This window comes from Pseudoxanthomonas daejeonensis (assembly GCF_010093205.1).
Classification (GTDB): Bacteria; Pseudomonadota; Gammaproteobacteria; order Xanthomonadales; family Xanthomonadaceae; genus Pseudoxanthomonas; species Pseudoxanthomonas daejeonensis.
Map to the genome: position 1 here is coordinate 173,014 of NZ_PDWN01000002.1, position 57,337 is coordinate 230,350.

General features: G+C 69.4%; 50 protein-coding genes and 1 riboswitch (2 of these 51 running past the window's edge). Of the genes, 19 read left to right on the plus strand and 31 right to left on the minus strand.

The window, feature by feature from the left end; translation table 11 throughout:
• The 3 genes from CSC65_RS02320 to CSC65_RS02330 all read left to right on the plus strand — a co-directional run.
• Positions 1-9, plus strand: partial view of a YraN family protein gene (locus tag CSC65_RS02320; RefSeq protein ID WP_238390258.1) — the final stretch only. 372 nt of this gene lie to the left of the window's left edge; only the last 9 of its 381 coding nucleotides appear in the window; the start codon falls outside the window, past its left edge; its stop codon occupies positions 7-9.
• Positions 10-128: 119 nt separating this feature from the next.
• Positions 129-1,514, plus strand: coding sequence for an FAD-binding oxidoreductase (locus CSC65_RS02325; protein WP_162408364.1), 1,386 nt, complete (start codon positions 129-131; stop codon positions 1,512-1,514).
• Between the two features lie 69 nt (positions 1,515-1,583).
• Positions 1,584-2,747 (plus strand): MalY/PatB family protein, encoded by a 1,164-nt coding sequence (locus tag CSC65_RS02330; protein WP_162408365.1) that lies wholly within the window; start codon positions 1,584-1,586, stop codon positions 2,745-2,747.
• 208 nt (positions 2,748-2,955) lie between these two features.
• Here CSC65_RS02330 and thiL read toward each other — a convergent pair whose 3' ends face one another.
• The 9 genes from thiL to glyA all read right to left on the minus strand — a co-directional run bounded on the left by thiL (position 2,956) and on the right by glyA (position 10,766).
• Positions 2,956-3,939, minus strand: a complete 984-nt coding sequence (gene thiL / locus CSC65_RS02335) for a thiamine-phosphate kinase (RefSeq protein ID WP_162408366.1) — start codon at positions 3,937-3,939, stop codon at positions 2,956-2,958.
• Positions 3,940-4,073: 134 nt separating this feature from the next.
• The gene (gene nusB / locus CSC65_RS02340; protein ID WP_162408367.1) at positions 4,074-4,547 is read right to left on the minus strand and encodes a transcription antitermination factor NusB; all 474 of its coding nucleotides are present in this window, start codon (positions 4,545-4,547) and stop codon (positions 4,074-4,076) included.
• The gene (ribH, locus tag CSC65_RS02345; protein WP_162408368.1) at positions 4,544-5,011 is read right to left on the minus strand and encodes a 6,7-dimethyl-8-ribityllumazine synthase; all 468 of its coding nucleotides are present in this window, start codon (positions 5,009-5,011) and stop codon (positions 4,544-4,546) included. Before ribH ends, nusB begins: the two co-directional genes overlap by 4 nt.
• A gap of 86 nt (positions 5,012-5,097) precedes the next feature.
• Complete coding sequence (gene ribB, locus CSC65_RS02350; protein ID WP_162408369.1) at positions 5,098-6,192, minus strand: 3,4-dihydroxy-2-butanone-4-phosphate synthase; 1,095 nt, start codon at positions 6,190-6,192, stop codon at positions 5,098-5,100.
• Positions 6,189-6,806 carry a riboflavin synthase gene (locus tag CSC65_RS02355; protein WP_162408370.1) on the minus strand — a complete coding sequence of 206 codons (618 nt, stop codon included), beginning with the start codon at positions 6,804-6,806 and terminating at the stop codon, positions 6,189-6,191. Before CSC65_RS02355 ends, ribB begins: the two co-directional genes overlap by 4 nt.
• Before the next feature lie 166 nt (positions 6,807-6,972).
• Positions 6,973-7,171, minus strand: a riboswitch (FMN riboswitch).
• Between the two features lie 192 nt (positions 7,172-7,363).
• Positions 7,364-8,425, minus strand: a complete 1,062-nt coding sequence (gene ribD, locus CSC65_RS02360; RefSeq protein WP_162408537.1) for a bifunctional diaminohydroxyphosphoribosylaminopyrimidine deaminase/5-amino-6-(5-phosphoribosylamino)uracil reductase RibD — start codon at positions 8,423-8,425, stop codon at positions 7,364-7,366.
• A 26-nt stretch (positions 8,426-8,451) separates the two neighbouring features.
• On the minus strand, positions 8,452-8,931 hold the full coding sequence (locus CSC65_RS02365) for a GNAT family N-acetyltransferase (RefSeq protein WP_162408371.1): 480 nt from the start codon (positions 8,929-8,931) through the stop codon (positions 8,452-8,454).
• 8 nt (positions 8,932-8,939) lie between these two features.
• Positions 8,940-9,491 carry a transcriptional regulator NrdR gene (nrdR, locus tag CSC65_RS02370; RefSeq protein WP_162408372.1) on the minus strand — a complete coding sequence of 184 codons (552 nt, stop codon included), beginning with the start codon at positions 9,489-9,491 and terminating at the stop codon, positions 8,940-8,942.
• Positions 9,492-9,512: 21 nt separating this feature from the next.
• Positions 9,513-10,766 carry a serine hydroxymethyltransferase gene (glyA, locus tag CSC65_RS02375; protein ID WP_162408373.1) on the minus strand — a complete coding sequence of 418 codons (1,254 nt, stop codon included), beginning with the start codon at positions 10,764-10,766 and terminating at the stop codon, positions 9,513-9,515.
• Positions 10,767-10,976: 210 nt separating this feature from the next.
• Here glyA and ettA point away from each other — a divergent pair, with 210 nt between their 5' ends.
• Positions 10,977-12,641, plus strand: a complete 1,665-nt coding sequence (ettA, locus tag CSC65_RS02380) for an energy-dependent translational throttle protein EttA (protein ID WP_162408374.1) — start codon at positions 10,977-10,979, stop codon at positions 12,639-12,641.
• A gap of 104 nt (positions 12,642-12,745) precedes the next feature.
• Here the strand turns inward: ettA and CSC65_RS02385 are convergent, their stop codons facing one another.
• From CSC65_RS02385 to xerD, 14 genes are all read right to left on the minus strand, one after another.
• The gene (locus tag CSC65_RS02385) at positions 12,746-13,432 is read right to left on the minus strand and encodes a DUF3667 domain-containing protein (protein WP_162408375.1); all 687 of its coding nucleotides are present in this window, start codon (positions 13,430-13,432) and stop codon (positions 12,746-12,748) included.
• Between the two features lie 276 nt (positions 13,433-13,708).
• A complete protein-coding gene (locus CSC65_RS02390; RefSeq protein ID WP_162408376.1) occupies positions 13,709-14,971 on the minus strand; it encodes a cation:proton antiporter in 1,263 nt (420 codons plus the stop codon).
• Positions 14,972-15,070: 99 nt separating this feature from the next.
• The gene (locus tag CSC65_RS02395; RefSeq protein ID WP_162408377.1) at positions 15,071-15,772 is read right to left on the minus strand and encodes a DUF6445 family protein; all 702 of its coding nucleotides are present in this window, start codon (positions 15,770-15,772) and stop codon (positions 15,071-15,073) included.
• A gap of 7 nt (positions 15,773-15,779) precedes the next feature.
• On the minus strand, positions 15,780-17,411 hold the full coding sequence (locus CSC65_RS02400) for a tryptophan halogenase family protein (protein WP_202922816.1): 1,632 nt from the start codon (positions 17,409-17,411) through the stop codon (positions 15,780-15,782).
• Positions 17,412-17,529: 118 nt separating this feature from the next.
• Positions 17,530-18,552 (minus strand): cupin-like domain-containing protein, encoded by a 1,023-nt coding sequence (locus CSC65_RS02405; protein ID WP_162408379.1) that lies wholly within the window; start codon positions 18,550-18,552, stop codon positions 17,530-17,532.
• A 2-nt stretch (positions 18,553-18,554) separates the two neighbouring features.
• Positions 18,555-19,307 carry a SapC family protein gene (locus CSC65_RS02410; RefSeq protein WP_162408380.1) on the minus strand — a complete coding sequence of 251 codons (753 nt, stop codon included), beginning with the start codon at positions 19,305-19,307 and terminating at the stop codon, positions 18,555-18,557.
• A 200-nt stretch (positions 19,308-19,507) separates the two neighbouring features.
• Entirely contained in the window at positions 19,508-22,705 is a 3,198-nt protein-coding gene (locus CSC65_RS02415) for a TonB-dependent receptor (protein ID WP_162408381.1), read from the minus strand.
• Between the two features lie 627 nt (positions 22,706-23,332).
• Positions 23,333-23,884 carry an NADPH-dependent FMN reductase gene (locus CSC65_RS02420; RefSeq protein ID WP_162408382.1) on the minus strand — a complete coding sequence of 184 codons (552 nt, stop codon included), beginning with the start codon at positions 23,882-23,884 and terminating at the stop codon, positions 23,333-23,335.
• Between the two features lie 81 nt (positions 23,885-23,965).
• Positions 23,966-25,153 carry a nicotinate phosphoribosyltransferase gene (pncB, locus tag CSC65_RS02425; RefSeq protein ID WP_162408383.1) on the minus strand — a complete coding sequence of 396 codons (1,188 nt, stop codon included), beginning with the start codon at positions 25,151-25,153 and terminating at the stop codon, positions 23,966-23,968.
• Positions 25,154-25,174: 21 nt separating this feature from the next.
• The gene (locus CSC65_RS02430) at positions 25,175-26,032 is read right to left on the minus strand and encodes a glycosyltransferase family 2 protein (RefSeq protein ID WP_238390245.1); all 858 of its coding nucleotides are present in this window, start codon (positions 26,030-26,032) and stop codon (positions 25,175-25,177) included.
• Complete coding sequence (locus tag CSC65_RS02435; protein WP_162408384.1) at positions 26,029-26,904, minus strand: glycosyltransferase family 2 protein; 876 nt, start codon at positions 26,902-26,904, stop codon at positions 26,029-26,031. Before CSC65_RS02435 ends, CSC65_RS02430 begins: the two co-directional genes overlap by 4 nt.
• 121 nt (positions 26,905-27,025) lie before the next feature.
• Entirely contained in the window at positions 27,026-30,931 is a 3,906-nt protein-coding gene (purL, locus tag CSC65_RS02440; RefSeq protein ID WP_162408385.1) for a phosphoribosylformylglycinamidine synthase, read from the minus strand.
• A 425-nt stretch (positions 30,932-31,356) separates the two neighbouring features.
• Positions 31,357-32,166, minus strand: a complete 810-nt coding sequence (locus CSC65_RS02445) for a thioredoxin fold domain-containing protein (protein WP_162408386.1) — start codon at positions 32,164-32,166, stop codon at positions 31,357-31,359.
• 362 nt (positions 32,167-32,528) lie between these two features.
• Positions 32,529-33,512: a site-specific tyrosine recombinase XerD gene (gene xerD / locus CSC65_RS02450; RefSeq protein ID WP_162408387.1), complete on the minus strand. Its 984-nt coding sequence runs from the start codon at positions 33,510-33,512 to the stop codon at positions 32,529-32,531.
• A gap of 41 nt (positions 33,513-33,553) precedes the next feature.
• Here xerD and CSC65_RS02455 point away from each other — a divergent pair, with 41 nt between their 5' ends.
• Entirely contained in the window at positions 33,554-34,051 is a 498-nt protein-coding gene (locus CSC65_RS02455; RefSeq protein ID WP_162408388.1) for an RDD family protein, read from the plus strand.
• Positions 34,052-34,210: 159 nt separating this feature from the next.
• On the opposite strand, the gene lptG is transcribed toward CSC65_RS02455, so the two are convergent.
• Both lptG and lptF read right to left on the minus strand, forming a co-directional pair.
• The gene (gene lptG / locus CSC65_RS02460; protein ID WP_162408389.1) at positions 34,211-35,317 is read right to left on the minus strand and encodes an LPS export ABC transporter permease LptG; all 1,107 of its coding nucleotides are present in this window, start codon (positions 35,315-35,317) and stop codon (positions 34,211-34,213) included.
• On the minus strand, positions 35,314-36,399 hold the full coding sequence (gene lptF, locus CSC65_RS02465) for an LPS export ABC transporter permease LptF (RefSeq protein WP_162408390.1): 1,086 nt from the start codon (positions 36,397-36,399) through the stop codon (positions 35,314-35,316). The genes lptG and lptF overlap by 4 nt, the downstream gene beginning before the upstream one ends.
• Before the next feature lie 129 nt (positions 36,400-36,528).
• On the opposite strand from lptF, the gene CSC65_RS02470 reads away from it, so the two are divergent.
• From CSC65_RS02470 to CSC65_RS02485, 4 genes are read left to right on the plus strand one after another with little or no spacing between them, the layout of a single operon-like run.
• Entirely contained in the window at positions 36,529-38,019 is a 1,491-nt protein-coding gene (locus CSC65_RS02470) for a leucyl aminopeptidase (protein ID WP_162408391.1), read from the plus strand.
• Between the two features lie 10 nt (positions 38,020-38,029).
• Complete coding sequence (locus tag CSC65_RS02475; RefSeq protein WP_162408392.1) at positions 38,030-38,452, plus strand: DNA polymerase III subunit chi; 423 nt, start codon at positions 38,030-38,032, stop codon at positions 38,450-38,452.
• 45 nt (positions 38,453-38,497) lie between these two features.
• Positions 38,498-41,326, plus strand: a complete 2,829-nt coding sequence (locus tag CSC65_RS02480; RefSeq protein ID WP_162408393.1) for a valine--tRNA ligase — start codon at positions 38,498-38,500, stop codon at positions 41,324-41,326.
• A gap of 57 nt (positions 41,327-41,383) precedes the next feature.
• The gene (locus CSC65_RS02485) at positions 41,384-42,973 is read left to right on the plus strand and encodes an amidohydrolase (protein WP_162408394.1); all 1,590 of its coding nucleotides are present in this window, start codon (positions 41,384-41,386) and stop codon (positions 42,971-42,973) included.
• 58 nt (positions 42,974-43,031) lie between these two features.
• Here CSC65_RS02485 and rimI read toward each other — a convergent pair whose 3' ends face one another.
• Genes rimI through pssA form a run of 3 tightly spaced genes read right to left on the minus strand, consistent with a single transcriptional unit; the run spans position 43,032 to position 44,772 of the window.
• Positions 43,032-43,538: a ribosomal protein S18-alanine N-acetyltransferase gene (rimI, locus tag CSC65_RS02490; protein WP_162408395.1), complete on the minus strand. Its 507-nt coding sequence runs from the start codon at positions 43,536-43,538 to the stop codon at positions 43,032-43,034.
• On the minus strand, positions 43,535-43,999 hold the full coding sequence (locus CSC65_RS02495) for a hypothetical protein (RefSeq protein WP_162408396.1): 465 nt from the start codon (positions 43,997-43,999) through the stop codon (positions 43,535-43,537). Before CSC65_RS02495 ends, rimI begins: the two co-directional genes overlap by 4 nt.
• On the minus strand, positions 43,996-44,772 hold the full coding sequence (pssA, locus tag CSC65_RS02500; RefSeq protein ID WP_162408397.1) for a CDP-diacylglycerol--serine O-phosphatidyltransferase: 777 nt from the start codon (positions 44,770-44,772) through the stop codon (positions 43,996-43,998). Before pssA ends, CSC65_RS02495 begins: the two co-directional genes overlap by 4 nt.
• A 118-nt stretch (positions 44,773-44,890) precedes the next feature.
• Here pssA and CSC65_RS02505 point away from each other — a divergent pair, with 118 nt between their 5' ends.
• The 4 genes from CSC65_RS02505 (at position 44,891) to CSC65_RS02520 (ending at position 47,950) form a co-directional block, all read left to right on the plus strand.
• Positions 44,891-45,277: a DUF4124 domain-containing protein gene (locus CSC65_RS02505; RefSeq protein ID WP_162408398.1), complete on the plus strand. Its 387-nt coding sequence runs from the start codon at positions 44,891-44,893 to the stop codon at positions 45,275-45,277.
• 2 nt (positions 45,278-45,279) lie between these two features.
• Positions 45,280-45,552 (plus strand): DUF4124 domain-containing protein, encoded by a 273-nt coding sequence (locus CSC65_RS02510; protein ID WP_162408399.1) that lies wholly within the window; start codon positions 45,280-45,282, stop codon positions 45,550-45,552.
• Positions 45,553-45,633: 81 nt separating this feature from the next.
• Complete coding sequence (locus tag CSC65_RS02515) at positions 45,634-47,331, plus strand: proline--tRNA ligase (RefSeq protein WP_162408400.1); 1,698 nt, start codon at positions 45,634-45,636, stop codon at positions 47,329-47,331.
• Between the two features lie 175 nt (positions 47,332-47,506).
• Positions 47,507-47,950 carry an H-NS histone family protein gene (locus tag CSC65_RS02520; protein ID WP_162408401.1) on the plus strand — a complete coding sequence of 148 codons (444 nt, stop codon included), beginning with the start codon at positions 47,507-47,509 and terminating at the stop codon, positions 47,948-47,950.
• 76 nt (positions 47,951-48,026) lie between these two features.
• Here the strand turns inward: CSC65_RS02520 and CSC65_RS02525 are convergent, their stop codons facing one another.
• Positions 48,027-49,274: a threonine/serine exporter family protein gene (locus tag CSC65_RS02525; RefSeq protein WP_162408402.1), complete on the minus strand. Its 1,248-nt coding sequence runs from the start codon at positions 49,272-49,274 to the stop codon at positions 48,027-48,029.
• Between the two features lie 28 nt (positions 49,275-49,302).
• On the opposite strand from CSC65_RS02525, the gene CSC65_RS02530 reads away from it, so the two are divergent.
• The 4 genes from CSC65_RS02530 to CSC65_RS02545 are packed head-to-tail and all read left to right on the plus strand — an operon-like array spanning position 49,303 to position 52,925.
• Positions 49,303-50,529, plus strand: coding sequence for an ABC transporter permease (locus CSC65_RS02530; protein WP_425501299.1), 1,227 nt, complete (start codon positions 49,303-49,305; stop codon positions 50,527-50,529).
• A 1-nt stretch (position 50,530) separates the two neighbouring features.
• Positions 50,531-51,346, plus strand: coding sequence for an ABC transporter ATP-binding protein (locus tag CSC65_RS02535; protein WP_162408404.1), 816 nt, complete (start codon positions 50,531-50,533; stop codon positions 51,344-51,346).
• 2 nt (positions 51,347-51,348) lie between these two features.
• Positions 51,349-52,275 (plus strand): MlaD family protein, encoded by a 927-nt coding sequence (locus CSC65_RS02540; protein WP_162408405.1) that lies wholly within the window; start codon positions 51,349-51,351, stop codon positions 52,273-52,275.
• Positions 52,272-52,925, plus strand: coding sequence for an ABC-type transport auxiliary lipoprotein family protein (locus CSC65_RS02545; RefSeq protein ID WP_162408406.1), 654 nt, complete (start codon positions 52,272-52,274; stop codon positions 52,923-52,925). Before CSC65_RS02540 ends, CSC65_RS02545 begins: the two co-directional genes overlap by 4 nt.
• 98 nt (positions 52,926-53,023) lie before the next feature.
• Here CSC65_RS02545 and CSC65_RS02550 read toward each other — a convergent pair whose 3' ends face one another.
• Positions 53,024-53,647 carry an alpha-ketoglutarate-dependent dioxygenase AlkB family protein gene (locus tag CSC65_RS02550; RefSeq protein ID WP_162408407.1) on the minus strand — a complete coding sequence of 208 codons (624 nt, stop codon included), beginning with the start codon at positions 53,645-53,647 and terminating at the stop codon, positions 53,024-53,026.
• Positions 53,648-53,745: 98 nt separating this feature from the next.
• On the opposite strand from CSC65_RS02550, the gene CSC65_RS02555 reads away from it, so the two are divergent.
• Both CSC65_RS02555 and CSC65_RS02560 read left to right on the plus strand, forming a co-directional pair.
• Positions 53,746-55,386: an electron transfer flavoprotein-ubiquinone oxidoreductase gene (locus CSC65_RS02555; protein ID WP_162408408.1), complete on the plus strand. Its 1,641-nt coding sequence runs from the start codon at positions 53,746-53,748 to the stop codon at positions 55,384-55,386.
• 50 nt (positions 55,387-55,436) lie between these two features.
• The gene (locus CSC65_RS02560; protein ID WP_162408409.1) at positions 55,437-56,687 is read left to right on the plus strand and encodes a glycosyltransferase; all 1,251 of its coding nucleotides are present in this window, start codon (positions 55,437-55,439) and stop codon (positions 56,685-56,687) included.
• A 506-nt stretch (positions 56,688-57,193) separates the two neighbouring features.
• Here CSC65_RS02560 and CSC65_RS02565 read toward each other — a convergent pair.
• Positions 57,194-57,337 carry the 3' portion of a CoA transferase subunit B gene (locus tag CSC65_RS02565; RefSeq protein WP_162408410.1) on the minus strand. Its footprint extends 486 nt past the window's final position, so only the last 144 of its 630 coding nucleotides appear in the window; the start codon falls outside the window, past its right edge; it ends in the stop codon at positions 57,194-57,196.

Genomic DNA, 57,337 nt, shown 5'->3' on the forward strand with positions numbered 1-57,337 from the left:
GATGTGTAGGAGCGGGCATGACCGCGAGGCCGGGGCGTCGGAATCGCCCGCCATCGCTGGCCCCGCCAGCAGCAGCTTCGCGGCCAGAAGTCCGCTCCTACAAAGGCCTGCCCGCCTACAATCGCGCAATGACCCGTCCCCTGCCCCCCGCCCTCGACGCCGAACTGGCAGCACTGCTCGGTCCCGACGGCTGGCTGACGGGCGAACAGATGCGGCGTGCGCACGGCGAAGACGACTCGCGCATGTCCGCCCTGCCCGACGCGGTGGCCGTTCCGCGCGACCGCGACCAGGTCGCCGCGATCGTGCGCGCCTGTCGCGCCCACCGCGTGCCGCTGGTGGCGCGTGGCGCGGGCACCGGGACCACCGGCGCTGCGGTGCCGTTCGCGGGCGGCGTGGTGCTGTCGTTCGCGCGGATGGACCGGATCCTGGAAATCCGCGCCGGCGACCGCTGCGCCGTGGTCGAGCCGGGCGTGCTGAACGGCGACCTGCAGCAGGCGCTGCAACCGCACGGCCTGTTCTGGCCACCGGACCCCTCCAGCTACGAGCGCTGCACGATCGGCGGCAACCTCGCCTGCAATGCGGGCGGCCCGCGCGCGGTGAAGTACGGCGCCACCCGCGACAACGTGCTCGGCGTGGTCGCGGTGACGGGCACCGGCGAGACCATCCACTGCGGCGGCCCGTGGACCAAGGACGCGACCGGCTACGACCTCACCCACCTGCTGGTCGGCAGCGAAGGCACGCTCGCGCTCATTGTCGAAGCGACGCTGAAGCTGGCGCCACGACCGCGCGCGCAGGCCGGACTGCGCGCGTTCTACCGCGATGCGACGGCGGCCGCGGCGGCCGTGGGCCGGCTGATGGCGCAGCCCCAGGTGCCGGCGATGCTCGAATTCATGGATCGCAGCGCGATCGCCCTGCTCCGCCGCAACGGCACCGACGTGCCCGAAGCAGGAGCGATGCTGCTGATCGAGGCCGACGGCGACGACGACACGCTGCCCTATGCGCTGCAGGCGCTGGCCAATGCCGCCGAGGGCGACGGCCTGCTCTCGCTGGACGTCGCCGCGGACGGCAGCGCGCGCGACCGCCTGTGGGCGGCCCGTCGCGCGCTTTCGCCGGCGCTGCGCACGATCGCTCCGGGCAAGATCAACGAAGACGTGGTGGTGCCGGTCTCGCGCATTCCGGCGCTGGTCGCGGGCGTGGAAGCGCTGTCCGCCGAATTCGCCTTGCCGATCGTGGCTTTCGGCCATGCCGGCAACGGCAACCTGCACGTCAACATCCTGTACCACCCCGACGACCCGACCGAAGCCGGGCGCGCGCAGGCCGCGCTGCCGCGGCTGTTCGAGTTGGTCCTGTCGCTGGGCGGCACGCTGTCGGGCGAACACGGCATCGGCGTCGCCAAGCGCGACTGGATGGACCGCGCCTTCGATGCGCCGACCCTGGCGACCATGCGCGCGATAAAAGCGGCCCTGGACCCGGACGGCATCCTCAACCCGGGCAAGGTGCTGCCGCCCGCCTGACCTGCTGTCGCCGCTGCGACCAGCGCGCACCGCCGATGCGACAATGGCGCGGCCTACCTGGAGCGCTGCGTGGACACATCCGCCTTCGATGCCATCACCCTGGAGCAGTTGCGCGCCGGCGGCGGGCTCAAGTGGCGCGCGTTTCCCGACTGCATCGGCGCGTTCGTCGCGGAGATGGACTTCGGCATCGCCCCGGTCATCCGCGAGGCGCTGCACACGGCGGTCGACCAGGGCCAGGTCGGCTACCTGTCCGCCGCGCCCGTGCGCGCGATGGCCGAAGCCTGTTCGCAATGGCAGCAGCGCCACCATGGCTGGTCGATCCCCGCCGATGCGATCAGGCCGGTCGCCGACGTACTGGGCGCGCTCGAAATCGTGCTGCGGCACTACCTGCCGGCCGGCGCCTCCGTGGCGCTGCCGGTACCGTGCTACATGCCGTTCATTCCGTTGATGCAGCTGCTGGGCAACCCCGTCATACAGGTGCCGATGCAACGCGGCCATGCAGGATGGACGCTGGATGAATCCGCACTGGAGGATGCCTTCGCTTCCGGCGCGCGCATGCTGCTGCTGTGCAATCCGCACAATCCGATCGGCAAGGTGTACGCGCGCGAAGAATTGCAGCGCATCACCGCGATCGTCGCGCGCCACGACGCGCGCGTGTTCGCCGACGAAATCCATGCTCCACTGCTCTACGACGGCCAGCACCACGTGCCGTATGCGACGGTTTCGGACGCGGCGGCGCAACAGGCGATCACCGCCCTGTCCGCCTCCAAGGCCTGGAACCTCGCGGGGCTCAAGTGCGCGCAGCTCGCATTCACCCGCGAGGAGGACCTGCGCCGCTGGCGCGAGATCGGCCACTTCGCCGGCAACAGCACCGCGACCCTGGGCGTGATCGCGCACACCGCCGCCTGGCGCGAGGGGGATGCATGGCTGGACGGAGTACGCAGCTACCTGCAGGGCAACCGCGAGCTGCTCGGCCGGCTGCTGCGCGAGCGCCTGCCGCAGGTCGGCTATCTGGAGTCGCAGGGCACCTACCTGGCCTGGCTCGACTGCCGCAGCCTGCCGCTGGACACCGCGCCACACCTGTTCTTCCGTCGCCATGCCCATGTGGCGTTGACCGATGGCGGTGAGTGCGGCGAAGGCGGCGAAGGCCATGTGCGCCTGAATTTCGCGATGCCGCGTCCGCTGCTGGTGGAAGCCGTGGATCGCATGGCCAGGGCGGTTGCGCTTTTGTAGGAGCGGACTTCAGGCCGCGACACCGACGACCTCGGCACAGGCGACGACGATGTGATTCCGACGGCGTCGGTGTCGCGGCCTGAAGTCCGCTCCTACAAAGGCAGGACCGCAGCCCCGACACGGCAATGGCAAGCAGTACGACAAGACGCCTTCCGTGCCCGCGAGATGCAACCGGGCGCGACGCCAGCGTGCAACCAAGGCCCTCTCATCAGCCAAAATGCACGTATCCGCCCGGAGGGGTTTGCCATCGACTGCCGTCGGCGGCCAGCGCGCGCACACCATCGCCGGTAACGACCCGGCCGATGCGGCTGCACTCGACCCCAGCCTGTTCCAGAACCATCGCAACCGCTTCGCGCACCACTGGCGGCGCGGTGAAGCAAAGCTCGTAGTCGTCGCCACCACCGGCCTGCAGGGCGATGCGACCGGCACCGTCGCCGAACGCTTGCCGCAAGGCTGTCGAGGCGGGCAGCGCGGCGAGCTCGATGTCGGCACCCACCCCGCTGCGCTCGCAGACATGGCCAAGGTCGGCCAGCAGGCCATCGGAGACGTCGACGCAGGCATGGGCCAGTCCGAGCAGGGCGCGGCCCGCTTCGACGCGCGGCGTCGGCCGCTCCAGGCGCATGCGCAGCGCGGCGGCGATGCGCGCATCTTCCGGGGGCGCGACGCCCTCGATCGCCGGCATGTGCCCGGCAAGCACCAGCGCCGCCGCTGCGTCACCCAGCGTTCCGGTCACCCAGATGTCATCGCCGATGCGGGCACGGTCGCGGCGCAGCGCCGCCCCGGTTTCGACCAGGCCCATCGCGGTGACCGCGATCGACAAGGGCCCGCGCGTGGTGTCACCGCCGACCAGGGCAATGCCGTGCATGGCGGCCAATTCCAGGAAACCGTCGAGGAACCCCTCCAGCCATCCCGCATCGGCTTGCGGCAGCGAAAGCGACAAAGTGCACCACGCCGGGCGCGCGCCCATCGAGGCCAGATCGGACAGGTTGGCCGCCAGCGCCTTCCAGCCGATGTCGGCCGGAGCGGTGTCCTCGGGGAAATGCACGCCGGCATTAAGCGTGTCGGCGGTGACCACCAGTTCGTGGCCGGCGGGCACGTGCAGCAGCGCCGCGTCGTCGCCGATGCCCAGCAACACGCCTCCGCGCATCGTGGCGCGGGCTCGGATCATCGCGATCAGGTCGAATTCGGCCATGGCGGCATCTTGCCCGGATTCCACGCTGGGGGGATATGCGGCGCGGGGCGGCGCGCAGGACTCGCGCCGTCTACGGCGTTCCGCCCACGCTGGCACGCGCCACGACCGCGCTTTCGATGTCGCGACGCGCCGGGTCAGGTCCGCGCGTTGCGTCCGGCCTGGACCTCGACCGCGCGCCATTCGCCGCTGGCACGGTCGAGTACGCCATTGACGTAGGTGTGGCCGTGCTCGGAGCCGAAGCGCTTGGCGATCTCGATCGCCTCGTTCAGCACGACCCGGTACGGCACGTCGGGACGGTGCAGCAGTTCATAGGCGGCCAGGCGCAGCACCGCCCGCTCGATAGGATCGACTTCTTCCATGCCGCGGTCCAGGTGCGGCGCCAGCGCCGCATCCAGGCCGACACGCTCGGCGAGCACGCCGCGGACCAGGTCCTCGAAGTACTCCAGGTCGGCCACTTCATGCGCCTGCTCGTGGGCGAACTGCGCGATCACCTGCTGCGCGTTGCCCCCGGAGATCTGCCAGGCGTACAGGGCCTGCAGCGCACGACGGCGGGCGCGGCCGCGCAATACCGGGTCGACACCCGTACGGGGACGGAACGGACGGTTCATCGCAGGCGCTCCATCAGGTTGACCATTTCCAGCGCGGCCAATGCCGCCTCCTCGCCCTTGTTGCCATGGCTGCCGCCGGCGCGGGCCTCGGCATCCTCGAATTTTTCCACCGCCAGCACGCCATTGAGCACCGGCACGCCGGTATCCAGCGCCACCCGCATCAGGCCTTCGGCGCACAGGTCGGCGACATGCTCGTAGTGGCGGGTATCACCGCGCACGACGCAGCCCAGCACGATCAGCGCCTGGTGGCCGCCGCCACTGGCCAGTCGCTGCGCCGCCACCGGCAGTTCCCAGGCGCCCGGCAGGCGGACCACGTCCACCGCATCCTCGGGCACCCCGTTCTCGGCCAGGCAGCGACGGGCGCCGGCGACCAGGGCGTCGGTGATGCGCGCGTTCCAGCGGCTGGCCAGGATCGCGAAGCGGGCGTCGGCCGGCAGGCGCAGGTCGCCTTCGTACAGGGTCATGGGCGCGGGAGTCCTCGGGGGTCGGACAGTTTAACGGAGCCGGGGCCGGGCGGCCCTCCGGCCGGCCCTCCGGCCGACCCGCCGGATCATGGCTGGACGTACTCGACGACTTCCAGCCCGTAACCCGCCAGGCCCACCTGCCGGCGCGGCGTGCCCAGCACGCGCAGCCGGCCCAGGCCCAGGTCGGCCAGGATCTGCGCGCCGGCGCCATTGCGCCGCCACTGGCCCACGTCCTTGGCGTCCGGCCTCACCTCGGGCTGCTTGCGCAGCCGCGCCAGCAGGGCCTCGGCGTTGCGCGGCTCGGACAGGACCACCATCACCCCCTGCCCTTCGGCGGCGATCGCGCGCAAAGCATCGGTCGCGGCGACGCCGAAGTCGTCGCGGCGCCAGTGCAGCAGGTCGCTGAGCGGGTTCTCGACCTGGACCCGGACCAGGGTCGGCGTGGCCCGGTCGGGCGTGCCGCGGACCAGGGCGAAGTGCAGTTCATGGGCGATGCGATCGCGATAGGTCACCAGCTGGAACGGTCCGAACTCGGTCTCGACGTCGCGCGCGTCGAGGCGCTCGACGGTGTGCTCGGTGGCCAGGCGATGGGCGATCAGGTCGGCGATCGAGCCCATCTTCAGCCCGTGCTCGCGGGCGAACACCTCCAGCTCCGGACGCCGCGCCATGCTGCCGTCGGCGTTCATCACCTCGACCAGCACGCCGGCCGGCTCCAGCCCGGCGAGCATCGGCAGGTCGCTGGCCGCCTCGGTGTGGCCGGCGCGGGTCAGCACGCCGCCGGGCTGCGCGGTCAGCGGGAAGATGTGGCCCGGCTGGCTCAGGTCGGACGGCCTGGCATCCGGGCGCACCGCGGTGCGGATGGTGTGGGCGCGATCGTAGGCGGAGATGCCGGTGGTCACGCCCTCCGCCGCCTCGATGCTGACGGTGAAGTTGGTCTGGAACTGGGCGGTATTGGTCTGGACCATGGGCGCCAGGCCCAGCTGGGCGCAGCGCTCGCGGGTCAGCGACAGGCAGACCAGGCCGCGCGCGTGGGTGACCATGAAGTTGATGTCGGCCGGACGGACCAGCTCGGCGGCCATGATCAGGTCGCCCTCGTTCTCGCGATCCTCGTCGTCGACGATCACGACCATGCGGCCGGCGCGGATCTCTTCCAGCAGTTCGGGGACCGGGGCGAAACTCATGCGTCGGCCCCATCGGCAGCCGGTCGCGCGCCGAGCAGGCGCTCGACGTAGCGGGCGACCAGGTCGATCTCCAGGTTCACCGGGTCGCCGACCGCGGTCTGTTCGAAGCGCGTGTTGGCCACGGTGTGCGGGATCAGCGCAACCTCGAATGCCTCCGCGTCGACCTCGTTGACGGTGAGGCTGACGCCATCGACGCAGATCGAACCCTTCTTCGCGATGTACTTCAGCAGCGGCGCCGGCGCGGCGAAGCGCCAGCGCTGCGCGCGTGCGTCGTCGTGCACCGAGAGGACCCTGCCGATGCCGTCGACATGTCCGCTGACCAGGTGGCCGCCGAGGCGGTCTGACGGGCGCATCGCGCGCTCCAGGTTGATCCGTGCGCCGACCGGCAATGCGCCGAGCGTGGTCAGCGCCAGGGTTTCGTTGGAGGCATCGGCCTGGAACGATCCGGCGTCGAACGCGATGACGGTCAGGCACACGCCGTTGACCGCGATGCTTTCGCCCAGGCGCACGTCGTCGAAGGACAGCGTGCCGGTGGCGAAAGTGAAGCGCACATCGCCGCCGCGCGGCTCATGGGCGGCCAGGTGGCCGACGCCCTCGATGATCCCGGTAAACATCAGCGCGCCTCCGGAAAAACCACGCGACAGTGGCCCGCGGCCGATCGCAAACGGGCCTGCAGGGCGACGGAACGGGCGAATCTGGGGAGCTTCATGTGCGTCTTCCGCGTAAGGGCTGCGAAAAACGTCCCGGGGCACGAGCGGCCACCCGGCACGGGCCGGGCGGCTGCGTCTTCTTTCATCCGGACTCTAGGGCGCGACCTGGGCCACGCCACAACCGTCGGCTCCGGCATCGGACCGGATCTGCTGACCTCCCGGCGCGGCGGAAAGCCGGCATCGGGAGCGCTCGCGGGCTCGCGCCGGCCCCTTCACAGGAACTGGCGCCTACCGCCGGTGGGGAATTCCACCCCGCCCTGAAGACGTTCGATCTTGTTGGATCACCGGCGAACCGGCGCGGGCATTCTACCGCAGGCCGCTGAATGGCCCTGGGCCTACGCCACAGACCGCCTGGAACGGTGTGTCCACGCATTGTAGGAGCGGGCATGACCGCGACCGGGCGTCGGCTCCACGAGGGCGTCGCCTGCGCGTGCGGCGTCGTGTCGCGGCCATGCCCGCTCCTACAAGGCAGACGGTCGCAGCAGCAGGCGGCGGTCTTCGCCGAAACGCGCCTCGTCAACCAGGTCGAAACGCAGGCGCTGCGCCATCGTCTCGATTCCCAGGCCGGCAAACAGCGGCCGGGCCCCGTCGCCCAGCAGCACGGGGGCCTGGTACAGCAGCAGCTCGTCGACCAGGCCGGCGCCCAGCAGGGCTCCACACAGGGCCGGGCCGGCTTCCACCTGGACCTCGTTGATGCCGCGTTCGCCAAGCAGGCCTAGCGCGGCCCGGAGGTCGACATGGTCGCCGCGCAGCGGCAGCGCCGCGAACTCAGTGGACAGGCCGGCCGCGGGGGCGGCTTGGGGGCCATGCAGGTACAGGGTCGGCGCGCTGCCATCGCGCACCTTGCCGCACGCCAGGCTGCGCAGGCGCGTGTCCACCACGACCCGCATCGGCGGCTCGAACGGGGTATCGTCGCCCAGCCTGACGGTGAGCGCCGGATCGTCGGCCAGCACCGTGTCGGCGCCGGTGAGGATCGCCCCGCTGCGCGCGCGCCAGCGCTGCACGTCGGCACGCGCGGCCTCGCCGGTGATCCATTTCGATTCGCCGTTGGCCATCGCGGTGCGCCCGTCCAGGCTGGCGGCCAGCTTGATCCGCAGCCACGGGCGGCCACGCTCGATGCGCGAGAGGAAGCCGCGGTTCAGTTCGCGCGCCTGCGCCTCCATCAGCCCGGCGGCGACCGCGATCCCGGCGGCCTGCAAGCGGGCGAAGCCGGCGCCGTCCACGCGCGGGAACGGATCGCGCATGGCCGCCACCACGCGCGACACGCCGGCCCCGACCAGCGCGTCGGCGCACGGCGGCGTGCGCCCGAAGTGGGCGCAGGGTTCCAGGGTCACGTAGGCGGTGGCGCCGCGCGCCCGGGCACCTGCCTGGCGCAGCGCGAACACTTCCGCATGCGCTTCGCCGGTGCGCGGGTGCCAGCCCTCGCCCACCACCTCGCCGCCGCGGGCGATGACGCAGCCCACCATCGGGTTGGGACGCGCGGTGAACAGCGCGCTCTGCGCCAGCTGCAGCGCATGGGCCATCAAGGCATGGTCGCGACCATCGAAGGTCACGTCGCCACCGCCGCGCACCGGATCGCCATCACCCGGACCTGCAGTGGACCGAGTTCCACGATGTCGTGGTCATGCCAGCCCAGCGCCCGGTACCAGTCGGCCATCGACGTGGTGCAGTACAGGTAGAGCTCGGCCACCTGCAATGCGGCGGCCTCGGCGACGCAGCGCGCGACCAGCGCCGAGCCAACGCCCTGCCCGCGCGCGGCTGGCCGCACGTACAGGGTGGCCAGCCAGGGCGAATACTGGCGGATGTGCTCGTGGTCTTCCTGCAACAGGCTGACCGAACCGAGCCAGGTGCCGGCATCGTCCAGGGCGATAAGCGTGGTCGGGATCGCACACCCGCGGGTGTGCGAGCGCAGCTCGGCGATGGCCTGGACGATGTCCCAGTCCGGAATCAGTGCGCCAAAGGCCTCCAGGTGCCCCGCCGCGAGCGCCTCTATGTGCCAGGGATGATCGCGAAGCCAGGCGATGCGCACGGCCGCGCTCAGCGCTTCTTCTGCCGCTCGGCGAGCTTCTCGGCGTGCTTGTCGAGGGACACGACCTCGCCCCCCTGCAGCAACGGCAGCTGGCCGCTGCCCGGCGGCAGGTCGCGCTCGAGCTTCTCGATCTCCTCGCGGAAATCGGCGACGTCCTCGAAGCTGCGATAGACCGAGGCGAAGCGCACGTAGCCGACGTGGTCCAGCTTGCGCAGCTCGTCCATGACGAATTCGCCGATCCGGCGCGAGGCCAACTCACGCTCGCCGCTCATGCGCACGCCGTGCACCACCGCGCGCACCGCCGCCTCGATCTGCTCCTCGGCCACCGAGCGCTTCTGCAAGGCCCGATCGAAGCCCACGCGCAGCTTGCGCGCGTCGAACGCCTCGCGGCGGCCATCGCTCTTGATGATCGCCGGCAGCTTCAGCTCCACCGTTTCCAGCGTGCTGAAGCGTTCGCCGCAGGCCTCGCATTCGCGCCTGCGGCGGATCGTCGCGCCGTCCTCGGACACGCGCGAATCGATCACGCGGGTGTCGGTGTGCTGGCAGTAGGGACAGTGCATGCGATGGCCCCGAGGGTCCGGTCAGCCGTAGACCGGGTACTTGCGGCACTGCGCGGTGACCTTCTCGCGCACGGTGGAAATCACCGACTCGTCGGTCGGCGCATCGAGCACGTCGGCGATCCAGTTGGCCAGGTCCACGCAGTCCTGCTCGACGTAGCCGCGGGTGGTCACCGCCGGGGTGCCCAGGCGCAGGCCCGAGGTCACGAACGGCGAGCGCGGGTCGTTGGGCACCGAGTTCTTGTTGACGGTGATGTGGGCCTTGCCCAGCGCGGCTTCCGCGTCCTTGCCGGACACGTCCTTGCCGATCATGTCCACCAGCATCAGATGGTTCTGGGTGCCGCCGGAGACGATCTTGTAGCCGCGCGCGATCAGGGTATTGGCCATGGCCTGGGCATTCTTCACCACCTGCTGCTGGTAGCTGGTGAACTCCGGCTCCAGCGCCTCCTTGAACGCGACCGCCTTGGCCGCGATCACGTGCATCAGCGGGCCGCCCTGGATGCCCGGGAACACGATCGACTGCAGCTTCTTCTCGATCTCTTCGCCGGCATTGAGCGCCAGGATGATGCCGCCGCGCGGACCGCGCAGGGTCTTGTGCGTGGTCGAGGTCACCACGTGCGCATGCGGCAGCGGATTGGGATACACGCCCGCGGCGACCAGGCCGGCGACGTGGGCCATGTCCACGAACAGGTAGGCACCGACCTTGTCGGCGATGGCGCGAAAGCGCGCCCAGTCGATCTGCTGCGAATAGGCCGAGAAACCGGCCACGACCATCTTCGGCTTGTGCTCGACGGCGAGGCGCTCGACTTCGTCGTAATCGATCAGGCCCTGGTCGTTGACGCCGTACTGGACGGCGTTGAACAGCTTGCCCGAAGCATTGACCTTGGCACCGTGGGTCAGGTGGCCGCCATGGGCCAGCGACATGCCCAGGATGGTGTCGCCCGGGTTGAGCAGGGCGAAATAGACCGCCTGGTTGGCCTGCGAACCGGAGTGCGGCTGCACGTTGGCGTAGCTGGCGCCGAACAGCTGCTTGACCCGGTCGATCGCCAGCTGCTCGGCGATGTCCACGTACTCGCAGCCGCCGTAATAGCGCTTGCGCGGATAGCCTTCGGCGTACTTGTTGGTCAGCACGCTGCCCTGGGCCTCCAGCACGCGCGGGCTGGCGTAGTTCTCGCTGGCGATCAGCTCGACGTGGTCTTCCTGGCGGCGGGCCTCGTCGGCGATGGCCGCGGCCAGTTCAGGGTCATAACCTTCGATACGGGCGTCGCGCGGGAACATCGGGGCTCCAGGAACGAGATGGCGGGGTCGACGATTGTAGCGTTTCGGCCCCTTCCCGGGCCGCCGGGGCTCCCGGGAAGCCCGCCGGGCCCTGGTTGGCGATTTGGCGCCCCGCCCCCATATCCGGGATAATCGCCCGATCCCGTCCTATCCCCGCGCAGCCCGCCTCCCGGCAGGCTGCCGCTGCCCGTCCGCGGAGTCCACAGTCCCATGTCGCAATACATCTACACCATGAACCGCGTGTCCAAGGTGGTCCCGCCCAAGCGGCAGATCATCAAGGACATCTCGCTGAGCTTCTTCCCCGGCGCCAAGATCGGCCTGCTGGGCCTGAACGGCTCGGGCAAGTCGACCGTGCTGCGGATCATGGCCGGCGTGGACAAGGACTTCGAGGGCGAGGCGCGCCCGCAGCCCGGGATCAAGGTCGGGTACCTGGAGCAGGAGCCGCAGCTGGACCCCAACCACACCGTGCGCGAGGCCGTCGAGGAAGGCGTGGGCGAAGTCCTGCAGGCCCAGGCCGCGCTGGAACGGGTCTACGCCGCCTATGCCGAGGACGGCGCCGATTTCGACGCGCTGGCCAAGGAACAGGAGCGCCTGGAGGCGATCCTGGCCAGCGGCGACGCCAGCACCCTGGAACAGCAGCTGGAAATCGCCGCCGACGCGCTGCGCCTGCCGCCGTGGGACGCGGTGGTGGGCAAGCTGTCCGGTGGCGAGAAGCGCCGCGTGGCGCTGTGCCGCCTGCTCCTGCAGAAGCCGGACATGCTGCTGCTCGACGAACCGACCAACCACCTGGACGCCGAATCGGTCGAGTGGCTGGAACAGTTCCTGGCCCGCTACACCGGCACGGTCGTCGCGGTCACCCATGACCGCTACTTCCTCGACAACGCCGCCGAGTGGATCCTCGAGCTGGATCGCGGCCGCGGCATCCCGTGGAAGGGCAACTACACCGACTGGCTGACCCAGAAGGACGACCGCCTCAAGCAGGAAGACAACCAGGAGAAGGCACGCCAGAAGGCCATCCAGAAGGAACTGGAGTGGTCGCGGCAGAACGCCAAGGGCGGCCGCTCCAAGGGCAAGGCACGCCTGGGCCGCCTCGAGGAGCTGCAGTCGGTCGACTACCAGCGCCGCAACGAGACCAACGAGATCTTCATTCCGCCGGGCGAGCGCCTGGGCAACTCGGTGATCGAGTTCAAGAACGTCTCCAAGAAGTTCGGCGACCGCCTGCTGATCGACGACCTTTCGATGATCGTGCCGCCCGGCGCCATCGTCGGCATCATCGGCCCCAACGGCGCCGGCAAGTCGACCCTGTTCAAGATGATCACCGGCCAGGAGAAGCCCGATTCGGGCCAGATCGTGATCGGCCCGAGCGTGAATCTGGCCTACGTGGATCAGAGCCGCGGCGCGCTGGAAGGCAACCACAACGTGTTCCAGGAGATTTCCGGCGGCCTGGACATCCTCAACATCAACGGCGTGGAGATCCAGTCGCGCGCCTACATCGGCCGCTTCAACTTCAAGGGCCAGGACCAGCAGAAGCTGGTCGGCACGCTGTCGGGTGGCGAGCGCGGCCGCCTGCACATGGCCAAGACCCTGCTGCAGGGCGGCAACGTGCTGCTGCTCGACGAACCGTCCAACGACCTGGACATCGAGACGCTGCGTGCGCTCGAAGACGCCCTGCTGGAGTTCCCGGGCAACACCTTCGTCATCTCGCACGACCGCTGGTTCCTGGACCGCATCGCCACGCACATCCTCGCCTTCGAGGGCGACTCGCACGTGGAGTTCTTCCAGGGCAACTACCGCGAGTACGAGGAAGACAAGAAGCGCCGCCTCGGCGCCGAGGGCGCGCAGCCTCACCGGTTGCGGTTCAAGGCGCTGAAGTAAGCTTCAAGCGCACGGTCTCAATGCAAACGCCCGCCGATTGGCGGGCGTTCTGTTTCGGGGCCAGGCGCACCTGCAACGCGCCCGCAGCTGGCAAGGCAGCCAGTTCAGCCGGCCATCGACTTGACCAGCAGGGCCACCACCAGCACCACGGTGACCAAACCGCCGACAAGCAGGAAAGCGCCGAAACCTGCCATCGCCCGCAATGCGGATTTCCAGCGTGGATAGCCGCTGAAGAACTGGACCAGCGAGAAAACGCCGTAACCCATCGCCACCCACATGACCAGGTTCTGCACGTATGGGAACCAACGTTGCAGCGGAAGGGCGATGATCCAGAAGACGAACGCCTGCACCGTCAGGAACGCGGTGATCGCCAGCCATTCCGGATAGTTCAACTTGCCGACGCGCCCGAATGCCAGCCGGAACGCCGCCGCCTCGAACGGCAGCAGCAGCAGGGTGAACGCTGCGAAATTCCGGTCCATCAGGTCCCCCACCGTAGCGAACGCGGCCTGCATTGCCGCAGGATCCAATGAGTTCTTGCCGCCCGCTCCGGCGGCCTGGAAATCGACCTGAGGCAACGATCCATCGATCACGCCCGCACCCAGGATGTACTTGCTGAGAAACACCACCGCCGCTGCCATGACCATCAGCAGGAGCAGGGGTTTAGCCTGCCGCGCCCGCCGTCCCTCGATGTAGTCGCGCATCAGGCGACCGGGCCGCAGCATCAGCTCCTTGAGCGAATACAGGATGCCGCGATCCATGTGCAGCACGCTGTGCTCCAGCTCGTGCGCCATGAATGCCAGTCGATGCGATGCATCGGCGTGGCCTGGCCGCAGGCCGGGCAGAATTTCTGGGCGGGGCCGTCGATCAGGCGCCCGCAGTTCGCACATCCCGTTGCTTCCGACATCGCCGCTCCCTGGCCTCAGCTCAACGCATCTTAAGGCGCAGCGGGAAAGCAGCTCAACTCATGCAGCAGGCAGCGCGGCGCAGCCCTCCGGAGCGCGACCGATGGAACCGTCAGAGGAGCGCCAGGCGGCATCTTCGGCCACGAATGCCCCGCCGCATCCGCCTCAGGAATCGACGCGCAACTCCGGCGCCAGTCCAGCCTTCGCATCGGCCGGGCGACGATAGAACAGCGCCAGCAGCGGCGAGGCCATCAATGTGGTCGCCAGGGTCATCGCGAACAGCATCGTGAACAGCTCCGGCCCGATCAGCCCGGCGTCGAAGCCGATCTTGATGACGATCAGCTCCATCAGGCCGCGCGCGTTCATCAGCGAGCCTACCGCCAGGCTGTCGCGCCAGCCGTGGCCGCTCAGGCGCGCACCGGCTGCGCAGCCGATCACCTTGCCGGCGACCGCGGCCAGCAGGATCAGCCCGAATGCACCGATGCCGGCACCGGCGAAGGCCTCGAGCGTGGTGTTCTGCCCGGCGAGGGCGAACACCACCGGCATCAGCAACACGATCGCGACCGGCTCGATCCGCCGCGCCAGGAAGGACAGCACGCGATCGTCGCGCGGCAGCGCTACGCCGAACAGGAAGGCACCGAAGACGGCATGCAGGCCGATCCACTCGGCGAAGGCGGCGCATCCCAGCACGCCGACCAGGATCCAGACCAGCATCGAGGCATCGGGCTCGCCGCTATCGCCGGACGTCCGCAACAGGCGGGCATAGAGTGGCTTGAGCAGCAGGAACACCATCGCCACCAGCGCCAGGCCGCCGCCGATCGCCACCAGCACGCCTGCCGGCGACCCGCCCCCGGCCAGCGCCAGCACCACCGCCAGGAAAATCCAGACGCAGCCGTCGTCGATCACCGCCGCACCCAGCGCCAGCCTGCCCGGCGTGCTGTGGGTGAGGTTGCGGTCCTTGAGGATGCGCGCGAGCACCGGGAACGCGGTGACCGACATGGCCGCGGCGATGAACAGCGCGAACGGCCAGTACGCCACGCCGTCGGGGGCGAAGGAGCGGTACAGCACGGGTGCGATCGCCAGGCCAAGCACCAGCGGCAACGCCACGCCCACCAGGCCGATGGTGGCAGCCGCCCGGACCTGTGCGCGGCTGCCACCTGGCGCACGCAGCTCCACGCCGACGATGAACATGAAGAGCGCCACGCCCACCGTTCCCAGGCCGGAGAGCGCCGGCAACGACGGCTTGGCGAACAGCGTGGCGTGCAGATCAGGCAGCCACGCACCGAACACGATGGGCCCCAGCAACAGTCCCGCCATCATCTCGCCGATCACCGGCGGCTGGCCGAAGCGCCCGAGGAACGCGCCGCACAACCGGGCCATGACCAGGATCAGCACCAGTTGCACCAGCAAGAGCAACGTCGCGTTCACGATGAAACCGCCCCAAGGCCACATGGCCTGCGACCGGCAGGCACGGCACCACTTCGCTGCGGGCGATCGTAGACGCGCACGCCGACGCCGCCCATGCCGTCAGGGGATCACATCGATGAAACTGTTGATCGACAGGCGGCCTTTCTCCGGGTCGGGCGGAGGCACGTTGGCATTGTCGATGGTCCCCGAGTGCAGCGAGTTGCGCCGGTATATCACCAGGCGGTTGTAGACGCCGTCGACCTTGTCGACGCGCTCGAACAGCGCGGTGTCCTCTCCGATGTAGCCGGGCTGCGGCGCGTCCGGTCCCTGGCTCTCCTGCTCCAGCTGGCCGAAGTAGGTGCGCTCGCGCCCCTCGTCCACGTATTCGAAACCGGTGCTGCGGTGCCGGTAGAACGCCGTCCCGCCCCATTCCCCGCGGAACAGGTAGTGCACCGACGCCAGGCCGAGCCCGGTCGCCGAGTCGATGTGCGGAATGCGCTGCAGGAATGCCAGCTTCTGCGGTGGCTGGGTCACCAGCGAGTAGTGGCACATCGGGAACGCGAGCCGGGCCTGCGGCGGCAGACCGAAGACATCGCCGAGCAGGGGCCGGATGATCCGCTCCAGGAACGCCTCGTACGACAGCGGAGCGCGCACGCGGATGCCGGGGAACATCGCACCCTGGGGCGCGAACTGCGCACGCGCCGCCTTCCTCACCAGACGGTCGGGATCGGCTACCAACTGGTCGATCACCAGCAGTGGCGCGCCCTCCGCACCGATCCGCCGCACCTGAAGGCGCAGGCCGGGGTGCGCCTGGATCAGCATCTGCGCCTCACTGGGTCAGGCCTCCGCCGACGCCCGCGATCTTGCCGGTCACCCGCTCATGCTGCCGGGCACGTGCGTACATCTGTTCCCAGGCCGAGGGCGGCGCCTTGCAGTAGCTGTCAATGAACTGCTCCTGGCTGGGCATGGCCGCCACAGCGGCATCGATCGGCGTGCGCACGCTCTCGAGCAGGCGCTTGAGATCGGTGTCCGACAGCGCGCGGGTCAGCGGATGGTGGCTGCGCGGCACCACGCCCTGGCCGAGCATGCAGTGGGTCCAGGAGTCGAGACGGAACAGTTCGTCCTCCCCCTGCCACGCGTAGCCGGTCTCGCGGAACACCTGGATGCGCTCGGCCAGGCCGGGTGGCAGTTCCATTTCGCGGCACTGCTTCCACAGGGGCTCATCGCGCTGGTTGAGGTGGTAATGCATCACAACGAAGTCGCGAACGTGCTCGAGCTCCTGGCGGCTGACCTGGTTGAAGCGGTCCACCGCCGCCTGGCTGATGCCCTCTGAAGGGAAGAACTGCACCAGGCGGGTGACCGCACTCAGGGTCAGGTGGATGCTGGTGGACTCCAGCGGCTCGATGAAGCCGCTCGCCAGTCCGAGCGCGATCACGTTCTTGTTCCAGGCCTTGCGCCGGCGCCCGGTGCGGAAAGGAATGATCCACGGGTCGCGCAGCGGCTTGGACGGGTTCTCGGCGAGCAGTTTGGCGGTCGCCTCGTCGTCGGACATGTGCGCATCGGAAAACACGATGCCGCACCCGATCCGGTGCTGGAGCGAGATCTTCCAGTGCCAGCCGGCCTCGTGCGCGATCGCGCGCGTGTACGGCACCGGCGGCCCATCGGCTTCGGTCTGCAGCGCCACCGCGCGGTTGCTTGGCAGCCAGTGGTCCCAGTCCTCGTAGCCGGTGTGCAGCGCCTGCTCGCTCAGCACCGCGCGCGCGCCGGTGCAGTCGATGAACAGGTCGCCCTCGATGACCTGCCCATCCTCCAGCACCAGCGACTGCACGTAGCCGCTGTCCGGGTCCTGGCGTACCTGGGCGATCTTGCCCTCGACGCGCTTGAGCCCGCGGCCTTCGCACTTGACGCGCATGAACGCGGCATACAGCCCGGCGTCAAAGTGGTAGGCATAGCTCACGTCACGACGCTCCAGCGCCGTGGCCGCCTTGGTCCAGCGCATCGACCACTGCTGGTTGTTCTGGCCGGCATTGAACAGGGCGAAGCGGTCCTGGAGCGCGGCGACGGTCTCCAGGCAGTAGTCGCCCAGTTCGCTCTGCATGCCGCGGCGGCGGCTTTCCAGCCAGAACTGGTGGAAATCGCACGACCAGGTGTTCACGCCCGTGGTGCCGAACGGATGGATGTAGCGCGAGCCCGGGCGGATCCAGTTCTCGAACGAGATCGCCAGCTTGAAGCTGCCGGCAACCGAGCTGAGGAACTCACGCTCGTCGATCTGCAACAACCTGTGGAAGGTGCGGATGGTCGGGATGGTCGACTCGCCCACGCCTACGGTGCCGACCTGATCGGACTCCACCAGGGTGATGTCGAGCAGGTCGCGGAACTGGTGGGTCAGGGCGCAAGCCGCGACCCAGCCAGCGGTGCCACCACCAGCGATAACGACCTTGCGAATACGGTTGGTCTCCAAAACCCCCTCCCTCTTCCATCTTCTTCGTTGCACCGCATGCGCGGTGGATTCATGCCGATGCCGATGCCGATGCCCGCGGGCATGCAGCATCTGAAAATTCTTGCCCCCGCCGGCTCACTCAGCGATTGAGCTTGCCGATGAGCATCGCGCGCATCCTGCGCGCGGCCATCTCGTCGAACGGGCCCAGGATGTTGCGCGCCGCCTCGGGCAGGTGCGCGCCGGCCTGCCCCGCCGGCCCGAACACGTAGTACTCGAAGACCTCCCGCCAGGCCTGCTTCTCCCGTTCGGGCCGGTCGCGAATGGTCCACATCGCATGGTAGAGCGCATGCATGGGCGTCGGAATCCAGTCCGGCATGCTGCCCCACCAGTAGTTCACCAGCACGGTGAACGGATCGAGGCCCTGCACGTGGTGCCACCACATGCTGGGGATGAAGATCGCATCGCCCGGCTCCAGCACCGCCGACTGCGCCGTCGCCAGTGCCTCGCGGAAACGCGGATAGCGTTCCAGGTCCGGATCGCGGAAATCCACCATGGTCACCGCCTGCCCGCCAGGCGTCGGCTCCAGCGGCCCCGGGTAGAGGTTTGCGATCTGCTCCGGCGGGAACAGCGTGAAGCGACGACGGCCCACCGCGCAGCAGGCGATGTTGTTCGGCGCATCGTAGTGGCACGAGGCGGTGACGCGGTTGCCGATCCAGATGGCCGGTGGCGCCTGCACGCCCTGGGCGGCGAAGCCCAGGTCGTTGTCGGCACGCAGCGTGGGCATGCAGTAGTCGACCAGCAGCGAAGCCACGTAGTAGGTCGGCGGTCGTGGATCGTCCAGGTATGCGGCCAGCTCGTCGAGCACCTGGTCCAGGCCGCCGCGGCGTACTTCGCAGTTGAGCGCGGTGCGATCTTCGACATAGAAAGGGCGTCCCGCGGTTTCCGGCGCGCCCCAGTTGTACTGCACCGGGCGGCCGTTGTAGTGCGCGCGCAGGTGTTCCATCGCCGCGTGCGGCGACTCGCGTCCGGCAGCCACCAGCGACCAGTCGCGCGCGAGCCCCCTGAGCACGGTGGGGGTGCCGCCTTCCAGCAGCTCGGCGAGCGGCAGCGCGTCGGCGCTGCAACCTTCCATCGTGCGGATCGGAGCCGCCTGGTCGAACATCGTCAGGCGACCTGCGCCCGGCTGCCCTCCTGCTCGCGCAGGAGGCGTTGCTTCTCGGCAATGAGCCGGCGCATGTTGTGGATGGATGCCAGCAACAGATACACGCCCTCGAGCCACCCGGCGCGGTGCAGCCCGTGGAGCTCTTCGGCATCCAGCGCAGCCAGCCGGTCGCGATCGATGCCGTACAGGCCCGTCAGGTTGACGCCGTGGTTATCGTCGAAGCGGACGTCCAGTGCGAGCGGCTGGATGAGTCCGAGCGCGTCGAGTGCGGCGAACATTCCCTTGCTCGCTTCCACGCCATCGTTGATGCCATTGAGCACGCCGACGATGTGCTGCAGGTAGGGGCTGTGTCCGCCCTGGGCAAGGAACACCGGCTCGCCCTGCCCGGTGACGACCCGCGGATGATCCAGGTCCACATGGATGACCGGCATGTTGCGCAACTCGCCGTCGACCTGCTGCTCCTGGAAGCCGATCAGGAACGGACCGCGGGAGATGGCGCCAGGCAGGTAGCTGGCGTTCCAGCCGCTGCCCTGCAGGAACAGGTTCTCGCGATGGTCGAATCCCAGCAGCGCCACCGACTGGAAACTGCCGTCGGCCTCCTTGCGGAAGAAAATCGGGTACTCGCGCTGCAGCTCCGCGTACTCGGTCGGGAATGCCGGGACCATGCCGACGTTGTCGCCGAACTCCGGGCCAAAACGGGTGGAAATGCGCAGGTCCTTGTGCGCGATGTTGTTCAGCAGCTCGTATCGGGCCATTTCGGCTCCAGTTGGTTCTTCGATTCGGGCGCCAGCGCAGGCTTACATGGCGCTCCGGTGTAGCCACGAAGGAGACCATATCCACAATGCCGCCTCGCCCGCAAGACGCGACGCGGGATGCCCGGCGACCTCAAAAAAAGGGGCCGTCGCCGAAGCGACGGCCCCATCCTGCGCAACAGACTTCGATCCTGGAAAACGGATCAGAAGCTGTAGCGCACCCCCATCATGTAACGCGGCGCCTGCTCCACGAGGCGGACCATCTGGTTGTGCGACCTCGCACTCCAGCGCACGTCCTCGCCGGTGAGGTTGATCGCCTCCAGCGACACCGAGAGGTGGTCGCTGAAGCTGTACGCCACGGCCAGGTCGAACTGCTTGTACTCCTCCACGAAGTACGGGTTGCGGTTGTTGCCGTTCTGGTTCGCCGCCAGCAGGTACTCGTCGCGCCAGTTCCAGGCAAGGCGAGCCGACCAGCCGTAGTTCTCGTACATCAGCACGGCATTGGCGGTATCGCTCAGGCCGCTCAACGCGAACACGTCCGTGCCCGGGTCGGCCGCACGATCGATGCCCACGTCGCCATCGACGATGGTGTAGTTGGCCAGGATGCCGAAGCCACTGTCACCGAAGAAGTACTGGCCACCGATTTCCCAGCCGTCGAGCGTGGCCGAGCGCTGGTTGATCGGGCGGTTGACGTCGAACATGTACAGCGGATCGTCCGCCTCGCCGAAGATGTCGAACTGGCTCTCCATCGAGATCTGCTGGACATTGGTGCCGTTGTACGCAGGCAGGCCACCGGTGGCGCCTGCGTTGCGCAGCATCGCCAGCGCGGTGAACAGCGTGGTGTAGTTGCCTGCGCAACCCTCACCCGGATCGACGCCCGCCGCGGTCACCTGGGCTGCGCAGGCACCGCTGTTGAGGAACGCCAGCGCCGCCTGCGCGTCCGGCCCGGAGGTCGGGTCGGTGATGCCGTACAGGTTCTCGCGGACCACCGTGTTGCCGATGAAGTTGTCGACCTTCTTGCGCCAGTAGGTCACGCCGATGAAGCTGGCCGGAGCGAAGTACCACTCGGCGCCAATGTCGAAGTTCTGCGACTCCAGCGGCAGCAGCGACGGGTTCTGTGCATCACCGGTGGCGCGGTACTGCTCGCCGAACAGGATCGAACCGCTGGGGCCGCCCACGTTCGGGCCCGCGTACAGGTTGCCATATGGCGGACGGGCAATGGTCTTGCTCGCCGAGATGCGACCCTTGACATCGTCGGTCAGGTCGATGCTGAAGTCGAGGTTCGGCAACAGGTAGTTGTAGCTGTTGCTTTCGGAGAACGGCTGCAGCTCATCCGACCGGACGATGCCGAAGTCGTTGTTGGACATCCAGCGGATCGCGCTCGGCACCTGGATGACCGAGGTCGACTCCAGGTCGGTCTTCTCGTAACGCACGCCGATGACGGCCTGCGCCGGCATGCTGCCGAGCATGAAGTCCTGGTCCCACTGGACGTACACCGAATTGGTCTTCTCCTCGACCAGGTTGTCGTTGTCATAGGTCGTGCGCACGCGGGAGCTGATGCTGTCGCAGTCCGGCCACGCCGCCGGCGCCGTACCGCTGGCGCATGCCTGCTCCGCCCACTGGGCCAGCTGGCTGGCATCGCCCCGCCATGCCTGCCTCGGAGAGCCATTGGCGTTGAAGTCGGTGAACAGGCCGCCGATGTTGATCGTGTTCAGCAGGTCGACCATGCCGCCCGCCTGGCCGACGTCGTCCACGCCCCAGTTGCCCAGCGTCATCAGGTGGCCGTGGCCGTCCACGTTCAGGCGCCGCATCGACACGTCGGAAGAATCGATGCCGAACGTGAAGCGCCCACTGTCGAACATCAGCTCGCCGTCGATCCGGCCCTGCTTGACTTCAGTGTCCTGGCGCGTCGACCAGATACGCAGGATCTGCGTGCCCAGCTGCTCCGGGGCGAAATCAGGATTGACCACGCCATTGGTGTTGGCCACCGCATCGGCGGTGCTCGGGAACAGCGTGCGCGTCATGATCGGCAGGCCGCCGTTGAACCAGTACTCCTGCGTCCAGTTGTTGGTCGCGCGGTTCGGTGCGAGCCCGGCGAGGCTGAACGCGGTGGAGCTGCCTCCGGTGATCGGATCGTTCGGACGGCTGTCGACCTTGGTGTTGTGCGCGTCGAAGGTCAGGTTGAACCGGTCGTTGACGTCCCACCGCGCGTTGAGGCCCAGCGAACCGAGGCTGTACTTCTGCTCGTCGCGCTGCTGCTCGAAGCCGAAGTCCTTGGCGCTGCCGGCGATGTCGCGGATGTAGATCGGGGTAGCGACCTCGGGATTCCCATCGAAGGTGACATGGCTGAGGCTGTTCTGCAGCCACATCGTCTGCTCGCCACGCAGCTGCGAGATCTCGTTGGTCGAGTAGGTGTAGTCCAGGGTGAAGGTAAACGCGTCGGACGGGGCGAACTGCAGCACCGCCTGGCCGTTGACGCGCTCGCGCTCGAAATCCTGGAACGCGTAACGCAGGTCGTTGGGCATGCTGTAGAGCTGGCCGATGTCCGGCGCGTTCTGCACGACGGCGCCCGGGCGCAACTTGCCGTCGGTGCCGGTCCAGCGCGACACGTTCCAGCCGTTCTCGCTGGCCTGCACCGAACCGCCATGGCGCTTTTCAAGGCTGGCGTTGAGGCCGATACCCCAGGTCTTGTCGGCATTGGCGTAGCTGAAGATGCCTGACAGTTCGGGCGTGGCGTCGCTACCCAGGACCTGCGACTGGTCGGTCACCACCTTGGCTCCGGCGATGGCCACGACTTCGCCGCCGGCGTGGTTGAACGGACGATCGGTCAGGATGTCGATGGTGGCGCCGATGCCGCCGCTGGGCACGTTCGCGCGACCGGTCTTGTAGACGGTGACTCCGCTGATCGCATCGGAGGACAACTGCGCGAAGTTGAAGCCGCGGGTGCCCGAACCGACGCCGCCGATCTCCAGGCCGCCGCTGCTGAAGCCATCGGCACCGGGGATCTGGCGGCCGTTGAGCGTGACCATGTTGTAGCCGGGACCGAAGCCGCGCGCGGTGACCTGCGCACCTTCGCCGTCGCGGCGCTCGATCGAGATGCCGGTGATGCGCTGCAGCGACTCGGCCAGGTTGGTGTCGGGGAACTTGCCGATGTCCTCGGCACTGATCGCGTCGACTACGCCGTGCGAGTCGCGCTTGATGTTCATCGCCTGGTCAAGGCTGCTGCGCATGCCAGTGACGGTGACGGTGTCCAGGGTGGTGGGATCGACCTGCGCGCTGGCCTGCGCACTGGTGGCCTGCGGCTGCGCCGGATCCTGCGCGAACGCGGGATTGATGATGATGACGCCGCCGACGATGGTGAACATCGCCGTCGACTTGAAGCGCTTCAGCTTGGAATTCATTGGACTGCCCTCGGCTGTGCATTGGATTGGACGACCGCTGCCTCGACGGCGTTGGACACATCACCCCGGGCCCCGTACGCGGCATGCGCCGTGGCTCCTGACAGCGCGGGACACTGCAACCTGCAAATGCTCATCTCCCTACCCTCCCCTCTTGCTTCGATTTGTGGATGTATTGCCCTCGCTGGGGCATTTCAGGCCGCGGTCGACGACCCGTACAACCGGACTTGGAAGTCCGTCCCTGCGTGCCGGCAAATAGACGCCGGCAAATCGAATACCAAAGCTTGTCGTAACGACGCACGATGCGTCCCGCGCGTCGCGGCGGGTGTCATCCGGGCAGCCCGCCCTTGATTGATAGCGCTAACATTCTCGAGTGGCGCAAGAGATAGCACGCACTGATCTGGCCTGTCACAGTGCAGCGCAGCACAAATCCCGTTGCCTGGGTAACGACCCACGTTTAACGGAATCTGAAGGCGCTTAGACATACGAAAATGGAATGCCAAACGCTGCCATTGGGCGCATTGATGCGGATAACGGCGGTCCAGCGCCTGGATTCTGCGTTGCGGCGCTTACAAGCCGGCCTTTGGCCAGCGCTGTCCTTTTTTAGGCGACCGGGAAAATGACCACCGGTTACCTATCAATCGAGTCACGGTAGGCAGCAAGGAATTGCGCCAGCTGCTGGCGCGTCCGATCGTCGGACAGCCGGCCCTCTGCATCGAAGGCCTGGCCGGCCCGCGAAACCATCAGCCGGCCACCGGACCAGAAGCGCGCACCCAGGGTCCGCAATACCGGCAGCCAGGCATCCTGCGCCAGGATCGTGCCGAAGCCACCGGGCGACGCGCCCACCACGGCAACGGGGCGCCCGCCGAATATCGACGGGATGTCCGCTGCCGGTCGCGACAGCCAGTCGATCGCGTTCTTGAAAACGCCCGGTATGCCGTTGTTGTACTCGGGCGTGGCCAGCAGCAGGCCCTCGCACTCGAGGACCCTGGCCTTCAACGCGACCACTGCTTCGGGCAATCCTGCGCGCTGCTCCAGGTCACCATCGTAGAGCGGGATGCCATGCAGGGTCGCCAGTTCAAGCTCCACGCCCGGCACGGCGAGCTCGCGGGCCGCGCGCAACAGTGCGGTGTTGAACGACCCCGCTCGCAAGCTGCCGGAAATACCGAGTATCCGTGCCATCGCGTTCTCCTGTTTCTTCCGTGGAACCCCGGCTTGCGCCGGGTTGCGGCCACAGCATAGCCGGCGCGAGTGCGCGCCTTCCTAGGGTTCCGCGGCGGGAACGGCGAATACCTGGCGCAGGTAGGCCAGGTAGCCCGGGTCGTCGCACATCGTCTTGCCTGGCGTGTCGCTGAGCTTGGCCACGGGCTGTCCATTGCAGCGCACCATCTTCAGCACGATCTGCAGCGCTTTCGGGCCGAGGTCGTTGGTCAGGTGGGTGCCCACTCCGAAAGACATCCGGCAGCGGCCGCGGAAATGTGCGTACAGCGCCATGACCCGTTCCATGTCCAGGCCGTCGCTGAACACCAGCGTCCGGGTCATCGGGTCGATCCGGTGCGCGTGCAGGTGGGCGATGATCCGCTCGCCCCACTCGAACGGGTCGCCCGAATCGTGGCGCATGCCGTCGAAGAGCTTGCAGAAGTACAGGTCGAAGTCGCGCAGGAACGCCTCCAGCCCGATCACGTCGGTCAGGGCGATGCCGAGGTCGCCGCGGTACTCGCGCGCCCAGCTGTCGAAGGCCGCCACCTGCGAGTCGCGCAAGCGTGGACCCAGCGCCTGGAACGCCTGCAGCCATTCGTGGGCCATCGTGCCCTGGGGCACCAGCCCGTGTTTCATGGCGAAGTGCACGTTCGAGGTCCCCGCGAAGCGCGTGCCGAGCGTCTCCCGCAACTGCACCACCACTTCGTCGTGCCAGGCATGCGACCAGCGCCGGCGGGTCCCGAAGTCGGTGAGCGTGCAGTCCTCGAACCCGACCGCATCGCGCAGGCGCACGGCCTTGGCGTGCAGGCGGCGCAGGCCTTCGTCGCGATCCGCCGGGCCGTGTTCGGCCCGCATGTAGACCTCGCTGACGATCGCCAGCAGCGGGACCTCGAACAGGATCGTGTGCAGCCACGGGCCACGCAGACGCAGTTCGATGCCCCCGGGTTCGGTGTCCGAGCGGCGCAACTGCACGTACTTGCGGTCGAACTGGAAAAGGCCGAGGAAGTCGACGAAATCGGGCTTGATGAAGCGCAGCCCGCGCAGGTAGCCCAGCTCGTCGGGGCGCATGCGCAACGCGCACAACGCGTCGATCTGCGCCGAGATCGCGTCCAGGTGCGGCGCCAGGTCCACGCCGGGACTGCGGCAGCGGAACAGGTACTCCACCTGCGCGCCCGGATGCTGGTGCAGCACCGCCTGCATCATCGTGAACTTGTACAGGTCGGTGTCGAGCAATGACGGAATGATCGGCATGGACACCTCGGGGAAAAAGGGTCAGCGCGGAACCAGCGCGCGAGGCAGGCGTGCGAGGAAATGCATCCAGATCGCCGCGAACACACCCAGCCGCGTGGCCAGGCCTCGGCGTGGGGCCTCGAACTTTCCGAAGTACCGCCACAGGCCGCGATGCTTGTGCCATTCCACGAAAACCGGCCGCGAGCGGCTGGACACGCCACGCACGTGCAGCACCGGGACGTCGTTGGCGACCGCCACCGCCGCACCGGCCTCGCGCGCGCGCCGGCACAGGTCCAGGTCCTCGGCGTGCAGCCGGTATCCTTCGTCGAAGCCGCCGATTCGCTCGAACAGCGTGCGCTGCATGAGCATCAGCGCGCCCGATACCGACTCCACCGACTGCAGTGCGCAGGCCGGATCGACGGGCACGTCGAGCCGGGCCGCGGCTGCCGGCGTGCGCAGCATCGCGGCGAAATCGGGATCGTGCCGTCGTGCCGCTCCATCGCGCTCGCCGTCCTCGCCATGCAGGTCGGCGCCGAGCAGGGCCGCATCGCCCAGTGCAAGCGCATGCGCGCGCAGGCGCGCCAGCGAGTCGGGGCGGACCTGCAGGTCGGGATTGACGAAGGCCAGCCAGGGCGCGTCGCTGTCGGCTGCCCCCTGGTTGCAGGCGACGGCAAAGCCGGGGTTATCGGGGTTGGCGATGAAATGCAGGCGGGAATCGGCCAGGGCATGCCGCTGCAGGATCTCCAGCGTGCCGTCGTCCGAGCCATTGTCGACTACCCGGATCTGGACCACGCCGTTGGCCGAACGCAGGCGCAGCAGGCAGCCGTCCAGGGTCGAGGCGCTGCGGTAGCTGACCACCACCGCGGCAATGCCGTCGCCGTCGACCGGCGCGCCGCTCACGGCGCGTCCCCTGCGACCGACGCGGCAGCAAAGAGATCGTGCTGCGGGGTGTCGCGCAGCTGCGCGTGCAGGGCCTGCAACCGCTCCCGCTGCTCGCGCAGCGGGTCGTGCATCAGGAAGCCGGCCAGCCGCGAATGCCAGGCCGGCCAGCGCGCCGCCAGCGCATCCAGGTCTCCGTCGGCCGGCCCGCCTTCGCCGCCGCGTGCCACGAATGCGGTTTCGCACAGCACGTTGCGCCAGCCCAGGCCGGACAGGCGCAGCGAGAGATCGGTAAGCGCGGCATACCAGGAGGCAAAGCTGGCGGTGTCCAGGCCACCGGCACGCTGCCGGGCACTGCCGCGCAGCGCGACGGCGTGCCCGACCGCGGCCGGCAGCTCCGGATGCCGCGGGGCCATCGCCGCGCAGGCCTGCACGGTCAGCGCCTGATCGACGGGTGGCGGTGAAATCTCGCCGAGGCGCGGCCAGCCGGCGGTCTCGCCGGCATTGCACCACGGCGTGGCCGTGGCGATCGCCGCATCACGGGCCAGGCATGCCGCCAGTTGCGCCAGCCAGCCCGGCAGCGGTTGCGCGTCGGAGGCCAGCACGACCACGTCGGCATCGCCGCAGGCCTGCAGCATTTCCTGCAGGTGCGCCGACTCCCCGATCGGGCTCGCGCGGCGCGTGTACTCGGCCTGCAGGCGCGTGCGCAGCAGCCAGCGTTCGACGATTTCGATCCCGCGCGGGCCGGCCTGCGCGTCGTCGGCAAGCCAGATCGAAGTGCCCGCCGGTGTCGCCGCCTCCAGCGCCGCCAGGCATGCATCCAGTGCATCCTCGTCGGCAGCGAGCGGCAACAGCACGATAGGCAGGTGGCTCACGGGTGGACGTGGACTCATCGGGCGACCGCACCGACTTTAGCAGGGCGCCGTCGGGCCCTGCCGCAGGACGCCGGGCAGCTGCAGCCAAGGAAGCGGCGCCCCGAGGGCGCCGCCGGTTCATCGAGTCCTGGACCGGCCTTCAGCCGACCCAGACCCGCGCGTTGCGGAACATGCGCATCCACGGCGACATGTCATCCCAGCCGTCCGGGTGCCAGCTCAGGTTGACGCTGCGCGCCACGCGCTCCGGATGCGGCATCAGGATCGTCGCGCGGCCGTCTTCACTGGACAGGCCGGTGATGCCGTCGGGCGAGCCGTTGGGATTGAGCGGGTACTGCATGGCCGCCTGGCCGTGTCCGTCCACGAAACGCAATGCGACCCTGGCCGCGGCCTGGTCGACCGCGCTGTCGAACTCGGCCCGGCCCTCGCCGTGCGCCACCGCCACCGGAATGCGCGAGCCGGCCATCCCGCGCAGCAGGATCGATGGCGACTCGACCACCTCCAGCAGGCTGGTCCGCGCCTCGAACTGCTCGCTGCGGTTGCGCAGGAACTTCGGCCAGTGCTGCGCGCCGGGAATGATGTCCTTGAGCTGGCTCATCATCTGGCAGCCGTTGCACACGCCCAGCGAGAAGGTGTCGGGACGGGCGAAGAACGCGGCGAACGCATCGCGCATCGCTTCGCGCTCCAGCACCGAGGTGGCCCAGCCGCGACCGGCACCGAGCACGTCGCCGTAGCTGAAGCCGCCACACGCCGCCAGCCCGGCGAAACCCTCCAGGCCGATGCGCCCTGCGACCAGATCGCTCATGTGCACGTCGACGGGCACGAATCCGGCGCGGTCGAACGCGCGCGCCATCTCGATGTGGCTGTTGACGCCTTGTTCGCGCAGGATGGCCACGCGCGGGCGCGCCCCGGTCGCGATGAACGGCGCCGCCACGTCCTCGGCCGGATCGAAGGTCAGCTTCGGCTTCAGTCCCGGCGCCGTGAAATCGCGCGCGACGGCACGCTCGGCATCGGCGCTTTCCGGGTTGTCGCGCAACTTCTGCATCGCGTGGGTGACCGACCACCAGGCGTCGAACAGTTCCTCCCAGCGCCACTCGGCCAACAGCTCGCCGTCGCGGCGCACGCGTACGCGCGGCACCGCGCTCGGGCGCGCGATGCGCTGCGTGCATTCGGTCAGCGCATGGCGCTCGACCAGGTCGGCGAATGCGGCACGATCCTCGTCGGCCACCTGCACAACCGCGCCGAGCTCCTCGTTGAACAGGGTCCGGAACGGATCGTCACCCCAGGCATCCAGGGTGATGTCCAGGCCGCGACGCGACGCGAACGCCATTTCGCACAACGCGGCGAAGGCGCCACCGTCGCTGCGGTCGTGGTAGGCCAGCAGCAGGCCGGCTTCGCGTGCCGCGCGGATCAGTTCGAAGAACGCGCGCAGGCGTTCGGGCTCGTCCAGGTCCGGCCCTTCGCCGCCGAAAGCCGGCAACGCGGCGCCGTCGGCATGCACCTGGGCCAGCACCGAACCGCCCAGGCGCTGCTTGCCGCCGCCCAGGCCGATCAGCCACAGCTCGCTGTCGTCGCCGTCGGCCAGCAGCGGCGTGAGCTGGCCGCGCACATCGACCACCGGCGCGAACGCGGTGATGATCAGCGAGACCGGCGACACCGACTTGTGCGCCTGGCCATCGGCCTGCCACTGGGCCTGCATCGACAGCGAGTCCTTGCCTACCGGGATGGAGATATCCAGGTCCGGGCACAGTTCCATGCCGACCGCGCGGACGGCGTCGTACAGCAAGGCGTCCTCGCCCGGGTGCCCGCACGCGGCCATCCAGTTGGCCGACAGCTTGACCGTATCCAGCGCTTCCACCGGCGCGGCGCAGAGATTGGTGACCGCCTCGCCGACCGCCATGCGCGCGGCAGCGGCCGAGTCGAGCAGCGCCAGCGGGGTGCGCTCGCCGAGGGACATCGCCTCGCCGGCGACGCCGTCGTAGTCGGCCAGGGTGATCGCGCAGTCGGCCAGCGGCAGCTGCCAGGGGCCGATCATCTGTTCGCGCGCGGTCAGGCCACCGACGCTGCGGTCGCCGATCGTGACCAGGAAGCTCTTGGAAGCCACGGTCGGATGGGCGAGGACGCGCAGGCCGGCCTGGTGCAGGTCGAGCCCCGCGGTGGCCAACACCGGCCAGCGTGGCGCCGGCGGTTGCGCGCTGTCGCGATGCATCTTCGGCGGCTTGCCGAACAGCACGTCCATCGGCAGGTCGATCGGCGCGTCGGCCGGGGTGTGCCCCGGGGCGGCGCCGTAGGCGACGACAAGATGTTCTTCGGCGGTGGCCACGCCCACGGCGGCGAACGGGCAGCGCTCGCGCGCGCAGATCGCGGCGAACTCCTCCAGCCGGTCGGCCGGCACGCCGAGCACGTAGCGCTCCTGCGATTCGTTGCACCACAGTTCCAGCGGCGACAGCGACGGATCGTCGGTCGGCACCTTGCCCAGGTCGATCACCCCGCCCACGCCCGAATCGTGCAGCAGCTCGGGAATCGCGTTGGACAGGCCACCCGCGCCCACGTCGTGGAAGAAGTGGATCGGGTTGTCCGCGCCCAGCGCCACGCAGCGGTCGATGACCTCCTGGCAGCGGCGCTCCATCTCCGGGTTGTCGCGCTGCACGCTGGCGAAATCCAGGTCCTCGGCGCTCTCGCCCGAGGCCACGGAACTGGCCGCGCCACCGCCCAGCCCGATCAGCATCGCCGGGCCACCCAGCACGATCACCGCGTCGCCCGGCTGCAGGCGGATCTTGTCGACCTGGATCCGGTCGATCGCACCCAGGCCGCCGGCCAGCATGATCGGTTTGTCGTACGCGCGGGTCAGCGGGCTTCCGTCGGACGCACCGCCTTCCGGCAGCTCGAAACTGCGGAAATAGCCGAGCAGGTTGGGCCGGCCGAACTCGTTATTGAAGGCGGCGCCGCCCAGCGGGCCGTCGAGCATGATCTCCAGCGCGGGCGCCATGCGCGGGTTGAGCGCGCGCTGGCCTTCCCACGGCTGCGGCAGCGCCGGGATGCGCAGGTGCGACACCGAGAAGCCGGTCAGGCCGGCCTTGGGCTTGCCACCGCGACCGGTCGCGCCTTCGTCGCGGATCTCGCCGCCTGCGCCGGTGGCGGCGCCGGGGAAGGGCGAGATCGCGGTCGGATGGTTGTGGGTCTCGACCTTGATCTGGAACGCGGACGGCACCGCGGCTTCGGTGCGGTACTCGCCGGTCTTCGGGTCCGGGCGGTAGCGCGCCGCGACATGGCCCTCGATCACCGCGGCGTTGTCGCTGTAGGCGCTCAACGTGTGCTGCGGGGTCTTCTGGTGGGTGTTCTTGATCATCCGGAACAGGGAGCGCTCCTGCTCCTGCCCGTCGATGGTCCAGCTCGCGTTGAAGATCTTGTGCCGGCAGTGCTCGGAGTTCGCCTGGGCGAACATCATCAGCTCCACATCCGACGGATCGCGGCCCAGTTCGCCGAAGCGCGCGCGCAGGTAATCGACTTCGTCTTCGGCCAGGGCCAGGCCCAGGCGCCGGTTGGCGGCCTCGAGATCGTCCAGGGCGATCCGCTCGAGCCTGCCGCGCGGCGCCGAGGCGAACAGCGCCTGCGCGGCGTCGCGCGTATCCAGCAGCGACTGGGTCATCGGATCGTGCAGCAGCCGGGCCAGCGCCAGCTGCACGGCCCCATCGGCCGGCCAGCCGGCCAGGTCCAGGCGCAGGCCGCGTTCGACCCGCGCGACGGGCAGGCCGGCGCCCTGCAACAGCTCGGTGGCCTTGCTCGACCATGGCGAGCGCGTGCCCAGTCGCGGCACCACGTAGCGCGACAGCGCGCCGTCGGCACGCGGCGCTTCGGCATCGCCGGCCTGGAGGATGCGGTGGAGGGCGGCAGGGTCGACCGGCGCGGACGCGGTGCCGGCCGGCTGGACGAAATACACGTGCCAGGCGCCTTCGATGCGAAGGCCGGGAACCAGGGACTGCAGGCGGGATTGGAGCCGCTGCCTGCGGAACGGCGAAAGGGCGGTCGCGCCCTCGAGGACGATCATGTCCGGGGAAGTCGCACGGGGGAAAGGCCGTCCATTGTACCGGAGGGCGCCAGCCTGGGCCGCAGCCGCTGCACCGTGCGGGTCGAGCCGGCCATGGGCAGGCCATCCGCTGGCGCGGCAGCCTTGCCGGCCCGGCAGGAACGATCGCGCCATTGCGGTAACGGTCGCAATGGCGGCCCCGTTATCAGGGCGGGCAACGGCCTCGCGTTGCGGCAGCCGAGGTGTCGTGGTCATGCCCGCTGCTGCACCGGCAGCAGCGCGGCCCGGCGGGTGTAGGAGCGGACTTCAGGCCGCGAAACCGACGCCACCGGCACAGGTAGCGCCCCCCGCTGCTCTGGAGGTCCTGTCAGGAGCGGACGGCGACTCCCCGCTCCAGTGGTCCTGGTGTCGCGCTCATGTCCGCACCTTTCGGAATGCGGGCCTGCTCAGCGCGACCCGCCGGCCTCCGCGGCATCGCCGCGGCCTTCCAGCGAGTCGAGCATCTGCTGCGGCGACACGTAGCCGCCGAGCTGGGTGCCGTCGGCCGCGAACACCGCGGGCGTGCCGTTCACGCCGACCCGCTGGCCGACGTCGAACTGCATCGCCACCGGGCTGGTGCACTGCTTCTTCTGCACCGGCTGGCCGGCCTTGGCGTCGGACAGCGCGCGCTTGCGGTCGCTGGCGCACCAGACCGACTCCATGTCGCGGAAGTCCTTGCTGGCCGGACCCATGCGCGGGAACGCCACGTACTCCACCGCGATCCCGAGCTTGTTGTAGTCGGCGATCTGCTGGTGCATGCGTCGACAGTAGCCGCACTCGATGTCGGTGAACACGGTAACAGTGTGCTTGGTGTTCGGCGGCGCGAACACGATCCGGTCCTGCTCGGGAATGCTGGCGATCAGCTTGCTGCGATACGCCATCAGGCCGGGGCTGGCCGCCGGCTTGCGTTCCTTCAGGTCGAAGGGCTGCGACTGCATCAGGTAGCGGCCGTCATCGGACACGTACAGCACCTGGCCGCCGAGCAGCACTTCGCGGAAACCGGGGAACGGCGCGGCACCGATGTACTCCGGGGCCAGGTCGGGCGCGATCCCGCCCAGGGCCTGGCGCACAGTCGCGTCGGGCGTGCCCTGCTCGGCGCCGGCCGGCTTGGCGGCAGGCTTCGCGGCGGGGGCCTGGTTTGCGGCGGGTGCCGCCGGCTGGGCGCATGCGCCGAGGCTGATGGCGCACAGCAGCGCGGTGGCGAGGATTCGGGACATGGGTCGGAGGGTCCGGGGGAATATGCCCGGATTCTGGCATATGCCGGTTGAATGACCCTGTGCCGCAAGACACGGCGCCGCGCGGGCGTTCATGGAACCGGACACGCGGCGAGTCTGCGCGATCGACCGGATCGACGGTGCCGCCTCCCATCCATGGTGTTTTACGGCGTCGGTCGCGGATCCGCTTTGCGCCCGCGCCTATACCAGGAATGCGGCGGGTCGCGTGGCAGTGGCGTGGCGGGCCGAGTTCGAAGGCGCGCGCCGACCATGGCGTCGCGGCGTCAGCTCTGGACAGCCCCGCCCGGCCATCCATGGCCGGGCGTTCGGCAAGCCGCGCGGCAGTGCCGCGCAAGCGGCTTGCCTTACCCCCGCGGGTGGTGGCGCGCGTGCAGGCGCTGGAGGTGTTCGCGTGCGACCAGGGTGTAGATCTGGGTCGTTGACAGGCTCGCGTGTCCGAGCAGCAGTTGCAGCGCGCGCAGGTCGGCGCCGTGGTTGAGCAGATGGGTGGCGAAACTGTGCCGTACCCCGTGCGGAGTGACCGTGCGCGGGTCGATCCCGGCCACGGCCGCATGGCGCTTGAGCGCCTGCCAGTACGCCTGGCGCGTCGGCGCGTGGCGCTGCGGGGTGAGGAACAGCGGCACGTTGCCCTGCGCGTCGACCGGCACCGGCTTGCCCGCGGCCAGTTGCGGGCGCGCCTGCGCCAGGTAGCGCTCCAGCCAGTGCTGCGACTCCTCGCCCAGTGGCACCAGCCGTTCCTTGCCGCCCTTGCCCAGCACCCGGACCACGCCCTGGCGCAGGTTGACCGCGTTGGCCGGCAGGTTGACCAGTTCGCTGACCCGCAGTCCCGCCGCGTACATCAGCTCCAGCATCGCCCGGTCGCGCAGGCCCTCGGCAACCTCGACATCAGGTGCGGCCAGCAAGGCGTCGACCTGCGATTCGGTCAGCGCCTTGGGCAGCGGGCGCGGCAGGCGCGGCGGGTCGATCAGTGCGGCCGGGTCGTCGCTGCGCACGCCGGCACGCACCAGGTGCGCGTAGAACGCACGCAGGCTGGCGCGCAGGCGGGCATTGCTGCGCGGCTGGTAGCCATGTGTGGCCCGCCAACGCATGTATTCGAAGAGGGCCTGCCGGTCCGCGCCCTCCAGCCCACCGCCCGCGCCATCGCGCCACCGTGCCAGCTGTTCCAGGTCGCGCCGGTAGGCGTCCTGGGTCAGCCGTGCCAGGCCATGCTCGGCCCAGGCCGCATCGATGAAGCGCCCGATCGCACGCGCGTCGGCCTCGCGCAGCGCCGGCAGGCCGCGCGCGAGGCGGCGGCGGTCGGCGGTGCTAAGGCGGCTCGCGGAATCCATGCGGCACAGGATAGCCGCCCGCTCCCGCTATCCTGTGCGCGATGAACGTCACCCCCGCGCGCAACACGCATCCGTCCACGTCTCCCGTCCCGGCACGCCCCCGCGCGCTGGTCGGCTGGCGCCTGCTGTCGCTGTTCTACGACCTGTGGCCGGTCGCGGCGCTGTGGATGCTGATCGCCGTGCCGTTCACGCTCGGCTACACCTATCTGGGCCACCACGCGGCGCGCGAGAACATCGCACCATTCAGTGCGTTGCAGTGGCTGCTCTGGCTGGCCTGTTTCATGGCCACCGGCGCGTACGCGACCCTGAGCTGGCGGCGCGGCGGGCAGACACTGGGCATGCGGCCCTGGCGACTGCGACTGGTCGCCGTCGACGGCGGCGTGCCTGCCTGGAAGGCGCTGTGGCTGCGCTATGCCGTCGGAACGCTGTCGCTGCTGGCCGGGGGCCTGGGCTTCTGGTGGGCATGGTTCGACCGCGACCGGCTCACGTGGCACGACCGCGCCAGCGGCACGCGCCTGCTGCGGATGCCCAAGCGCTGATCGCCCACCGGGATCAGTCGCGCCATACCGCGACAGGTCTTGCAGGAGCGGGCGTGACCGCGATACCGAGGCCATCGGCGTCCCAACGGCCACCCGTGCCGACGGCGTCGACTTCGCGGCCTGGAATCCGCTCCTCGAAGAACCGCGCGGCGAACTGCCCTAGCCCGACTTGCGCCGGAACAGCCACCACGAGATGCCCAGCATCAGCATCGGCGGCAACGCGTAGGCGATCCGGTAGTCGAAGCGGAACGCACCGGCCAGGCGCACGAACTGCATCTGCAGCAGCATGAAGCCCAGCGAGAACACGATGCCCAGGAACAGGCGCTTGCCCATGCCGCCGCTGCGCAGGCTGCCGAACGCGAACGGAACGGCCGCCAGGCACAGCGCCAGCACGTTCAGCGCGTAGAACCAGCGGCTCCAGTAGATGTCCTCGTATTCGCGCGCATCCAGGTTGTTGCGCGCGCGATAGTCGATGCTGGCGCGCAGTTCCGAGGCCGACAGGTTGCGCGCGCGGGTCACCCCGGCCGCCAGCGCACCCGGATCGAGCTCGGAGTCCCAGCGTTCCTCGGCCAGGCGTTGCTCGGTCGCCGCGCCGGGGTCGAAGCCGAAACTGATCCGGCGCACGTCGCGCAGCTTCCAGCCGTCGCCATCGTGCTCGGCCACCGCCGCGCGGGTCAGCGACTGCAAGCCACCGTCGGCGGCCAGCGTGTACAGGCGCACGTCGCGCAGCTCCAGCGTGCGCCGGCCATCGACCACCCGTTCCTGGCCATCGATCGCGTTGAGGAAGGTGTCGCCTTCGCGCGCCCACAGCCCCGAATAGCGTGCGATCGCCACGTTGTTGGTCTTGGCGGCAAGCTTGAGCTGGTCGGCCTGGCGCTGGCCCCAGGGGGCCAGGGTCTCGCCGTTGACCACCATCAGCGCGGTCAGCAGGACCAGTGCGGCCGCCACCGAGGCACTCAGACGACGACGCGACAGGCCCAGCGCGCGAAGCGCGGTCAGCTCGGAGGTCGCCGCCAGCTGGCCCAGGCCCATCAGCGAGCCGATCACCGCCGCGTAGGGAAAGATCGTGTAGGCGCGGCGCGGCACCGTATAGGCGACGAACGCCAGCGCGGTCGGGAAGTCGTAGCTGCCCTTGCCCAGGTCGCCGAGCTGCCCGGACAACGCCATCACCGCATCGAAGCCGAGCAGCACCGTCCAGGTCAGCAACACCGTGGCCAGGACCATCCGGCCGACGTAGAGGTCGTGCAGGCGCGGGCGCAGGATCATGCCGCCGCTCCCTTGGGCCGCGGCATCCGGCCGTCGCGCGCATACAGCCAGACCGCCAGCGCCAGCAAGGGCAGGGTCAGCCACCACAGGCCCAGCAGGCCGGGAAGTTCGCCATCGGCGAGCATCCGGCTGCCGATGAAGACCAGGTTCACGCTCACCAGGTAGGCGAGGAAGCCCAGCATCAGCCGTCCGTAACGCTGCTGCCGTGGCGAGCTGCGCGCCAGCGGCAGGGTCAGCAGGGCGAAAGCCAGGGCCAGCATCGGTGGCGCCAGGCGTGCGTGGAACTCGGCGGTGGCGGCCGGGCGCGGATCCCTGAGCAGCTTCGGGGTCGGCAGCAGCGCCGGATCGTCGCTGTCGCGGACCTGGGCCCGGTCGGGCAATGCGACGTCATTGAACGCGTAGCGCATCAGGCGGAAGTCCAGGGTGCCGTCGAGCGGGCCCTCGATGCGGTGGCCGTCGCGCAGCTGCAGGTAGCGGTTGCGCTCGCCCTCCAGTTGCAAGGCGCCCTCGCGCGCGGTCAGCACGTCGATCCGGCCCTCGCGCTCGCGCTGCAGGAACACGCCCTTCAGCCCGGCCCCGTCCTCGCTCATGCCGTCGATGTAGACGATCCCGCCCCCATTGGGCAGCGAGGTGAAGCGCCCCGCCTCCAGCCCGGCCACGATCAGGCTGCGGTTGGCTTCCTCGATCAGGCGCGCCCCGGTGCGCTGGGCCCAGGGACCGAGCCACAGCGAGCACAGGCTGACCACCACCACCACCGGCACCGCCACCAGCAGCAAGGGCCGCAGCAGGCGGCGCGGACCCACGCCCACGGCGTTGATCACCGCCATCTCCGAATCCCGGTACAGCCGCACCACCGACAGCATCAGTCCCAGCATCAGCGCCAGCGGCAGGACCAGCGGCAGGTAGACCAGCAGTTGCAGGCCCAGCTGGGACAGCAGCAGCTTGGCCGGCAGGCCGCCGTCGGCGATCTCGCCCAGCACGTCGACCAGCACGCCGCCCAGGCTCACGGTCAGCAGCACGATGAGCGTGGCCAGGAAACTCTGGACGAAATCGCCCAGCAGGTATCGGTCGAGCTTCGGCATCAGGCGGAGCAGTCCTATAAAATCCCGGATTCGCTCGCGGAAGCCGCCGGCCGGTCCTGGGACCCGGGTTCGACGGGACATCCGCGATTTCGATCCGCATTGTAGTTACCTGCCTCTGGAATCTGCTCAATGGCCTTGCAATTCACCCTGAACCGCGACGCCGCCCCCGCGGCCACCCTTGATTGCGTCGTGGTCGGCGCCTTTGCCGACAAGACCCTCACCCCCGCGGGACAGGCCATCGACGAAGCCAGCGGTGGCCGCCTGCGCGCCCTGCTGGAGCGCGGCGACCTCAGCGGCCGCACCGGCCGCAGCCTGGTTCTGCACGACCTGCCGGGCGTGGCCGCACCGCGCGTCCTGGTGGTCGGACTGGGCGATACCGCCAAGTTCGGGGTGCCGCAGTACCTCAAGGCGGTGGCCGACGCGGTCCGCGCGCTGAAGACCGGCCCGGTCGGCAAGGCGCTGTTCACGCTCAGCGAAATGGCGGTGGCCGGTCGCGATGCCGCGTGGAACGTCCGCCAGGCCGCCATTGCCGCCGACCATGCCGCCTACCGCTATACCGCCACCCTGGGCAAGAAGAAGGACGAGGCGGGCCTGCGCGAGCTGGCCATCACCGGCACCGACGCCACCGCACTGGTCCAGGGCGAGGCTATCGCCGCCGGCGTGGCCTTCACCCGCGAGCTGGGCAACCTGCCGCCCAACATCTGCACCCCGGCCTACCTGGCCGCCCAGGCGCAGCAGTTCGCCGACGCCCACGAAGGCGCCGAGGCCGCCACCCTGGATGAGGCGCAGATGGAAGCGCTGGGCATGGGTTCGCTGCTCGCGGTGGCCCGCGGCTCGGTCAACCGGCCGCACCTGGTGGTGCTGAAGTGGACGGGCGCCGGCGACGCCAAGCCGTACGTGCTGGTCGGCAAGGGCATCACCTTCGACACCGGCGGCGTCAACCTCAAGACCCAGGGCGGCATCGAGGAGATGAAGTACGACATGCTCGGCGCCGGCAGCGTGCTGGGCACCTTCGTGGCTGCGGTGAAGATGAAGCTGCCGCTGAACCTGGTGGTTATTGCTCCCACGGTGGAGAACGCGATCGACGGCAACAGCTACCGTCCCTCGGACGTGATCACCTCCATGTCCGGCAAGACCATCGAAGTCGGCAACACCGACGCCGAGGGCCGCCTGATCCTGTGCGACGCGCTGACCTACGCGCAGCGCTTCGAGCCGCAGGCGCTGGTCGACGTGGCCACCCTGACCGGCGCGTGCATGGTCGCGCTGGGCAAGTTCGCCTCGGGCCTGATGAGCAAGCACGACGACCTGGCGGGCGAGCTGCTGGCCGCCGGCGAGAACGTGTTCGACCGCGCCTGGCGCCTGCCCTTGTGGGATGAATACCAGACGCTGCTGGAATCGACCTTCGCCGACGTCTACAACATCGGCGGCCGCTGGGGCGGCGCGATCACTGCCGGCTGCTTCCTGGCGCGCTTCGCCGAGGGCCAGCGCTGGGCGCACCTGGACATCGCCGGCTCGGCCAGCGACGAAGGCAAGCGCGGCATGGCGACCGGCCGTCCGGTCGGCCTGCTGAGCCAGTGGCTGCTGGACCGGGTCGGGCAGGCGGAGGGACGCGCCGCGTAAGCGGCGAGCCATGCCCCGCGCCGACTTCTACCTCATCGCCAAGCCGCGCTTCGCCGAACAGCCTTTGCTGCTGGTCTGCGAACTGGCCCGCCGCGCCTGCGACAGCAACCAGTTCACCCTGGTGCTGGCGCGCGACGCGGCGCAGGCCGAGGAACTGGACGACCTGCTCTGGTCGTTCGATCCCGACGCCTACCTGCCGCACCAGATCGCCGGCGACGAAGAGGACGAGCTGACCCCGGTGCTGATCGTGCCGCCCGGCACCGAGGCGCCGCCGCGGCCGCTGGTGATCAACCTGCGCGACGACGCGTGGGTGGCGGCCTGCGAGCGCGTGCTCGAGGTGGTGCCCGCCGATCCGGCGGCGCGCGGCCCCCTGCGCGAACGCTGGAAGCAGTACCAGGCGCTGGGTTACGACCTCAACAAGCACGACATGTAGGCGACGGCCGGCACCGCCGGCCTGCCGATTCCACATCGAGATCCCATGACCACCCTGCCCTCCGGCTACGAACCCAAGTCCTTCGAATCGCGCCTGTACGCCGAATGGGAGGCCAGCGGCTGCTTCCAGCCCAGCGGCCAGGGCGAGCCGTACTCGATCCTGCTGCCGCCGCCCAATGTCACCGGCACGCTGCACATGGGCCATGCCTTCCAGCACACGCTGATGGACGCACTGGTCCGCTACCACCGCATGCGCGGCTTCGATGTCCTGTGGCAGGTGGGTACCGACCACGCCGGCATCGCCACCGAGATGGTGGTCAGCCGCAACCTGGCGCTGGAAGGCCAGGGCGAGACCCGCGACTCGCTCGGCCGCGAAGGCTTCGTTGCCAGGGTCTGGGACTGGAAAGCGCAGTCGGGCGACATCATCGAGCGGCAGATGCGCCGGCTCGGCGCCTCGGGCGACTGGTCGCGCAGCACCTTCACCATGGACCCGCAGCCGTCAGCGGCGGTGGTCGAAGCCTTCGTGCGCTGGCACGAACAGGGCCTGATCTACCGTGGCCAGCGCCTGGTCAACTGGGATCCGGTGCTGAAGACCGCGATCTCCGACCTGGAAGTGGAGAACGTGGAGGAAGACGGCTTCCTCTGGTCGATCCGCTATCCGCTGGCCGACGGGATGTCCTACGAGCACGTCGAGGTCGATGCCGACGGGCAGGAAATCCTGCGCGAAACCCGCGACTGGCTGGTCGTGGCGACCACGCGACCGGAGACGATGCTCGGCGACACCGCGGCGATGATCCATCCGGACGACGCACGCTACGCGTCGCTGGTCGGCAAGGAGGTCGTGCTGCCGTTGACCGGCCGCCGCATCCCGGTGATCGGCGACGACTACGTCGACCGCGCGTTCGGCACCGGCGTGGTCAAGGTGACCCCGGCGCACGACTTCAACGACTACCAGGTCGGCGTGCGCCACGACCTGCCGTTGATCAACCTGTTCACCCCGGTCGCCGCGCTCAACGACAACGCGCCGGAGAAGTACCGCGGCCTGGACCGTTACGACGCGCGCAAGGCGGTGCTGGCCGACCTTGAAGAGCTGGGCCTGCTGGTGGAAACGAAGCCGCACAAGCTGCAGGTCCCGCGCGGCGACCGCACCGGCCAGGTGATCGAGCCGTACCTGACCGACCAGTGGTTCGTGAAGATGGACGCGCTGGCGAAGCGCGGGCTCGAGCTCGTCGAATCGGGCGACGTGAAGTTCGTCCCGCCGAACTGGATCAACACCTATCGCCACTGGATGGAGAACATCCAGGACTGGTGCATTTCGCGCCAGTTGTGGTGGGGTCATCGCATTCCGGCGTGGTTCGACGCGGCAGGCAACTGCTATGTCGGCCGCAGCGAGGACGAGGCGCGGGAAAGGAATGGCCTGGGCGCCGACGTGGCGTTGACCCAGGACAGCGACGTGCTGGAAACCTGGTTCTCCTCGCAGCTGTGGCCGTTCTCGACCATGGGCTGGCCCGACGAGCAGGCGATGGCCGAGCGCGGCTTCGACCGCTACCTGCCGTCGTCGGTGCTGGTCACCGGCTTCGACATCATCTTCTTCTGGGTGGCGCGCATGATCATGGCCACCGACAGCTTCACCGGGAAGGTGCCGTTCCGCGACGTCTACATCACCGGCCTGATCCGCGACGCGCAGGGCCAGAAGATGTCCAAGTCCAAGGGTAATGTGCTGGACCCGCTGGACATCATCGACGGCATCGCGCTGGAAGACCTGGTCGCCAAGCGCACCGGCGGGCTGATGCAGCCCAAGCTGGCCGAGAAGATCGAGCGCGCCACGCGCAAGGAATTCCCGGACGGCATCATCGCCCACGGCGCCGACGCGCTGCGCTTCACCATCGCCGCGTTGGCCGGCCACGGCCGCGACATCAAGTTCGACCTCGGCCGCGCCGAGGGCTACAAGAACTTCTGCAACAAGCTGTGGAACGCCAGCCGCTTCGTCCTGATGAATACCGATGGCGCGAGCTTCACCGGCATACCGCAGCCGAAGACCGATGCGGAGAAGTGGATCCTCGCCCGGCTGGCGGCGGTCACCGCGCAGGCCCAGGGGCACTTCGCCGCCTACCGCTTCGACCTGCTGGCACAGGCGCTGTACGAGTTCGCCTGGAACGAGTTCTGCGACTGGTTCGTCGAACTGGCCAAGCCGGCGCTCAACGGGGATGACGCGGAAGCGGCGGCCAGCACCCGCCACACCCTGCTTCACGTACTGGAATCGCTGCTGCGCCTGCTGCATCCGCTAGTGCCGTTCGTGACCGAGGAACTGTGGCGCCAGGTCGCCCCGCGCGTGGGCATCGACGGCAACTCGGTCTCGCTGCAGCCATACCCGGTGCCGTCCGATTTCGCCGGACAGGACTACGCGGCCGCCGAAGCGGACATCGAATGGTTCAAGTCGATGGTCTCTGCGCTGCGTCGCGTGCGCAGCGAGCTCGGCGTATCGCCAGGCAAGGCCGTGCGCCTGCTGCTGGCCGACGGAGCCGCGCAGGATCGTGCGCGTATCGGCCGCTTCGCCTCGCAGTTGCGCTTCCTGCTGCGCCTTGAGGCGATCGAGTGGCTGGACGGCGCCGACGCGCCGGCCTCGGCCACGGCGATCGTCGGCGAGTTGAAACTGCTGGTGCCGCTGGAAGGCCTGGTCGACCTGGATGCCGAACGCGCGCGCCTCGACAAGGAAATCTCGCGCGTGGCCGCCGAGAAGGACAAGAGCGAGGCCAAGCTGGCCAAGTTCACCGACAAGGTGCCCGCCGCGGTAGTCGAGCAGGAGCGCCAGCGCCTGGCCGACTGGGGCACGCAGCTGGCCGGCCTGCAGGAGCAGCGCGCCCGGCTGGGCTGACCGGCAAGCGCTAGCGGATGCGTTATAACTCCCCGGAATTACCCCGGGGATCCATCCATGCGCGCCATTGCCCTCGCCTGCCTGGCCTTCGCCGCGGCAGACGCCGCCGCGGTCGACACCATCCTGCACAACGGCAAGGTCTGGACCGGCGATCCGGGGCAGCCGGCCGTGACCGCCATCGCCATCGACGCCGGACGCATCGTCGCAACCGGCACCGATGCGGCGATCCTGGAACTGGCGTCCAAGGACAGCCAGCGCATCGACCTCAAGGGCCACCGCGTGGTGCCGGGGATCAACGATGCGCATACCCACATCACCCTGGGCCTGCCGTCGGTGGACATCGAACTGCCGCGCGACGCCGGCAGCGCCCAGGTGCGCGAGGCGATCGCTGCGCTGCCGACGACCGGCGATGGGTGGATCACCGCCGACATCGGCATGGAGGTACTCCACGACCCGGCGATGCGGCGCGCGCAACTCGACGCGCTGCAACCGACCCGCCCGCTCCTGCTCACCGGCTGGACCGGCCACGGCATGCTGGTCAACACCGCCGCGCAGAAGGCGCTGGGGCTGTCGCTCGAGGACGTGCCTGCCGGCGGCTGGCTGGGCCGGGATGCATCCGGCGCATTTGATGGCCGCGTGTACGAATACGCGCAATGGTCCCCGCGTGCCGGCCTGCCGGCGCGGCCCGAGCGCCTGCGCAGAGTGATCGCGCGCGACAGCGACGCCCTGCTCAGGCTCGGCGTCACCAGCGTCCAGAACATGGCCATCGGCACTCCGCTGCCGGACTTCATCGCCGCCTGGAAGGACACCGGCACGCCGCTGCGCCTGCGTGCGATCCGCACCCCGCTCGCGCGCGCGCCCGGCCAGCCACCGGACCACCTCGGGCTGCCGGCGCGCGATCCGGCGCGGCCGTCGATCGTCGTCTCCGGCACCAAGTGGATCCTCGACGGCACGCCGATGGAGCGCGGCGCCGCGATGCGCGCCGCCTATCCGGACGGCGGCCACGGCCAGCTCAACTTCGACCAGGCCGGAATCGAAGCGCTGTTGCGGGAGACCTTCGCCCGCGACGACCAGCCGCTGCTGCACGTGTCGGGCGACGCGACGCTGGCCGCCGTGCTCGATGCGATGCGGGCCACCGCCCCCGCAGCTGCCTGGCGCGCGTTGCGCCCGCGCATCGAGCATGGCGAGGGGCTGGCACCGGACCTGATGGCGCGCGCCGGCGAGTTCGGCATCGTGCTGGTGCAGAACCCCTCGCACTTCATGCTGCCCCCGCCCGAAGCCGCGTACATCGATTCGCACGACCTGCAGCCGCTGGCGGACGTGCTCACGGCCGGCATCCCGTTGGCACTGGGCAGCGATGGCCCGCCGAGCCCGTGGTTGAACATGATGTTCGCCATCGCGCCGGCTTCGCGCCCGGACCAGGCGCTGACCCGCGAGCAGGCGCTGCGTGCCTACACCGCCGGCAGCGCGTTCGCCGAGTTCAGCGAGACGGAGAAGGGCAAGATCGCCCCCGGCCATCTCGCCGACCTGGCCGTGCTGTCGCAGGACGTGCTGGACGATGCGGTGCCGGCACAGGCACTGCCCGGCACGAGCAGCCTGCTGACCCTGGTCGACGGGAAAATCGCCTGGCGCGACCCGGCGTTCTGAGCGGAACGGACGACGCGTCACGTTGGCGGCCGGACGCCGGGGCGCGCAAAGCACGTGCCTACAACGGCGGCATCTTCTCCACGTCGCCGTCGACCAGCTCCAGTGCCATCACCAGCGCGTCCTCGCGCCCCTGGGCCGCGGGGTAGTAGCGCGGTCGGCGACCGATCTCGTTGAAACCCTCGCTGTGGTACAGCGCGATCGCCGGCGGATTGGAGGGCCGGACTTCCAGGAAGATCCGCCGTGCGCCGCGATCGCGCGCGGTGCGCAGCAGCGCGCGCAGCAGGTGGCGGCCGAGGCCACGCGACTGCCGCTCCGGCGTGGTGCACAGGTTGAGCAGGTGCGCTTCGTCGGCGGCGATGCTCATCACCCCGTAACCGGCGGGCCGGTCGTCCTCGAGCGCCAGCAGCGCCGGATAGCCGGCCAGCAGGCAGTCACGGAAGATGCCGCGGGTCCACGGGTACGGATAGGCGCGCTTCTCGATCGCCATCACCGCATCAAGGTCGCCCTCGCGCAGGCCGCGCAACCGCCACGAGGGCGACAGGTCGCGATACGCGGCCACGCTCATGGCCGTTTCCGCAGTGCGCGCAGCTGCGGCCAGAACGCGCGCTTGGCCGCGGCGTCACCGCGCAGGTGGTCCATCGGCCACTGCGCCATCGCCGCCTGCGCCGCGGGATCGGCCGGGTCCAGGCCGGACGCGCGCAGCATGGCCAGCTGCAGGCGATCAGGCAGGCGCGCCGGACGCCGCGCCACGGCACGGGGCGACGCGGCTTCCGGGGTTTCCAGCTCCACGACAGGCGCGACCGGCGCCTGCGGCGCGCGCTTCACGACAGGCGCAGCGTCGACCGGTGCCGCGGGGAGCCGGGCCGGCGTGGAGCGTGGCGCGGGCGCTTGCGTACCCGCCTGCCGGGCCACCGGTTCAAGATCGTGCTCTTCCTCCCCGGCCGCGCGCGGGCGCAGCACGACATGGCCCAGCGCCTGCAACCAGCGACGCTGCTCCGGGCTCCAGGGTGAGGCCTCGCCGTTCACGCCGGCTCCGAACGCCGCCTCGTGCGCTGCCACAGGGCGAGCAGCGGACCGGACAATGCATAGATCACGCCCACCGCCAGCAGCACCCGTGGCGGGTCGATGACCACCATCGCGATCACCACCGGCACCACCAGCAGCACCGCGAACGGGACGCGGTCGGCGCGCGCCCCCCCTTCGCCGCTGCCCTTGAAGCTCCAATAGCGGATCCGGCTGACCATCAGCAGGCCGGCGCACAGGGTCACGCCGAGGGCCACGTAGCGCAGCTCCTCGCCGCTCCAGCCCAGCTCCCCGTCGGCGAAGGCCCAGACGAAGGACATCATCAGGCCAGCCGCGGCGGGGCTGGCCAGCCCCACGAACCAGCGCTTGTCGACGATGCCAACCTGGGTGTTGAAGCGGGCCAGGCGCAACGCCGCGCAGGCCGCGTACAGGAAAGCCACTGCCCAGCCGACCCGTCCGAGCGTCCCGCCGTCGAATTTCAGCGCCGACAGCGACCAGTGGTACATCACCAGCGCCGGGGCCAGGCCGAAGCTGACCAGGTCGGCCAGCGAGTCGTACTGCACGCCGAAGTCGCTGCTGGTGCCGGTGAGGCGGGCGACCCGGCCGTCGATGCCGTCCATGATCCCGGCCACGAACACGGCGATGGCCGCCGCGGTGAACTGGCTGTTGGCCGCCGCGATGATCGCGTAGAAGCCCGCGAACAGGCCGCAGGTCGTGAACAGGTTGGGCAGCAGGTAGATCCCGCGCGAGCGCGGCGGTGGGCGATCGAGGTCCATGGGTGCCAGTGTACGGGCCGGCCGGCCCCCTGCGAACCGTGACCGCGCGACTTGCCAGCCCGGCGGCCGGGTGCTGGAATCGGCGCACCGCCCATCCCGACCCGCTGGAGACCCTCCGATGCGCTTCCCGTCCCGCTCCTGCCTGCTGCTCCTTGCCGCGGGCCTGTGCTTCGGCGCCCCGGCGACCAATGTCTACCAGTGGAAGGACGCCAAGGGCGTGACCCACTCCGCGGACAAGCCGCCGCCGGGCACCAAGTACGACACCCGCCGGATCGATACCCGGGGCGAGACGGGGGTATCCGCATCGACGACCCCCACGCCCACCGTCGACCCCCAGTGCGGTACCGCCAGGCAGAACCTGCAACTGCTGGGAAGCGGCGCCCCGGTGATGCGCGATACCGATGGAGACGGCAAACCCGATACCGCCCTGAGCGACGAAGACCGCGCCGCGCAGACCGCGCTGGCGGAGGCCGCCGCCAAGGCCTACTGCCCGCCCGCCGGCTGAGCATGCGCGCGGCCTGGGCAATCGTGGCCGGCCTGGTCCTGGGTGGCGGCCTGGCCTGGTGGCTGGCCCGCGACCAGGCCCCGCAGCGTTCACCCGAAGCCCGCCAGCGCGCCGAACAGGCGGCCGCCGCCAACGCCGAAGACGCCCAGCGCCCCCTTTACCGCTGGCGCGACGACGCCGGCAGCCTGCAGATCACGGACACGCCACCGAAGGGACGCCCCTTCGAACGCATCGCCCGCGAACCGGCGTCGGGCATCCGCGTGCACGGCCAGTAGCCACGCCGGAGGGGTGTCGGCGAGGCAGGGCCCGCCCGGTGCTGGCAGAATGTCGCGTTCCCCGCCAAGACCCCACCCGCGATGCGCCTGTCCCGCTTCCACCTGCACACCACCAAGGAAACCCCGGCCGACGCCGAACTGGTCAGCCACCGGCTGATGCTGCGCGCCGGCATGATCCGCAAGCTCGCCGCCGGCCTGTACACCTGGTCGCCGCTGGGCCTGCGCGTGCTGCGCAAGGTCGAGGCGGTCGTGCGCCAGGAGATGGACCGCGCCGGCGCGATCGAACTGCAGCTGCCGACCATCCAGCCGCAGGACCTGTGGGAGGAGACCGGCCGCTGGGAGAAGTTCGGCGCCCAGCTGCTGAAGATCCGCGACCGCAAGGAAGCCGGGTACTGCTACAGCCCCACCGCCGAGGAAGCGATCACCGACTTCGCCCGCCAGGAGCTGTCCAGCTACAAGCAGCTGCCGGTCAACTTCTACCAGGTCCAGACCAAGTTCCGCGACGAGATCCGCCCGCGCTTCGGGGTGATGCGCGCGCGCGAGTTCCTGATGAAGGACGCCTACTCGTTCCACGCCAGCGATGCCGACCTGGCCCGCGAGTACGAGAACATGAAGGCGGCCTACACCCGCGTCTTCACCCGCCTGGGGCTGCAGTTCCGCGCGGTGCAGGCCGACTCCGGCGCGATCGGCGGCGACGCTTCGCAGGAGTTCCACGTGCTGGCCGAATCGGGCGAGGACGCACTGGCGTTCTCCACCGGCTCGGACTACGCAGCCAACGTCGAGGCCGCGCAGGCTGCCGATCCGGCACCGCGCCCGGCCGCGTCCGAAGCCCTGCGCAAGGTCGAGACGCCGGTGCAGAAAACCTGCGAGGACGTCGCCGCGCTGTTGGGTATCGCGCTGCAGCGCACGGTCAAGTCGGTCGCGGTCATGGGTGCGGACGGCTTCGTCCTGGCGCTGGTCCGCGGCGACCACATGGTCAACGAGATCAAGCTGGGCAAGGTGCAGGGCCTGGCCGACTACCGCCCCGCCACCGAAGCGGAGATCGCCGAACACCTGGGCAGCGAGCCGGGGTTCCTCGGTCCGGTCGTGCCGCGCAAGGCGATCCGTGTCGTTGCCGACCGCGAGGTCGCGGCGATGGCCGACTTCGTCGTCGGTGCCAACGAGGCGGGTTTCCACATCGCCGGCGTGAACTGGGGCCGTGACCTGCCGGAAGCCGACGTGGTCGCCGATATCCGCAACGTGATGGCCGGCGATCGCGCGGCCGACGGCGGCGAGATAAAGCTCGCGCGCGGCATCGAGGTCGGCCACGTGTTCCAGCTCGGCCGCAAGTATTCGGAAGCCATGAAGTTCACCGTGCTCGACGAGAACGGCAAGGCCGCGGTGCCGGCGATGGGCTGCTACGGCATCGGCGTCTCGCGGATCGTGGCCGCGGCGATCGAGCAGAACCACGACGAGGCCGGCATCGTCTGGCCGGTGCCGATGGCGCCGTGGACGGTCGCGGTGTGCGTGATCAATCCGAAGAAGGATGCCTCGGTCGATGCCGCCGCCGAGGCATTGCTGTCCGAACTGATCGACGCCGGCCTGGATGCGGTGCTCGACGACCGCGGCCTGCGTCCCGGCGCGATGTTCGCCGACATCGAACTCATCGGCATCCCGCATCGCGTGGTGGTGTCGGAACGCGGCCTCGCCGCCGGCACGTTCGAATACCGCTCACGCAGCGCCAGCGAGGCCGAATCGCTCGATCGCGCACGACTGATGGACAAGCTGCGCGGGAATTGATCGCACGCGCGACAATATCGAGCCATTACGGCCCGATTATCTGCGGATAATCGGGCCGTTTTTCCATGGTTTCACGCGACTTTCATTTGCCGCCGATAAAGCGCGTGCCTTATCCTGACCGCGCCCGTGCCAATGGCGCACACAGCGCACCCCCAGATTCGAGACGGAGAATTCGATGTCGATCGACCTCAGTACGCTTTCGCCGCGCGAACTCGGCACCCTGATCACCACGGCCCAGAAGCGCCAGGCAGCGCTGGCCAAGCGTGCGCCGATCGCCCAGGTCCGCGGCAAGCTCACCAGGCTGGCAAAGGCCGAGGGCTACACCATCGAGGAGCTGTTCGGCGGCGGCAGTGGCGGCATCAGCCCCAGCACCACGCCACGCAAGGCGGCCTCGCCCGCGCGCGGCCGCAAGCTGGGCAAGGTCGCACCGAAGTACCGCAATCCACAGAATGCCAAGGAAACCTGGACCGGTCGCGGCAAGCAGCCGCGCTGGCTGGCGGCCTATACCGCCAAGGGCCGCGACCTGGGCGAATTCGTGATTCCCGGCGTGGCGCGCCTGACACCGGCAAAATCGAAGCCGGCCACCAAGAAGCGCGTGGTCAAGAAATCCGCCAAGTAACTGGGAAGACGCCGGCCAACGCCGGCGTTTCCATTCCGGGCGCCCGTCCGTGCACGCACTGGCGCTGCCGCCACGGCTACAGGTTCTTGCGTGCCGGCATCAGCAGGTTGCCGAACAGCAGTCCGGCCACCAGCGCCATGACGATATTGGTCACGCCCAGCAGCGCGCTCTGGCCGGCGTCCACGTCCTGTTGCTGGACCAGGGTGAGCAGCCCCCGCAGGCTGGCACTGCCGGGCACCAGCATGATGATGCCGGGCAGGCGGATCACCGCGCCCGGCCGCTGCATCCAGCGCCCGAATGCATTGCCCGCCGCGGTCAGCACCAGCGCCGAAACGAAGATGCCGGCCGGGCTGCCCCAGGCCGCCCCGGCGTTGATCGCGATCAGGTAGCCGGCGATGGCGGCGCCCATGACCCACGGGTAGTCGCGCCGGCTGGCCTTGAACAGGACCGCGAAGGCGAACGCGGCCAGCACCATCGCCAGCCACACGACCCAGTCCGGTTGCGGCCGCCAGGCACGTACCTGAGGCTGCACGCCGAGGATGTCGAGCAGCTGGACCGCGATGATCGCGCCCACGGTCAGCTTGATCACCGTGGTCAGCGCGCCGGCGAAGCGGACCGTGCCCGACACCCAGTGCTGGCTGCTCAGCTCGTTCATCGCGTTGGTGATCGCCATGCCGGGCAGCAGCACCACCAGGGAGGCGATCACCACCGAATTGAGGTTGAGCGGACCGATCAGCGCCGCGACCAGGGTGATCGCCGCGCCGGCGGTCAGCGCCGCCAGCGCGTCCGAGGCTTCCTTCAGCGCCGGTCGCGAGCTGGTGAACTGGTCCAGCAGGCCGATCAGCAGGCCGGTGACCGCCGCGGTGGCGATGTCCAGCCACGGCAGGCGCCACAGCCCGGCGACCGCGGCGGCGGCCAGGCCGAACGCCAGCACCTGCATCACCCGGGTGCGCGTCTTGGGCGGGCGGTCCAGGGTGCGCAGCGCGGTATGCCCCTGGGCGATGCTCATCTGGCCCATGGCCACCGCCTCGGCGATCCGGTCGGCCTCGCTGAGCTTGTGCAGGTCGTTCTCGCCCGGCGGCAGGCGGATCACCCGGGTCGTGTCGCTGCTGCCCATCGGCTTGCCCGGCTCGTTGAAGCTCAGGATCAGGCCGGTCGGGTTGGACCAGGCCTCGCACTCCAGGTCCAGCCGATGCGACAGCGCGGTGATCGTCGCCTCCAGCCGCTGTGCGGTCGTCCCATAGCGATGCAGGCGCGCCGCCATCTCCGAGACGAACGCGATGCGCTGCGCATAACTGGCGGTGGGGCGGGCGACGGCATCCATCGGCCTAGTATCGCCCGGCGAACGTCGCCTGGTTAACAGCGGGTCTCCGGCGCCCCGCGGGCGGGCCACGCCGACCGGGCGGCGCCACGGCACGTGCACGCTCCTTCCGGGTATGCTCCCGGCTCGGAAAACACCCATGACCGAAGAGAACGGATCCCATCCCCGCTGGCAGCAGGCACAGTCCGGACCCGGCAGGATCATCCTGACCGGCCAATGGACGCTGGCCCATGCGTTGCTCATTTCCGACCAGTTGCGCGGCGTGCCCGAGGCGACCACCTCGGTGGATGCCTCGGCGATCGAGCGCCTGGATTCGGCGGGCGTGATGCAGCTGATGCGCTTCGCACAGCGGCGCGGCCTGGACAGCGAGCACCTGCTTTTCAGCGATGGGCATGCGGCCCTGGTCCAGGTCATCGAGGACGTGGCCGACGACCGGCCGCGGCGGCGGCGCGACTACGGCTTCGCCGCTGCGCTGGAGCGCCTTGGCCGGGCGACGGAGACCATCACCCGCTCGGTGGTGGAACTGGTCGGGTTCACCGGCGAGAACCTGAGCAAGATGCTGCGCATGGCGCGCGAGCCGCGCCGCTTCCGGCTGACCGCCACCGTAGCGCACATGGAACAGGTCGGCCTGGACGCGGTGCCGCTGGTGGCGCTGCTGTCCTACCTGGTCGGCGCGGTGATCGCCTTCCTGGGCTCGACGATCCTGCGCGACTTCGGCGCGGAGATCTACGTGGTCGAGCTGGTCGGCATCGCCTTCCTGCGCGAGTTCGCGGTGCTGCTCACGGCGATCGTCCTGGCCGGCCGCACCGCCTCGGCGTTCACCGCCCAGATCGGCGCGATGAAGAGCCGCGAGGAGATCGATGCGATCCGCACCCTGGGCCTGGACCCGGTCGACCTGCTGGTGATCCCGCGCGTGCTCGCCCTGCTGGTGATGCTGCCGCTGCTGACCTTCATCGCGATGATGGCCGGCCTCGCCGGCGGCGTGACCGTAGGCGCGTTCGACCTGGACATCCCACCGCAGATGTACCTGTCGCGCATGCACGAGACCGTCGAGGTCAGGCACTTCCTGGTCGGCATGTCCAAGGCGCCGGTATTCGCCCTGGTCATCGGCCTGATCGGCTGCCTGGAGGGCTTGCGCGTGGAAGGCACGGCGCAGTCGGTCGGCGAACGCACGACGTCCAGCGTGGTGCAGACCATCTCGCTGGTGATCATCCTCGACGCGATCGCCGCGTTGTGGTTCATGCACATGGACTGGTGAGATGGCCGACCCGGACCGCGACATCGCGATTTCCGTGCGCGGGCTGGCCAACCGCTTCGGCAGCCAGACCGTGCACGAGGGGCTGGACCTCGACGTGCGCCGCGGCGAGATCCTCGGCGTGGTCGGCGGATCGGGTACCGGCAAGTCGGTGCTGATGCGCAGCATCCTGGGCCTGCAGCGGCCCGCGGAGGGTCGCATCGAGGTGCTGGGCGAGGATGCGCTGTCGGACGAGCCGGCCACCCGCCTGCGCATCGAGCGCAGCACCGGCGTGCTGTTCCAGGACGGCGCCCTGTTCTCCTCGCTGAGCGTGGGCGAGAACGTGCAGGTGCCGCTCAAGGAGCACCATCCGGAACTGCCCGAAAGCTGGCGCTACGAACTGGCTTTGCTCAAGGTGAAGCTCGCCGGCCTGCCGGCGGATGCGCTCGACAAGCTGCCCTCGCAGCTGTCTGGTGGCATGCGCAAGCGCGCCGGCCTGGCCCGCGCCCTGTCGCTGGATCCGCCTTTGCTGTTCCTGGACGAACCGACCGCCGGCCTGGATCCGATCGGCGCGGCCGCCTTCGACCACCTGCTGCTGACCCTGCAGCGGGCGATGGGGCTGACCGTGTTCCTCATCACGCACGATCTCGACACCCTGTACGCTATCTGCGACCGCGTGGCCGTGATCGCCGACCGCAAGGTGGTGGTCAACGCGCCCCTGGCGGAGGTCGAGCGTTTCGACCACCCCTGGGTGCAGGAGTATTTCCACGGCCCGCGCGCCCGCGCCGCGCGCCGTGCCAGTGCCGGCCATGACCCGGCCATCGCCACGGAGTCGGACTGACCATGGAAACACGCGCCAACTACGTGCTGATCGGCGCCTTCACCCTGGTGGTGTCGATCGCGCTGCTGCTGTTCGGCCTGTGGGCCGCCAAGTATTCGTCCGAACGCAGCTGGCAGCGCTACATGATCGTGTTCGACGAGGCGGTCACCGGCCTGTCGGTGGGCAGCCCGGTCCAGTACAACGGCATCTCAGTCGGTTCGATCGAGAAGCTGTCGCTGGATCCCCAGGATCCGCGACGGGTGATCGCGATCATCCGCGCCGACGCCAGCACCCCGGTCAAGTCCGACACCCGCGCCAAGATGGCGATCACCAGCCTGACCGGACCGTCGATCATCCAGCTCTCCGGCGGCACCCCCGGCGCGCCGATGCTGACCGCGGTCGACCAGCGCGATCCGCCGGTGATCCAGACCACGCCATCGGCGCTGCAGAACATCACCGACACCGCCAACCGCATCGTCGAGCGCCTGGACCAGGTGCTCAGCGACCAGAACGTGGCCCACATCTCCACCACCCTGGAGAACCTGGAGCGGATCAGCGGCACCCTGGCCGCGAAGGACCAGGGCATGGAGGCGCTGCTGGTCAGCGCGCGCGATGCCGCGCGCAGCCTCGACGCGACCCTGCAGACCACCAACGCGACCGTGCAGCGGGTGGACCAGAACCTGGTGCGCGAACTGCCCGGCCTGATCGAGAAACTCGATTCCACCCTGGCCCGGCTGGATTCGGCCGCCGGCAATGCCGACGGCATCCTCAGCGAGAACCGCGCGGCCATCAACAGCTTCGCCAACGACGGCCTGGCCCAGCTCGGCCCGACCCTGACCGAACTGCGCGGCCTGATCCGCGACCTGCGCCAGATCAGCGACCGGCTGGAGAACAACCCGTCCCGCTACCTGCTCGGCCGCGACGCACCCAAGGAGTACGAACCGCAATGAAGCCCCGTGCGTTCCCCGCGCCGCTGCGCGTGCTGGCGTTGCTGCCGATCATGGCGATGCTCGCCGGCTGCTCGATCCTGGGCGGCAAGCCGCGCGACCCGGTCACGATCTATTCGCCGCAGGCCGTCGCCCAGTCCGATCCGTCCTGGCCCCAGGTGGACTGGCAGCTGGCGATCGCCAAGCCCAGCGCCACACGCCTGATCGACAGCCCGCGCATCGCCGTGCGCCCGGTCCCGGGCGAGCTGCAGGTGTACCGCGGATCGTCCTGGGCGCAGCCGCCGACCGACATGATCGAAGCCGTCGTCCTGCGCGTGCTGGAAGACTCCGGCAAGATCGCCGGCGTCGGCCGGGTGGCCACGGGCATGCGCTCGGACTACCGGCTGGCGATGGACGTACGCCGCTTCGAATCGGACTACCGCGGCGGCGCGCTGCCGGTCGCCACCATCGAGATCAGCGCGACCCTGCTCAACAACCGCGACCAGCGCATCGTCGCGCGCCGCACCTTCCTGCGCGAGGAAGCGGCGGCGACCAACGACGTGGCCACGGTCACCGACGCGTTCGGCCGGGCGCTGGCCGCTGTCTCCGGCGAAATCGCCGGCTGGACCCTGGCGCAGGGCCATGGCGACGCGCAGACGCACCCGACGCTGTAGCGCCGGCCTGCCGGGTCGGACGCCGCGCAACCGCACTTGCTGCAGGAGCGGACTCCCGTCCAAACAGCCGACGCAGTCGGCCCAGGCGGCCCGTCGCTTCAACGGCCTCGCGGTCGCAATGGCGCCTGCTCCTGCAAGGGCAGGACCTGGCGGAACGTGAGGTTGATCCGTTCGCCCACCGGGAGTGCGGTGCGGGGCAGCGCGTGCTTCCAGTGACGCTGCGTTTCGCCACCCATCAGCAGCAAGCTGCCCGGCTCCAGGTCCAGCGCCAGCCGCGACGCCGGATCACCGCGGTGGCGCATCAGGAAACGGCGGGTCGCACCGAGGCTGATCGATGCGATCAACGGCGCGGCTCCCAGTTCGCGCTCGTCGTCGCTGTGCCAGCCCATCGCGTCGAGGCCACTGCGGTAGCGATTGGCGAGGACGCTGTTGAACCGGTGGCCCAGGTCGCCCTCCAGGCGGTGGCGCAGCGCGGCCAGGGCTGGCGACCATGGCCGCGGCTCGAAGCGGCTGCCCGAATAGCGATAGGCGGCGTCGGCATCGCCTATCCAGCAGCTCAGCCGCGGCGAGGCCACTTCACGGCCGAACATCCGGATCCGGTGGACCTCCCAGGGCACGTCGCGCAACAGGCAGGACATGAGCGCAGCGGCGGCCTCCGGACCCAGCCAGCCACGCGCCAGCCTCACCTGCGCATCCGGAAGCCCGAAATCGATCCATTCCATGGCCCCACGCTAGCAGCGCCGGCGGCGGGGCGCATTTGCCCCGCCCGCGCCGAACGCCGAAAATGTCCGGCAAGCCAGAACAGCCAGCGGAGCAGGGAATGACGGAGCACGAAGCCAGCACGATTGCCGCCGACGCCGTCGAGCGCGACGTGATGGAGTACGACGTCGTCACCGTGGGTGCGGGCCCGGCCGGGCTGGCCTTCGCCATCCGCCTGAAGCAGCTGGACCCGGGCATCTCGGTCTGCGTGATCGAGAAGGCCAGCACCGTCGGCGCGCACATCCTGTCCGGCGCGGTGATCGAGCCCGGCCCGCTGGACGCTTTGCTGCCCGGCTGGCGCGACAACCCGCCGCCGGTCTGCGTGGCGGCCGGCGAGGACGAGTTCTGGTTCCTGACCAGGGACGGCGGACGCAAGTCGCCGATCGTGCCACCGGGGATGCGCAACCATGGCAACTTCATCGTCAGCCTCGGCGCGATGTGCGCCTGGCTGGCGCCGCAGGCCGAAGCGCTGGGCGTGGAGATCTACGCCGGCTTCGCCGCCGCCGAAACGCTGCATGCCGACGACGGCACGGTGCTGGGCGTGCGCATCGGTGACATGGGCGTGGCCCGCGACGGCTCGCACAAGGCCGGCTACACCGCCGGTATCGACATCCACGCCAAGGTGACCGTGCTGGCCGAAGGCGCGCGCGGCCACCTGACCAAGCGCCTGGTCAAGCGCTTCGACCTTGATGCCGACAGCGACCCGCAGAACTACTCGATCGGCATCAAGGAACTGTGGCAGGTGCCGGAAGGCCGGGTCGCGCCCGGCAAGATCGTGCACACCCTGGGCTGGCCGGCCGACAGCCACACCTATGGCGGCAGCTTCCTCTACCACCTGGACAACCACCAGGTCGCGCTGGGCTACGTCAGCGGGCTCGACTACCGCGATCCGGAATACAAGCCGTGGGAAGCCTTCCAGCAGTGGAAGAACCATCCGCTGATCAGGCCGCTGCTCGAAGGCGGCAGCATTCTCTCCGCCGGCGCCCGCGCGATCGTCACCGGTGGGTGGCAGTCGCTGCCGAAGGTGGAGATGCCGGGCGCGCTGCTGATCGGCGACACCGCCGGGCTGCTCAACGTGCCCAAGATCAAGGGCACCCACCAGGCGATCCGCAGCGGCATGCTCGCCGCCGAACACCTGGCTGGCAACGCGCTGGAGGCCAGCGGTTTCGACGCGAAGCTGCGCGCCTCCGACGCCATGGCCGAGCTGAAGCAGGTGCGCAACATCAAGCCCGGCTTCAAGAAGGGCCTGTGGTTCGGCCTGGCCAACGCCGCCTGGGAAACCGCGGTGGGCGGGCGTTCGCCCTGGACCCTGGAGGCCAAGGCCGACTGGTCCACGCTGGACAAGGTCGGCGAACACGAGCAGCCCAGGCGCGACTACGTCGAGCGCAGCCTGGCCCCGCGCGACCGCCTGCAGGGCGTCTACTACGCCGCCACCGAGCACGACGAGGACCAGCCGGTGCACCTGAAGGTCGCCGACACCTCGATCTGCGTGGACCGCTGCACCGCCGAGTACGCCAACCCCTGCACGCGTTTCTGCCCGGCCGGCGTCTACGAGATGGTCGAGGACGCGGCCGGCCGCCGCCTGCAGATCAACGCCGCCAACTGCGTGCACTGCAAGACCTGCGACATCAAGGACCCGTACGAGATCATCACCTGGGTGACGCCGGAGGGTGGTGCGGGGCCGAACTACCAGAATCTGTGAACCCGGCGAGACCAGCCCCGTTTGCTGCTTTGCTGGCATGGCGCTGGCGGATGCTGTTGCGCAGGTTGCGCGGGCTACGTCACAGCCTTGCCCTCCGCGGACTGACTGGCACGCTGCTTCATGCAATCGATATCCAGGCTGGTCGCGACGCGACAACCAACGCCCCATCGACAGCGCAGATACCCCTTGGGAATGGGCCCGCTATCCTCGTGATCGACGCAGTCATGCCCGATCCCACGCGCGATTCCGGTTCGGTACGGATGTTCGGGATCCTGACTTTGTTGCGCGACATCGGATGGAACGTGGTATTCGCCCCTGACAGCGGACGCTCGACCGCCAGCGAGCGGGACGCGCTGCAGCGGCAGGAAATCGAGGTGATCGGCATTCCCGGCTCCCCCTCGCTTCCCGGCTGGCTGGAAGACAACGGCAACAGGCTGGGCGCGACAATGCTGTGCCGGCACGACGTGGCAGCCATGCATTTCGACCTGGTCCGGGCATTGGCGCCGCGTGCACGCATCGCGTTCGATACGGTCGACCTGCACGGCTTGCGCGAAGAACGCACCGCCAGGGTCAGTGGCGACCGCGCCCTATTGCGAATTTCCCGGCGCTCCTGGAACGTCGAAAGGAAGCTGGCGTCCCGGAGCGAGGTGACTTTCGTGGTCAGCCCGGTCGAACAGGAACTGCTTCGGAAGGAAGTGCCCGGAGCCCGGGTCGAGCTGCTATCCAACATCCACGAGGTGGTAGGCCGCACCTCATCGTTCGCGCAAAGACACGGCATGCTGTTCGTCGGCGGCTTCGGCCACCCACCGAACCGCGACGCCGCGCACTGGCTGGTCGAACGGATCCTGCCGTTGCTGCACGAGCAGGTCCCGGCAATGCCACTGCATCTGGTGGGAGCGATCGGCGGCGAAGAGCGTCGACTTCTGGAGCGCGAGCATGTCCACGTCCACGGCCAGGTCGCCGACCTCACGCCGTTGATGGAGGCGTGCCTGGTCGCGGTGGCGCCGCTCCGCGCCGGCGCCGGCGTCAAGGGCAAGGTCAACAGCGCGATGAGCCATGGCCTGCCCGTCGTAGCCACCACCATAGCGGCCGAGGGCATGCACCTGCTCGATGGCCACGACGTGCTCGTCGCCGACACAGCCGAACAGTTCGCTGCAGCCATCGCGCTTCTGTCGCGCGACCGCCTGCTGTGGGAAGGTCTTTCCCGCCACGGAATGGAAAACATCCAGCGCCATTTCTCGCGCGCGCAGGCACGCCGGGTTCTGGAATCTTCCTTCGGCGAGCCGTTCGCCCCTGTGTGAGCCCACAGGCCAGTATGCTGCCCTCTCATGGTCAGCGTGGGGTGTGCCGCAACGGATCGTTCCCGCAGCATCGTGCGCCCGGCCTGTCCGTATGGTGCCAAACGGCAGCAGGACGCCCAGGCCCATCTCCAAGGGCGGCAAGTTGATGCGGATCGCAGCTTCCGCCGCTCCGCGGAAGCAGGCAAACAGATACCAGCCCAGCCTTCCGGTTACCGGGGCGCGAATACACCAGCATCGGGTTTGAAGGTGTGCATGCCGAATGCTTCGGCCATGATCATCCGTTCGTGGAACACTCGGGGCGGCTCGACCGCGGGCGGCAATGCCGCCAGGCCAATCCTGAAATCGAGCCTCGGTTCATGCGCGTGGCGGCAAATCGCGCAGCTCGGCCCGGTAAGTCCGGGTGCATGTCCATCGGCTGGAACAAGCGAATCGAAGGCGATGCTGGACACACGACCAGGCCTGGAAGCCAACCCCATTTTCTCCCCCGATTCGTGTGCCTGCTTTGTTCAGCGGGTAAACGGCACCCCGGTCTTTTCCATCAGCTCCAGGATCTCCACGCCCGGCGCGGCCTCCACAAGCTTCAGCCCGCCGTCGGTCACGTCGAACACCGCCAGCTCGGTGATGATCCGGTCGACCACGCCCACGCCGGT

Bases quoted from the DNA above. Each gene is read 5' to 3' on its own strand.
- CSC65_RS02325 (WP_162408364.1), top strand. From the start codon at position 129: ATGACCCGTCCCCTGCCCCCCGCCCTCGACGCCGAACTGGCAGCACTG.
- thiL (WP_162408366.1), bottom strand. From the start codon at position 3,939: ATGGCCGAATTCGACCTGATCGCGATGATCCGAGCCCGCGCCACGATG.
- nusB (WP_162408367.1), bottom strand. From the start codon at position 4,547: ATGAACCGTCCGTTCCGTCCCCGTACGGGTGTCGACCCGGTATTGCGC.
- ribH (WP_162408368.1), bottom strand. From the start codon at position 5,011: ATGACCCTGTACGAAGGCGACCTGCGCCTGCCGGCCGACGCCCGCTTC.
- ribB (WP_162408369.1), bottom strand. From the start codon at position 6,192: ATGAGTTTCGCCCCGGTCCCCGAACTGCTGGAAGAGATCCGCGCCGGC.
- CSC65_RS02355 (WP_162408370.1), bottom strand. From the start codon at position 6,806: ATGTTTACCGGGATCATCGAGGGCGTCGGCCACCTGGCCGCCCATGAG.
- ribD (WP_162408537.1), bottom strand. From the start codon at position 8,425: ATGGCCCATGCGCTGCAGCTGGCGCAGAGCGCGCTGTTCACCGCGCGT.
- nrdR (WP_162408372.1), bottom strand. From the start codon at position 9,491: ATGCACTGTCCCTACTGCCAGCACACCGACACCCGCGTGATCGATTCG.
- glyA (WP_162408373.1), bottom strand. From the start codon at position 10,766: ATGTTCCCGCGCGACGCCCGTATCGAAGGTTATGACCCTGAACTGGCC.
- ettA (WP_162408374.1), top strand. From the start codon at position 10,977: ATGTCGCAATACATCTACACCATGAACCGCGTGTCCAAGGTGGTCCCG.
- CSC65_RS02385 (WP_162408375.1), bottom strand. From the start codon at position 13,432: ATGGCGCACGAGCTGGAGCACAGCGTGCTGCACATGGATCGCGGCATC.
- CSC65_RS02395 (WP_162408377.1), bottom strand. From the start codon at position 15,772: ATGCTGATCCAGGCGCACCCCGGCCTGCGCCTTCAGGTGCGGCGGATC.
- CSC65_RS02405 (WP_162408379.1), bottom strand. From the start codon at position 18,552: ATGTTCGACCAGGCGGCTCCGATCCGCACGATGGAAGGTTGCAGCGCC.
- CSC65_RS02410 (WP_162408380.1), bottom strand. From the start codon at position 19,307: ATGGCCCGATACGAGCTGCTGAACAACATCGCGCACAAGGACCTGCGC.
- CSC65_RS02415 (WP_162408381.1), bottom strand. From the start codon at position 22,705: ATGAATTCCAAGCTGAAGCGCTTCAAGTCGACGGCGATGTTCACCATC.
- CSC65_RS02420 (WP_162408382.1), bottom strand. From the start codon at position 23,884: ATGGCACGGATACTCGGTATTTCCGGCAGCTTGCGAGCGGGGTCGTTC.
- pncB (WP_162408383.1), bottom strand. From the start codon at position 25,153: ATGCCGATCATTCCGTCATTGCTCGACACCGACCTGTACAAGTTCACG.
- CSC65_RS02435 (WP_162408384.1), bottom strand. From the start codon at position 26,904: ATGAGTCCACGTCCACCCGTGAGCCACCTGCCTATCGTGCTGTTGCCG.
- purL (WP_162408385.1), bottom strand. From the start codon at position 30,931: ATGATCGTCCTCGAGGGCGCGACCGCCCTTTCGCCGTTCCGCAGGCAG.
- CSC65_RS02445 (WP_162408386.1), bottom strand. From the start codon at position 32,166: ATGTCCCGAATCCTCGCCACCGCGCTGCTGTGCGCCATCAGCCTCGGC.
- xerD (WP_162408387.1), bottom strand. From the start codon at position 33,512: ATGGATTCCGCGAGCCGCCTTAGCACCGCCGACCGCCGCCGCCTCGCG.
- CSC65_RS02455 (WP_162408388.1), top strand. From the start codon at position 33,554: ATGAACGTCACCCCCGCGCGCAACACGCATCCGTCCACGTCTCCCGTC.
- lptG (WP_162408389.1), bottom strand. From the start codon at position 35,317: ATGATCCTGCGCCCGCGCCTGCACGACCTCTACGTCGGCCGGATGGTC.
- lptF (WP_162408390.1), bottom strand. From the start codon at position 36,399: ATGCCGAAGCTCGACCGATACCTGCTGGGCGATTTCGTCCAGAGTTTC.
- CSC65_RS02470 (WP_162408391.1), top strand. From the start codon at position 36,529: ATGGCCTTGCAATTCACCCTGAACCGCGACGCCGCCCCCGCGGCCACC.
- CSC65_RS02475 (WP_162408392.1), top strand. From the start codon at position 38,030: ATGCCCCGCGCCGACTTCTACCTCATCGCCAAGCCGCGCTTCGCCGAA.
- CSC65_RS02480 (WP_162408393.1), top strand. From the start codon at position 38,498: ATGACCACCCTGCCCTCCGGCTACGAACCCAAGTCCTTCGAATCGCGC.
- CSC65_RS02485 (WP_162408394.1), top strand. From the start codon at position 41,384: ATGCGCGCCATTGCCCTCGCCTGCCTGGCCTTCGCCGCGGCAGACGCC.
- rimI (WP_162408395.1), bottom strand. From the start codon at position 43,538: ATGAGCGTGGCCGCGTATCGCGACCTGTCGCCCTCGTGGCGGTTGCGC.
- pssA (WP_162408397.1), bottom strand. From the start codon at position 44,772: ATGGACCTCGATCGCCCACCGCCGCGCTCGCGCGGGATCTACCTGCTG.
- CSC65_RS02505 (WP_162408398.1), top strand. From the start codon at position 44,891: ATGCGCTTCCCGTCCCGCTCCTGCCTGCTGCTCCTTGCCGCGGGCCTG.
- CSC65_RS02510 (WP_162408399.1), top strand. From the start codon at position 45,280: ATGCGCGCGGCCTGGGCAATCGTGGCCGGCCTGGTCCTGGGTGGCGGC.
- CSC65_RS02515 (WP_162408400.1), top strand. From the start codon at position 45,634: ATGCGCCTGTCCCGCTTCCACCTGCACACCACCAAGGAAACCCCGGCC.
- CSC65_RS02520 (WP_162408401.1), top strand. From the start codon at position 47,507: ATGTCGATCGACCTCAGTACGCTTTCGCCGCGCGAACTCGGCACCCTG.
- CSC65_RS02525 (WP_162408402.1), bottom strand. From the start codon at position 49,274: ATGGATGCCGTCGCCCGCCCCACCGCCAGTTATGCGCAGCGCATCGCG.
- CSC65_RS02535 (WP_162408404.1), top strand. From the start codon at position 50,531: ATGGCCGACCCGGACCGCGACATCGCGATTTCCGTGCGCGGGCTGGCC.
- CSC65_RS02540 (WP_162408405.1), top strand. From the start codon at position 51,349: ATGGAAACACGCGCCAACTACGTGCTGATCGGCGCCTTCACCCTGGTG.
- CSC65_RS02545 (WP_162408406.1), top strand. From the start codon at position 52,272: ATGAAGCCCCGTGCGTTCCCCGCGCCGCTGCGCGTGCTGGCGTTGCTG.
- CSC65_RS02550 (WP_162408407.1), bottom strand. From the start codon at position 53,647: ATGGAATGGATCGATTTCGGGCTTCCGGATGCGCAGGTGAGGCTGGCG.
- CSC65_RS02555 (WP_162408408.1), top strand. From the start codon at position 53,746: ATGACGGAGCACGAAGCCAGCACGATTGCCGCCGACGCCGTCGAGCGC.
- CSC65_RS02560 (WP_162408409.1), top strand. From the start codon at position 55,437: ATGCTGTTGCGCAGGTTGCGCGGGCTACGTCACAGCCTTGCCCTCCGC.